We start from the raw sequence: 57671 nt of genomic DNA, 5'->3' as shown, positions 1-57671 counted from the left end.
ATCGCGGATACGCTCAGCCGACGCAGATAATGGCAGCAGCGAGATGACCGCAATCAGCGGGATAAAAAACAGGGTGATAACTGAGGGTTTACGCATCACAGGGCCTCTTAGTACGGCGAAACATTAAGGAAGAACCGCTGCAACCAGCCCATGGTTTGCGCTTCATTGATATAACCATTACCCACATACTCGATACGTGCATCTGCCACCTGTGTTGAGATAACAGAATTGCTGCCGCTGATGGTGCGTGGGTTAACTACCCCAGAGAAGCGAATAAATTCAGTTCCCTGATTAATGGCTATTTGCTTTTCACCAACCACATGTAAATTACCGTTCGCCAGCACCTGATCTACCGTGACCGTGATAGTGCCGCTGAAGGTGTTATTCGCATTAGCACCACCTTTGCCACCAAAGGTGCTGTCGCCGGAAATATCCATATCCGCGCGTGCATTACCCAACAACCCATCTAAGTAACGCGGCGAGGTTGCGACGCCAAATTTGCTAGCCCCATTACGGCTGGCATTGGCTGAGGAACTTTTGCTGGCACTGACATTTTCCTGCAAGGTAATTGTCAGGGTGTCACCCACATTACGTGGACGGCGATCTTCAAACAGCGGCTGATAACCATAATTCATCGGCTGGGCAGCCTGAAAAATAGAGCCATTAGGCAGTGGCGCACTGGCCGGGGCTGGCTGGGCTGATGTTTTGCCATCCACCAGTGATTTATGCGGAATGTACGCGCAGCCATTGAGCAGTAGCATCGCCACCAACGGCGCACCCACCCATCTCAACTCACCTATTTTTCGCAGCGGCGATGTATCCATCTCTGATTATCTGTCCTGTAACCGGTTAGAGGCTGGCAAGGTCAGCCCCGAATACTTATTATTCTGTGGCTATCAGGGAGCGCTAGCGCCCCCCGAAAGCGAATTTACAGCTGTGTCAGTTTTTGCAACATCTGATCTGACGTTGAAACCGCTTTACTGTTGATTTCATAGGCCCGTTGCGTCTGGATCATATTGACCAATTCTTCCGCCACATTGACGTTAGACGTCTCCACATAACCCTGATACAACAATCCCCCGCCATTCAGACCTGGGGTGGTTTCATTCGGTGCACCGGAGCTGGCAGTTTCCTGATACAGGTTTTCACCCATACTTTCTAAGCCACTGTTATTGATGAACGTGGTCAGTGTCAGTTGCCCGACTTGCTGCGTGGCTGTTTGCCCTTGCAAGGTGACACTGACTATCCCGTCACGCCCGACAGTCATACTTAAGGCATTAGCCGGAATGGTAATTGCTGGTTGCACCTGAAAACCGCCGGAGGTGACCAGTTGACCATTTTGGTCAACTTGGAAAGAACCATCGCGGGTATAAGCATTAGTGCCATCCGGCATTTGCACCTGAAAGAACCCTTCACCTTTAATCGCGATATCTTTGCTGTTATCGGTTTTGGATAAATTGCCCTGGCTGTGCAAACGCTCAGTGGCTACCGGGCGAACACCGGTACCAATCTGCAAACCGGATGGCAAGGTGGTTTGTTCGGAAGATTGCGCTCCTGGCTGGCGCATAGTTTGGTACAACAAATCTTCAAAAACCGCCCGCTGGCGTTTAAAGCCATTGGTGCTGACGTTCGCCAGGTTGTTGGCGATAACATCCATATTGGTCTGTTGTGCATCTAAACCTGTTTTGGCAATCCATAGTGATCGGATCATCAGTTTATTCCTCTGCGCCTGGGCGCTTAGCTCATGGCTAACAGCTGATTAGCGCGCTGTTCATTTTCATCCACACTGTGGATAACTTTCATCTGCATTTCGAAGCTGCGAGCATTGGCAATCATGTCGCTCATCGCCTCTACCGCTTTCACGTTACTGCCTTCCAACACGCCCGGCATTATCTTAACCAGTGGGTCGTTGGCCAACTGAGCGCCACGCGCCTGCTGGGTTGCCGCAGTCAGGTGGAACAACCCATCATCGCCGTGCATCACTTCACCAGCCGTTGCTTTGACCCGTTTTATTTGGCCGAGCTGAGCAATAGTATTGGGTGAGTCACCGGCATTCAGTGCCGAGATAGTGCCATCCGCGGCAATAGTGACGGCCGCTTGCGGCGGCACTTCAATTGGGCCGTTATCACCCATGAGCGGATAACCTTGCACGGTCATTATCCCGTTAGCTGCAACTTGGATATTACCGTTACGGGTATAGGCTTCAGTGCCATCAGGCAGTTGCACCGCCAGATACCCATCTTGCTGCAAAGCAACATCCAACGGGCGGCCACTGTAATTCATCGTCCCTTGGCTGATATCTACGCCAGGCGTTGATGCCGTTACCATGGTGCGCGTCGGCATACTTGGCCCATCAATAGGCACAGCGCGCATCGCCGCCAATTGAGCTCGAAAGCCCGGCGTAGAGGCGTTAGCCAAGTTATTCGCGGTCACCGCTTGCAGTTCTAATGACTGCCGGGCAGCTCCCATTGCGGTATATATTGCGTGATCCATGAGCGTATTCCGTCAGTTCAATTAACGCAGGTTAACCAGGGTTTGTAAGATCTGATCCTGAGTTTTAATGGTCTGCGCATTGGACTGATAGTTACGCTGCGCCACAATCATGTTCACCAATTCTGCACTCAAGTCGACGTTGGAAGATTCCAATGCGCCACTGGTCAAAGTACCGAAACCACCACTGCCGGCGATACCGAGAATTGGGCTACCCGAGGTCTGAGTTTCTTTCCACACGTTGTCGCCCGCAGAGGAAAGTCCTTCAGGGTTAGCAAAGTTAACCATCACGATTTGACCGAGCAATTGGGTCTGTTGGTTCGAATAAGTGCCGACTAAAGCACCATCAGTGCCTATCTGGAAGCCGGTGAATTCACCTGCGGCGTAACCCGTCTGACTCTGCGCTACTACACTGTCAGTGCCGGTGTTTTGTTGCTTGCTACCGGTAACATCCAGTTTGAAAGATTGCGCCGGTGAGCCGTTAACCACGCCCATCGGAATCGCCATAGTTAAGTCTGTAGTGCTGGCTGGATTGGTGCCATTTGCCACACTTTTCAATGCGCCATTGGTATCAAAAACCATAGTGCCGCGCAGCGAGGCAGCAGCGGGGTCGGTAGGATCAAAGGGTTTGGTTTTATCAGCCAGAGTGGCGCTGCTGTCTTTGGTATAGACCTGCCAGCTGTTACCGTTAACGGCATCTTCAGCAGTTTTCACATAGAACACATTGATAACGTGGCTGTTGCCCAAGCTATCGTAGGTGGTCAAGTTATTTACAAAGCTGTAAGTGTCTGGTTTTTCAGGATCAAAAGCAGGTGTTGCCGGAATGACCTTATGAGTTGACGTCAGGTTCACCACCATTTTACCTGAGTCGGTAGCTTTAGCTGAGATAATATCCTGCGGAATAGACAGTGCAATTGGATTAGCACCTTGCTTTACTGTCGGTGGTGTCCCGGTGGCCGGATAGCCGGTCAAGCTCAGGCCTTGCATATTGATGATATTGCGGTTTTCATCCAGCTTGAACTGACCGTTACGCGCATAATAGATACCGCCGGTGCTGTCTTGCATGCGGAAAAAACCGCTTTGGCTGATAGCAATGTCCAGGCGACGGTTAGTGGTGGTCGCCGTGCCATCGTTAAAGTCCTGAGTAATCCCGGCAACTTGAACGCCCATACCGGCTTGTGAGCCAGCAAACATATCGGCAAAAGAAACTGAGCTGGATTTAAAACCTGAGGTCGCCGAGTTGGCGATATTGTTACCGATCACATCCAGGTTACTGGATGCTGCGTTCAAACCACTGACTGCTTGAGAAAAGCCCATTTTCTTCTCCGTTAAATTCGAGGTCTGTAACAGACCTTGAGCATTGATGAGATATCAATCGCCCCATATAAAATGATGGTGAGTCGGTTAGAATTATTGGCTCACCCTGATATTGGTTTACTGCTGCTGGAGCTAAATCACCGGCTTATAAAATCTGACGCACATCATCCATCGTCTTGGTGCCTGCCAGGCCAAGATCCAATTTGGAACCATCGCTGCCACGGGTCACACCATTAACAATGGCGTAGCTCAGTGGTGTGGCAACCACAGATGCACCACCACTGCTGGCGGCAATGGTCACGGTATAAGCGCCATCTGGTGCATTACCACCGGCATCCAATGAACCGTCCCAAGTAAAGGAATGCACCCCTGCCGTCAGGTTGCCTACCTCGATAGTACGCACGGCCAGACCATTGCTATCACTGATAGTCGCGGTCACTTTATCTGCTGAGCGTTCCAGCTCGATACCAAATGGTGTCGTGGTAACCACGCCATCTTTGGTACCGGACAAGATGCTGGTGCCGGGGATCATCACGCCGTGACCAATCAAGGTGCTGGCTTGCAAGGACTGACTGCTGTCCAGTTGCCCAGAAATAGAACCCAGCGTTGTATTCAACTTTTCAATGCCACTAACGGTGTTGATTTGTGCCAACTGCGTCGTCAACTCATTGTTTTGCATTGGATTAGTGGGGTCTTGATTTTTTAACTGCGCCACTAACAAGGTCAGGAAACTATTTTGCAGATCCTGGCTACTACTGCCGCTGGTAGAGGTGGTATTGGTACTCGTGGTACTGTTGACACCGTAATCGCTAGCTGTCAGGGAATTGGTAATGGCCATGTTTGCGAGTTCCTGTTATTGACCCAATGTCAGTGTCTTGAGCATCAGAGATTTGGTGGTATTCAACACTTCAACGTTGGCCTGATAGCTACGTGAAGCTGAAATGGTATTCACCATCTCGCCGGTAACATCCACGTTAGGCATGCGAACATACCCCTTGGCATCCGCCAGTGGGTTACCCGGTTGAAACACCAAACGATCCGGTGCGGGATCATCAACTATCTGTGCCACTCGCACACCACCGGTTTCTTGCCCCGGCTGTGCTGCAACCTGAAACACCACTTGCTTCGCGCGGTAAGGTTGACCATCCGGCCCGGTAACACTGTCGGCGTTCGCCATGTTACTGGCGCTAACGTTCATCCGCTGTGACTGCGCTGATAATGCAGAGCCGGCAATATCAAAAATATTCAGTAAAGACATACGTCTTATCCTTGTTGTAACACTGACATCATTCCTTTGATCTGCCCGCCAAGCACGGTCAAATCGGTCTGATATTTCAGGCTATTGTCGGCAAAATTAGTACGTTCACGGTCCATATCCACAGTGTTGCCATCCATTGATGGCTGGTCTGGAACGCGGAATAACAAATCAAGATCAGGTGGCTGAACTGTACTTGCCGGGATGTGACGGGCTGACGTTAAACTGAGCGACACCCCTGTACCATTGACACGTCCTTGCTCCATCACCTTTTGCAGTTGGCTGGAGAAATCAATATCACGTGCCTGAAAGCCGGGTGTATCCGCATTGGCAATATTGGACGACAGGATCTCCTGTCGCTGAGCGCGCAAGTTAAGCGCCTCTTGTTGAAAACGCAGAGCACCGTCCAGTTTGTCGAGCATAGTCCCCCCGCAAGGTTAGAATTTGGAGCCGACAGCATAAACGCCGTACAGGGAAGCCTATCGTTAGAATAAGAGCAAAATGCGTCGCTATTTGTCCCCTTAACCTCATTGCGCTACAGGTACACTAATGCGCAAAAGGGGGGTTACCTTGGCTTTACTGGAATGTATGCAGAGGAGATTGATGTAGATGAAAAGAAATGACGCCATAATGCTGACTTTGGGGCTATTGCTGGTCAACCCAGCATTCGTGCCTTTGGCAGCTGCGGCAGATTTATCGGCCTCGGTCACTCAATTCTTCCAACAGCAATATCCCGATAAAGACAGCCGGGTTGAAGTCGTCATCAAAACCCCGCAGGGCCAATGGCCACAATGCGAAAGACCTGAAATCACCCTGCCGGCCAATGCTCGCCCCTGGGGAAACATCAGCCTGTCAGTGCGTTGCGATGGTTTGCGGCGTTTTATTCAAACCCAAGTGCAGGTTAGCGGGTACTATGCTGTTGCTGCGCGCCAATTGGCGAGCGGTGCTAAAATTACGCCACAAGATATTGTGATGAAACAAGGCCGGCTAGATACCCTACCGCCCGGCGCATTATTGGAGCCGAATTTTGCTCAAGGTGCGGTCAGTCTGCGACAAATTAATGCCGGTCAACCTTTGACACGCAATATGTTACGCCGTCAGTGGGTGATAAAAGCAGGGCAAGATGTGCAGGTATTAGCACAGGGTGAAGGATTTAATGTTAACAGTAATGGTAAAGCTATGAATAATGCGGCCATACAAGATAATGTTCGGGTGCGAATGGCATCAGGTCAAATCGTCAGCGGAACCCTGGCTGAAGATGGCATAATTCGTATTATATTATAGTGATTAAAGTTTTTTTAACCTTTGCCGATAACTCTAATATGCAGTTATTTGCGGGTTAAACAGTAACAATCCCGCCATAAACGGAGCAACATAATATGAGTATTGATCGCACTCAGCCGCTATTACCGGTAACACAAGTTCAGCCACGGGAAACCAGCGATATCGCACAACAGGCGCGTAAACCTGCGACCCAAACCAAAACGCAAGTGAGTGGCACTGAGGTTAAATTGAGTGATGCGCAGGCAAAACTGATGCAACCTGGCAGTGAAGATATCAATGTAGAACGTGTCGAAACGTTAAAACAAGCTATCCGTTCAGGCCAACTGACTATGGACACCGGTAAAATTGCCGATGCTCTGCTAAAAAATGTTGCGGATGAGCTGAAGAATATCTAAGCAGAGTAATAATCGTTAACTGTAAAAGGATATGTGGTGGTGGAAAGATTACAGACCAATCTGGAGCAACAACTGGAACTGCTCGAATCACTGAAAGCGGTTGTAGCTCAGGAGCAGCAATTGCTGTGCGCCGGTCGGATCCAAGGTGTTGTATTGCAAGGTGTAACCGAACAAAAAAGTTCAATACTGGCTACCTTGGCTTATCTGGATCAAACACGGCTCACCACCGAAAAAACCGTTAATATTCAAGCGCCTTATAGCAAGGTGCCGGAGCTTGCTGTGCGCTGGCAATACATCCTGGAATTAGCTGAAAATCTGCGCAATGGTAACCTGCACAACGGCTTATTGCTGCAGCAACATATTGAACATAATGCTCAGGCGCTCGCCATTCTAAATACGCACCACAGCCAGTCAATGTATGGCCCTGATGGTCACTCTAAAGGTGCCAGCATACTGGGCCGCAAGATAGGTATTTAGTTCTTTCCCGCTGTGAGCATTAAGTAAATTGAATTACCCGCAAATATAAACTGCCGTAACCGGGGTTTATATTTGTGCGAGACTTCAGATCTAAACACGGTCTAACGGCCTATCTTGGCTGCCATTATTATTTTGCTTCCCGCCCCCACAAAAAACGTTTTTTCCTCTGTATTAACAATTCGTTAATCTGGCAGAGCCAGGCACCTATTGGCTTGGTTTTAAGGAGGATAAATGAAGCGACAATGCGTGTTATTCAGCTTGTTTTTTTGCAGTGCAATGGCGATATCAATACATTCTGTGGCGCAAGGAAAAAACAGCAACAGCAGCTCTCCAACAATATCAATCTGCTATTCCTGTTCTTATCCATGGTGGTTTTGGCGGGTTACTGGTAATTGACCAGCACTTGGTTGCTGATGACTTGGAACTGTGGGTTTACCCGGCCTTTACCGGCAATAAAGTAAACAAAAGTCAGTTGGGTTGCAGCCAGTTCACCGGCCAGCTCACGACTTTGCCCACTGCCACCCTCAAGTGCCATACAGCGGTTTGGGGTGCATAATTTTACCTGTAATCCGTCGGGTGCTGCCGACATCAATTTATAGCGCCAGCCGACTGAGACAATCCGCGCATTATCCTGCGCCAGTGCCACAGGCGGGCGCAGCGGTCTGGCCGGGGTTGCCACCCCGCGAAAACCTTGGGTGACGCCAATATCATCTGCAACCCAAGAGCCCCCAGCGGTGGCACTCAAGGGCAATAACCCCACGGACAGCAAACTGACAATAAGGGCTTGGCGAAATCGTTTTTGCATCAGCTTGCACCTATTGTGGCAGTCATGCGAATTTGGCGATTATCACCAATTTCCAAATTAGACAACACCACTATTTGCGGCAAACTGCGGCGCAAGAAGCGGGCTAATAATGCCCGGAGTGCATGATTTACCAGTAACACTGGCGGCGCACCCAGCATTTCCTGACGTTGCAGAGCCTGTCGGGCTTGCTCCAAGAGACGGTCGGCCAGACCCGGCTCCAGACCACTTCCCCCTTGTAGAGCTTGAAGTAATAAGCGCTCCAAAGCGGCATCCAACCCAATAACCTGAATCTCACCGACCCCTGGGAACCACTGCTGCGCAATGGAGCGGCCCAATGCCACTCGCACCACGGCGGTTAATTCATTCGGATCGGTTTGATTCGGCGCGTGCTCAGCCAGCGTCTCTATAATGGTGCGCATATCGCGGATGGATACCCGCTCCATCAGGAGATTTTGCAACACTTTATGCAGTGTGGTTAAGGTCACCACCCCCGGAATAAAGTCTTCTGTCAGCTTCGGCATTTCTTGTGAAACCCTATCCAACAGCTGTTGGGTTTCCTGACGACCAAACAATTCACTCGCAAATTGGCTAATCAAATGATTCAGATGGGTGGCCACAACTGTACTCGCCTCTACCACTGTAAAGCCCTGAATCTGCGCCTGTTCACGTAAAGCACTTTCAATCCATACTGCCGCCAGACCAAAAGCCGGGTCATGGGTTGCCTCGCCGGGTAACGTCCCGACTGCATTGCCAGGGTTGATTGCTAACCAGCGGCCGGGATGCGCTTGACCACTGCCAATCTCAACCCCTTTCATCAGTATCCGATAGTTGGCGGGTGGCAGTTCCAGATTATCCCGAATATGTACCACTGGGGGCAAATACCCCATTTCCTGAGCAAACTTTTTCCGGATACTGCGGATACGGCCCAATAACTCACCATTTTGCTGGAAATCCACCATCGGAATCAGGCGGTAGCCGACTTCCATACCTAGCGGGTCTTCCAACTGTACATCTGACCAAGTGGCTTCCGCGGCTTGTTGTTGATCTTGTTTTACTACGGACTCCTCCGCCGCCGGTTGCTGTGTTTGCTTGCTGCGCATGCGCCAGGCCAATGCCAGCAGTGCTGCGGTAAAGAGCAGGAAAACAAAGTTTGGCATCCCGGGCACCATGCCCAGTAATCCCAGAACACTGGCAGTTAACACCATCACCCGTGGGTTGTTGAACAACTGGGTGACCATCTGCTGACCCACATCTTGGTCAGTACTGACGCGAGTCACAATCACACCTGCGGCGGTGGAGATAACCAATGCGGGAATCTGCGCCACCAAACCATCACCGATGGTCAGCAAAGTATAGGTTTCTGCCGCTTGGCCCACGGGCATGTTGTGCTGAAGAACCCCAACTAACAAGCCGCCGACCACGTTGATAACCATGATAAGTAAGCCAGCTACCGCATCGCCGCGTACAAATTTACTGGCCCCGTCCATTGAGCCGTAGAAGTCCGCCTCTTGAGTCACATCTGAACGGCGTTTTTTGGCTTCATCTTCGCCAATCAATCCGGCATTTAAGTCAGCATCAATCGCCATCTGTTTACCGGGCATACCATCAAGAACAAAGCGCGCGCCAACTTCTGCAATACGCCCGGCCCCTTTAGTAATAACCATAAAGTTGATTATCACTAAAATGACGAAGACCACGATACCAATGGCAAAGTTGCCGCCCACCAAAAAGTGGCCGAAGGCTTCAACCACGCGCCCCGCAGCCGCAGCGCCGGTATGACCGTCCATCAAAATAATACGTGTCGACGCGACGTTAAGGGACAAACGGAGCAAGGTAGAGAACAGCAAAATAGTGGGGAATGCCGCGAAATCTAGTGTCCGCTGGGTAAACATGGCAACCAGCAACACCATGATGGACAAGGCAATATTAAAGGTAAACAGCAAATCAAGGATGAAGGGCGGCAATGGCAACACCATCATCGACAAGATCATCAAGATAAGAATTGGCCCGGCGAGAATTTGCCACTGCGTATCTTTAAAGTTGCCCGGCAAACGAAGCAGGGCGGCCAAATTAGCCATTATTCAGTCTCACTCTCTGTTGCAAAATCCAGCCCTTCCGGTACCGGCAGATGTTCAGGTTTTTTCGGGATTAGCCCACCTTCCCGCTTCCAACGTTTCAGTTGATAGACCCAGGCAAGGACTTCTGCCACCGCTGCATATAAGGTGGCTGGAATATGTTGACCCACTTCGCTGTGCCGGAACAAAGCCCTGGCCAGCGGCGGTGCTTCTAGTAAAGGCACACGATGTTCAGCGCCCAGCTCGCGGATCCGCAGGGCAACCGCCCCTGCCCCTTTCGCTAATACTTTGGGTGCGCTCATTTTCTCTTCGTTGTATTGCAAGGCGACAGCATAGTGAGTTGGGTTAGTCACGATGACATCGGCTTTATGTACATCGGCCATCATCCGCCGACGAGCCATCGCCCGCTGCTGCTGACGAATGCGCCCTTTCACATGCGGGTCACCTTCTTGATCTTTAAATTCATCACGTATTTCTTGTTTTGTCATACGTAATTTCTTGATATGGCTGGTTATTTGGAAGAATACGTCAAACCCGACCATCGGCGTCAAACCTAATACCACCACCAATCCGCAGAAAATAATCAAGTGGAGCGAGTCACCTAATGCGGCTACCGGAGGTGCCGCCATCAGCCGCATCATATCTGGCCAGTTATGCCAGAGAAATATACCGGTAACCCAGCCGACCAGGGTCGCTTTTAAAATGGCTTTCAGCAGTTCAGCCAACGCCTGAGAAGAAAACATGCGTTTTAAGCCCGCCAGGGGGCTCATCCGCTTAAAATCAAATTTGATAGATTCGCCACTAAACAGCACGCCGCCCAACAGCATCGGCACCGCCATCGCCACTATCACTAATCCGGCAAATATTGGCAGCAGTGCCATTAGTGTTTGGTTCAATAACATGCCAATTTGCCGCAGCATTTGCTTGTCATCATTCACGATGCCGTGATCAAAATGCAGCCCTTGGGCAATCATGGCGGCAAGCTGTCGTGCCATAGATTCACCCGAGCCATACAGGATCGCCAAACCGGCCCCGAGCATGAGCATCGAGGTCAGTTCGCGCGATCGCGGGATCTGGCCTTTCTCGCGAGCCTTCTCCAGCTTATGGGCTGTGGGTTCCTCGCTTTTTTCCAGGTCGCTATCTTCAGCCACAGCGATTATTTCTGTTAGTAGCGCAAATGATGCTGTCCAGCGTGCAGGTTCCCGTATCAGAAAAATGGATGACTAATAAAATTGCTGCTTAGCATGACAAGTATTCAGTTAACCGATGGATAGAACAAAGCTGCAATTAGGGGGTTATTTCTCGGATCAGCACCCATCGCCCTTTGGCGGTCATATCCCTTCGTCGGCCCCCCAAAGCCCCCTAACACGACACAAGAATTAACAAGGTCTGATAATGAAATTTTTTATAACATAGAATTTTTGATGTGATATAAAAACTTAGCGCCTCAAATAACAACTGAAATTAAGTTAAAATAATTAATTCACTAAATTAACTGTCAACTAAAACAGATCAAAAGGAATTTGAGATGAAAAAATTCAATGTGACTTATGATATTAAAAACCATAAAAGAAAAATGTTAGCTATTATAAAATCAAATGACACACTTGTTATTAGAATGCATCAAGGTAAAGACTTTACTTTAATGATGCATAACATCATCAAAGACCACACGCAGTACCAAATGATTTTCACCCTGGCGTCAGCAGATGTCTACGTGATAAGCATGCAACATGACACAAGTAAAATAAATGCATTAAAGAATGAAATTGCTGCTGAAAATGATGTGAGATTTGTCGGGTACAGTTTTAAAATAGAGAAAAATAATGAGCCCGTCATTTATACCGAAAATATATTCATTCAATTCGACGATAACTTAACCGAAAATGAATGTGAAATAATCATCAATAACTTTAGTCTTATTAAGAAATCAAAACTGACATTTATCACCAACGGGTATTTTGTCGCGACTCAAACCCACACCGGCGATCACCTGTTTAATATTTGCGAGGAAATATTAAAACGAAAAGATATTCAGCATTGTCATCCTGAGTTAATTCACCATAAAGAACCCAAAATCATTCATCCTAATCAATGGCATTTAAAGCAAACTGTCGTGCGGGTAGAGATTGATGTCGATGCCAGCGCGAATGTAGAAAATGCCCATAAAATCACCCGGGGACAAGGCACCACGATTGCCGTCATTGACGACGGATTTGATTTAACTCACCCTGAGTTTATGCGTGACGGGAAAATCATCCATCCGGCCAATTTTTCTGGTGCGAACTCTAACAGTGACCCAAGCCCTGGCCCCACAGACACCCACGGAACCCCTTGCGCAGGAGTCGCCTGCGCCGATGGCCGCTATGGGGCATCCGGTGTTGCACCAGAGGCAAAACTCATGCCGATACGCTTGGCGGAAGGCCTGGGTTCTCTGGGAGAGGCGTTGGCCTTTGTCTGGGCCGCAGACAATGGCGCGGATATTATTTCTTGCAGCTGGGGGCCGGTCGAGGGCATATGGTTCGACCCGGATGACCCTGAACACGAAGTTACAGCCGAGCTGCCCGCGTTGACTCGCACCGCTATTGACTATGCCATCCGCAAAGGGCGCCAGGGAAAAGGCTGCGTTATCTTTTTTGCCGCCGGTAATGGCAATGAGTCAGTAGATAATGACGGCTATGCCAGCTATGAGCATGTTATTGCCGTGGCGGCGTGTAATGACCGCAGCATGCGTTCTACTTACAGCGACTTTGGCAAAGCCCTGTGGTGCACCTTCCCAAGCGGCGATTTTGCTAACCCTCAAGAGCACCACCCTTCGCCCTTAACGCCCGGTATCTGGACAACCGATGGGCGGCGTGAATATAGCGACAATAAAAAGCTGTCCAACACCGGTGATATTTTCGGTAACTATATCAATAGTTTTAACGGCACTTCCAGCGCCTGCCCAGGCGCTGCGGGGGTGGCGGCATTAATTCTCTCCGTCAATCCCTTACTAACAGTTCAAGAGGTCAAAGACATTATTCGTTATACCTGCGACCAGATAGATAAAAAATATGGTTTCTATAATAAACATGGGCACAGCCAATGGTATGGCTACGGGCGAATCAATGCCGGCAATGCGGTGCAATTGGCCAGAAAATGGCATGAAAATACCAATGGGGCGCGCAGTAGCACCAAGGAAAGGCAGTTATTATCTGAATAGTATTCGGCAAGCCATTTATCAGGATGATAAAAGTGGCGCAGATCTCCACAGAAGAGTTGCAGATGAGGCCTAATCCACGACAGGGAAGTCGCCTCATCTGCACAATATGCTGTGCTCGCGGCTAAATGTGTTTAGAAGCCCAGGCTGTCAAGCAGGTCATCTACCTGATCCTGATTGGCGATAACGCCAGCGCCAGTTTTATCCATTTGCGGCCCATTGAGTAAGCTGTCAGTCGGTTTTTGCGGTTTAGATGGCATATCAGGGATATTTTCCATCAAGACCATCAATAGCTGCTTCTCAATCTCTTGCACCACATCCATCATGCGCTTGATAACCTGACCCGTCAGGTCTTGGAAATCCTGCGCCATCATAATTTCCAACAATTGCGCGTTGGTAAATGAGGTATGTTGCGGAACCACATCCAGGTAATCACGGGTATCCGTCACCAGTGAGCGGGCATCTGAAAGCTCAATTGGATTAGCAAACCATTCATCCCAGCGAATCTTAAGTGCTTTAGCCGATGACTCCAGTTCATTTTGGCGCGGCTGAGCGGCTTCAACGCAGTTCAATGCTCTTTCGGCGGCCTGCGCGGTCATATGAACCACATAGTCCAAACGGTCACGGGCATCCGGAATTGCTTCCGCGGCCTGAGCAATGGCCTGATCAAGACCTAACTCACGCAAGCTGTCGCGTAACATCCGCGTTAGTTGTCCAATACGACAGATTATATCACTGGCTGACGCCGCATCTGTTGCGGGCATTTGATGGTTACTCATCTCGGCTCCTTACATACCCAACTTTTCAAAAATCTTATTGAGTTTCTCTTCCAAAGTTGCGGCAGTGAAAGGCTTCACTACGTAACCACTGGCACCGGCTTGCGCTGCTGCGATGATATTCTCTTTCTTAGCTTCCGCAGTAACCATCAGCACCGGCAATGAGCTCAAAGCACCCTCAGCACGAATAGTTTTTAACAGATCCAAGCCATCCATATTTGGCATGTTCCAGTCAGAAACAACAAAATCAAAACCACCTGCGCGTAATTTATTCAATGCGTCTACACCATCTTCGGCTTCTTCCACATTGTTAAAACCCAGCTCTTTTAGCAGGTTTCTGACAATACGACGCATGGTCGAAAAATCGTCTACCACCAAAAATCTGAGATTCTTATCCGCCATACCAACTCCTAAGGTTTGTTGCTCACAGCTGAGCGATTAAATGCCAATATCCTGTTTACAATGGAAAAATTCCATTCAGCAAAATCATCCAAAGCCATTGGCGTTGCAGCGATTCCCCTGCAACGTCAAGGACGAGGGTGATTAGATGCGCAAGGCTTGCCCGCTACTGATCTGCGCCAACATCCGCTGACTTATTTGGTTCAGCTCCAAAACTTCATTCACCCCACCCATCCCGATAGCTTCGCGTGGCATACCGAATACCACACAGCTGGCCTCGTTTTGGGCAATGGTGTAAGCGCCCGCACGGTGCATTTCCAGCAAACCGGCAGCACCGTCATTGCCCATGCCGGTTAGAATGACACCCACGGCATTGCGCCCGGCATATTGCGCCACGGAGCGAAACAGTACATCGACCGAAGGGCGATGGCGATTTACCGCAGGCCCGTCATGAATACGCACCTGATAGTTTGCCCCGCTGCGCGCCAGTTCCATGTGCCGATCACCGGGTGCAATGTAGGCGTGTCCGGGCAATACCCGCTCACCGTCTTCTGCTTCTTTCACGGTAATTTGGCACAATTTATTGAGGCGCTCGGCAAATGAACGCGTAAATCCCGGTGGCATATGCTGAGTAATCAACAGTGCCGGACTGGTCGGAGGCAAAGGTTGCAATACACTACGGATGGCTTCTGTGCCGCCCGTTGACGCACCGATCGCGATTAACTTTTCACTACTGAGCAACGGCGTATGACTGAGAATGGCCGGGGCTTTTTCTGAGCCACGCTGAGGTAAACGCGCTTTAGCCGCAGTCCGGATTTTCTCTGCAATTAGCTCGCTGTAAGCCAGCATTCCCTCTCTGATACCCAGCTGAGGTTTGGTGACAAAATCGATAGCCCCAAACTCCAACGCGCGCATGGTTATCTCGGAGTTCTTACCGGTTAATGATGAAACCATCACTACCGGCATGGGCCGCAGCCGCATTAATTTTTCAAGAAAATCCAAGCCATCCATTCGGGGCATTTCAACATCGAGTGTCAAAACTTGTGGATTGAATTTTTTGATTAAATCACGGGCAACCAACGGATCAGGTGCCGCAGCAACCATTTCCATATCCGGGTGACTGTTAATAATTTCCGTCATTAACTGGCGCATCAATGCGGAATCATCTACGCACAATACTCTGATTTTACTCATCACCTCTCCTTGGTCAGTCCATAAACGGTCTGCCCGCGCAAATAGAATTCCCGACTAATTTGACTGAAATTCTCCGAGTGGCCTGCAAACATTAAGCCGCCGGGTTTTAGCAAAGGGACAAAGCGACGCAAGATGCGCTCCTGCGTTTCTTTATCAAAATAAATCATTACATTACGACAAAAAATAGCGTCAAACTGCCCCGGCAACGCCCACTCAGGTGCTAACAAATTGAGTTGCTGAAACTGAATCATGTTGGCAAGTTCCGGCCGCACTCGCACCATACCCTGCTGAGGGCCAGTGCCACGCAAGAAATAACGTTGCATTTGTTGTGCTGACAACGAACGCAATTCGTCTTGCCGATAGACGCCACTGGTCGCTTTCTCCAGCACTTGTGTATCAATATCACTGGCCAGCACCTGATAAGATCCCGAGCGATTTCCCAACCCATCACTCTTGCCCAAGACATCAGACAAGGTCATGGCGATAGAATAAGGCTCTTCACCCGTCGATGCCGCCGTACTCCAGACCGAATAATTCCCCGGTCGCTGGCGAGCATGTTCACTGAGAATGGGGAAATGGTGTGCCTCACGGAAAAATGCCGTCAAGTTAGTGGTCAATGCATTAACAAATGCCTGCCACTCTGCACTGTTTTGGTCAGTCTCCAGCAAGGCAAGATATTGACCAAAATCGTTAATTCCCAACAATCTTAGCCGCCTAACCAAGCGGTTATAGACCATTTCTCGTTTGTGATCGGCCAGGACTATCCCGGCCCGTTGATAAATAAGTTGGCAAATGCGGCGGAAGTGAACATCCGACAGCGGAAGCCGTTGAATCATCTGGTTTAAAATCGAGCCAGACTCTTGGGATGGTGGCTGAATAGCTTGTTTAAGCGATGATGGTTTCATCCGGCCTCACCCCATAGCACAGTCTTAGTTACACCCTTTGACAATCTGGGAATTCCTTTACAGCCGGTTGCTGACCTCTGCCCTCTGCTGCCTGCCAATCCCCGTTGTCGCTACCTTGCTCCAAACGAAAAACAGACACTGCATTGGAGAGCATACTTGCCTGCTCTTCCAATGCATTAGCCGCAGCCGCAGCCTCTTCCACTAATGCGGCGTTTTGCTGAGTGACCTGATCCATTTGTGTTACCGCCAGTGAAACCTGCTCAATACCTCGGCTTTGTTCATCCGAGGCGGAAGCGATTTCACCCATAATGTCGGTAACCCGAGTCACTGAGCGAACAATCTCTTCCATCGTCGTACCCGCACTTTCAACCAGTGTGGAACCCTGGCGAACACGGCTGACTGATTCATCAATCAACCCTTTAATTTCTTTGGCTGCTTGTGCACTGCGCTGGGCTAAATTACGCACTTCGCCAGCCACCACGGCAAAACCACGCCCCTGCTCACCGGCACGGGCCGCTTCTACCGCAGCATTCAATGCCAAGATATTAGTTTGGAATGCAATGCCATCAATAACACTGGTAATAGCGCCGATTTTCTGCGAACTGGTGGCGATATCATGCATGGTGGTGACAACACTGCTGGTTAACTCACCCCCTTTCGCCGCAGTCCCAGAAGCCTCTTTTGCCAGCAATGTCGCCTGGCGGGCATTATCCGCATTCTGTTTCACGGTTGCCGTCAGTTGCTCCATACTGGCCGCAGTTTGTTCCAATGATGCGGCTTGCTGCTCAGTTCTTGCGGATAAATCATTATTACCGGCAGAAATCTCCTGAATACCTGTCAACATGGATTCAGTACCATCTCGAACATGGCTCACTGTGGTTATCAGCGACTGTTGCATGGTATGTAAACTGCCAAACATTTCGCTGATTTCATTGCGGCCAGAGACAGAGATTTGACCGGATAAATCACCTTCGGCAATGCGGTCAAAATGGGATCGCATAATCTTCAGCGGCTTAACAAACATTGTCCGCAGCCAGATAAGTGAAGAAATCGCCATCACGATGACCATCAAAATAGCGCCACCGAATATCCACATGGAGAGATGGTAAGCCTGCTGATTATGTGTGCCGGCCTCGGCAATCACGTCATTGGCATACTGCAAATATTGAACAAAATCAGCTTCAAACAAATCCTGAGTTTTCTGCGTCGGTTGGTCCATAAAGGCTTGTAAATTGCCCGCCTCCAGGAAACCGATAAGCTCACGTAATGAGGTACGTAAGTTCTGATAACTTTTTTGGGTAGCATCCGACAGCTCAGAACCCGTAGTGCTGTCCTCAAGAGGTGGCACCGCCAGGAACTGATTAAAATAGAGATCCGCTTTCTGTAATGAACTGCGGGCGTTCCCCATTAATGCATTAACTTGCTCTTGAGGTACTTTGAGAGCCGCGCGAGTCCCTGCTCGGTTTAAGGTATTACGCGCCTGAAGTAAGGATACCCAACTGAGGCTTAATGCATCCCGTTGCTGACTACTAAGATCGACACGGTTTAAATTCTGATAGTCTGAACGGAAAGCTGTAAATGACAGACCACTGGAAATTAACTGTATTGTGCAAATCAATATAAGTAACAGGAAAAAGCTGGTAGAAATCCGGATTCGGCCAAACATCGTAACCTCTTCTCAGCCGGCTCATTGGCCGGCTTTATTTATTTTATTTACCCTAAATCATTGGCGTTGCAGCTAACCCCCTGCAAGGTCAAATATGAAGGGTTGTAGGGTCTAGAAAGTTTCCCAATTTTCTTGCAGGTCACTTCCCAGTGTTTTTTTAGCCGTGACACCCAGATCTTGTGCCGGCTGTTTGGTTTTTTTGATATTTCTTGAAGTACTGCTGTTATCCATACGCAGGACAAATACAGACATGGATTGGGTTAACATACTGGCTTGCTCTTCCAGTGCCGCCGCCGCAGAAGCGGACTCTTCCACCAAAGACGCATTCTGCTGTGTGACGCGGTCCATTTCAGTCACGGCCTGGCCCACTTGGTCGATACCACGGCTTTGTTCATCAGAGGCAGAAGCAATTTCTCCCATGATGTCAGTGACTCGGGTCACCGCATTAACGATATCTCCCATCGTTTCACCGGCGCTTTCAACCAGCACTGACCCCATGTCGACACGGTTGACGGAGTCTTCAATCAGCCCTTTAATTTCTTTTGCGGCTTGTGCGCTGCGTTGTGCCAAATTACGCACTTCTCCGGCAACAACCGCAAAACCACGACCTTGCTCACCTGCTCGCGCGGCTTCAACGGCAGCATTCAAGGCCAGAATGTTTGTTTGGAATGCAATACCATCAATAACGCTGGTAATATCGGCGATTTTCTGCGAACTACCGGCAATGTCGTGCATGGTTTGCACCACATTTGCCACCACTTTTCCGCCTTTTTGTGCAGTTTCTGAAGCACTCAAAGCCAATTGGCTGGCCTGACGGGCGTTTTCAGCATTCTGTTTCACTGTGGCAGTCAGTTGCTCCATGCTGGCGGCGGTTTCTTCCAGTGAAGCGGCTTGTTGTTCAGTACGTGCGGACAAATCATTGTTACCGGCAGCAATTTCTGACGCGCCGCTATAGATGGCATCCGCCCCTAAGCGCACATCACTCACCGTGGTAATTAATTCAGATTGCATGTTTTTTAGGCTGGCCGCCAAAACGCCCATTTCGTTGCGGCTATTCACTTCGATTGTCTGGGTTAAGTCACCATTAGCAATATGTTTAATATGCTCAATCAAGTGTTTCAGCGGGTTAATCAAGATGTGTTGCATGCCCAACCAAACAAAGATAATTACCGCTAAGACCACAATCAACACGGTAACAATCACGCCCAAGGCAAAATTGAAGGACTGGTTACTGTTCTCAACTGCAGAGGAGTACAGGCGGTCATTTTGTGTCAGGTAAGTGTTGTAATCCTGCTCAAAGGCATTTTGGAAGCTAGAGGTTGGTTGATCGAAGAATTCATTGATTTTGCCTGCCTCCATCAACTGGATAAGTTCGGCTAATGCACCAAAATATTGGTCATAAGTCTGTTTTAACTTTTTAGCAGATTCGGGGTCTTGTTGGCCATCTAATGCGATTTGTTCATAGGCCTTAAAACGCTCTGCGGCCACTCCCAATGTGCCTTTGGCTGAAGCCAACAGATCATTTACTGTCGGGCCACTGCCGGTGTGACTCACATCCATCATGTAACGAATGCCAGCACGGTTCAGCGTATTACGTGTTTGTAGCAAATTCACCCAGCTTTCATTTAAAACCGACTGCTGCTGACGGATAACTTGTAAAACAGCAAAGTTTTCTTTGTCACTTTTCAGCGAGTTAAAGAAAAGCCCACCGGAAACCAGTTGTAAGGCACCAAATAGCACTAACACCAACAGCAGGCTGGTGACCACTTTCATACGTTTGAACATGTTATCCCTTCATTAATACGTCAAAACACCGGTACGCCAAAACAGAGGACGCCTAATTAACTGTGTTATCGGCACGGCGGAGGGGAACTTTACCGGATAGAGGGATTATTTTAATGGGCTGTAGCTGAATGTTATTGCCAGGTAATGCAGATTTACTTACTTGTTAAATGAACAGAGTAGCCACATGAGCTACTCTGGCTGTTATATATTGAGAGTAATAAAGGAAACTGCTAGCGGCGCAATCACCAAAATGCCGTAACTTAGCCCTTAGCCACTGAGTCAATCAGCGACATTTCTTCACTGCTCAGCAGCTTTTCAATATCAACCAAGATCAGCATACGTTCACCCAGTGAACCTAAACCAGTGAGGTATTCGGTTGCCAGAGTCACGGCAAATTCAGGGGCTGGTCGGATTTGCTCTGTGGTTAATGACAGCACATCAGACACACCATCAACTACAATACCGACAACGCGCTGGTCAAAATTCAGCACGATAACCACGGTGTTTTCGTTATAGCTAACACCTTGTTGAGCAAATTTAACACGCAAGTCAATAATAGGAACAATGACACCGCGTAAGTTAGTGACACCTTTAATGAATGCTGGGGTGTTAGCGATACGGGTCACCTGATCATAGCCACGGATCTCTTGTACTTTCAGAATATCAATGCCGTACTCTTCAGCGCCCAGCGTAAAAATCAGGAACTCTTGTCCTACCGTTTCGCCAGCCAGCTTCGTGACGGTTGCTAGTCCTGCCATGTTTTTACCCTTCAATCAATAGGTTAAATTTATGTTTATTTTCAGGGCCGGAATCAATCTCACGGCCCCTACCTGTTTTATTACGGGCTCTATGCAGTAGACCTGCTAGGCGGCGGCTGTATCATCAGCCGTTACACGTTTTTCCCGGTTTAAGGCCTGCAATGCCGACACATCAACAATTAACGCCACACTACCATCACCCAAAATAGTGGCGGCTGAAATACCGGGCACTTTACGATAGTTACTTTCCAAGTTTTTCACTACCACCTGATGTTGGCCAATCAATTGGTCTACCAGCAGGGCATAACGACGACCGGCACTTTGCAAAATCACGACGATGCCTTGAGTCGCTTCAGTTTTAGCATCCTCAACATCAAATACTCTGAACAACTCTACCAGCGGCAAATATTCACCGCGCACTTGCAATACACGTTCACCACCGGCTAATGGATGCAAATCTTCCGCCAATGGTTGCAGCGATTCCATGACTGCATTCAGAGGTAAAATAAAGACTTCATTACTGACTTTGACGGACATGCCGTCGAGTATAGCCAGCGTCAATGGTAATAAGATGCGGATTGAGGTGCCAAGACCGGCCTGGAAACTGACTTGCACATGGCCGCCCATTTCCTGAATATTCCGCTTAACGACATCCATCCCCACACCACGACCTGAAACATCCGTAACTTGCTCGGCAGTTGAGAAGCCGGGGGCAAAAATTAACATCCCGACATCTTCATCGCTCATATGCTCATTAACCGCCATACCTTGCGACTGTGCTTTTGCCAGAATTTTCTGCCGATTCAGGCCAGCGCCGTCATCAAGCACTTCGATACAAATATTACCGCCCTGATGTTCAGCCGACAGGGTTAAATTCCCCACCGGCTGTTTACCGGCGGCAATACGAGTTTCGGCATCTTCAATACCGTGATCCAGACTGTTACGCACCAGATGGGTTAACGGGTCAATAATGCGCTCTATCAGGCTTTTATCCAGTTCAGTCGAGCTGCCAAGCAAGGTCAGTTCAACCTGCTTATTGAGCTTACTGGCTAAATCGCGGACCAAACGAGGGAAACGGCTAAAGACATACTCCATCGGCATCATGCGGATAGACATGACCGACTCTTGCAAGTCGCGCGCATTACGTTCCAACTGCCCCATACTATTGAGCAAATCGCCATTAATCACCGGGTCCAGGCTGCTAGAGCGCTGCGCCAGCATCGATTGGGTAATTACTAACTCACCCACCAGGTTAATCAGTTGGTCAACTTTTTCGACCGCAACCCGGATACTGGTAGATTCACTCGCTTTCGCTTTAGGTTTGACATGCTCTGGACTGGTAGCCACCGCCACCGCAGTGACTTTAGGTGCCATGTCTACTGCTGCAACAGGGGCCTGTGGCACAGCGACAGCAACAGGAACTTCAGTTTCAGACTCTGCCGCCAGCTCAGCCTGCACAAAACTAATTTGCTCTGGTTCAAGCACAAAACACAGTACCGCACTGATATCATCTTCGCTGACAGAGGTAATCAGCGTTGCTTCCAGGGTATTTTGTGTTTGATGGGGATCTTTCACTTCACCCAAATTGCCCAACTCTTCCAACATCAGCGGAATTTCTTGTTCTTTCAGGCCAGACAGCAAAATGCGCATCCCACCTTGAACCAAGGCGGGAGACTTACTACCGGCTTTGGTTCCCGCAGCCGCCGTGCCCTGCTCGGCTACCGAGGCAGTGCTGGAGTTACCTTGCGGTTCCAATGCTTCGAGCGCCAGTTGGCGCAATGCATGACAAATATACTCAAAGCTTTCCGCATTAGGCTCTTGAGAGGTTTTGTAGGCGTCCAACTGTTCCTGCATAATATCTTTCGTTTCCAAAAACAGATTGATGATATCGGTGCTCAAGCGCATCTCGTCGCGGCGGGCACCATCCAACAGGTTTTCCAACAGATGGGTTGTCTCTTGTAATACCGTAAAGCCAAATGTCGCGGCACCGCCTTTTATCGAATGAGCTGCACGGAAAATGGCGTTAAGTTGTTCATTGTCTGGTGCCAGAGGGTCCAGCAATAACAAGTGCTGTTCCATATCTGCCAGCAATTCATCTGCTTCATCAAAAAATGTCTGATAAAACGCGGTAATATCCATGCTCACGGTGTCACCTCTACTGTGCGTCGCGGCTTGTCGGAGAGACCGGTGCATCACTTACAGGTGCCGCGGGCAACGATGTCGTTGGCCTGTTGGCAGCCGGAGTGATGTTCTCCGTGCTCGATGGTTGTGTTTGTAATACTGTCGCAGCCGCTGAACCCGCAGTAACAGAGGGTTCCGCGGATATCACTGCGTCTTTTGTCATAGCTGTACCTGAGGTAACAGTTGAGGTAACAACTGGCGTAACGCCTGTGACATCAATCTGTTTCAAGCTTTCAGCTTTTTCCATATCAAGCGCTTTGTTATCTAAATTCTCGTGCTCAATATCATGTTGGGTTTGTTTGTTCAGCACTAAGATACTGATGCGGCGGTTAACCGGATCATCTGCTGCCTGCTCTTTTAGCCGCATCGTCGATGCCATGCCAATCACACGTAATACCTTGCCTTCATCCAAACCGCCAATCAGTAATTCGCGCCGTGAAGCATTGGCACGATCAGCCGATAACTCCCAGTTACTGTAACCGCGTTCACCATTGGCATAGGGCAGGTCATCAGTGTGGCCGGACAAACTTATTTTGTTCGGAATGTCATTCAAGATTGGCGCTATTGCGCGCAAAATATCGCGCATATAAGGCTCAACCTGCGCGCTGCCCATCTTGAACATTGGCCGATTTTGACTATCGATAATCTGAATTCTTAGCCCTTCATCCATCATGTTAATCAACAGATGGGGCCGCAGCGCTTTCAACCTTGGGTCTGATTCAATTAATTGATCCAGTTTTTCCCGTAACTTATTAAGCCGATATTCTTCTTTCCGACTCTCTGCCGAATCAATGTGCTTGCGCACTTCGCCATCTTGCTGAGTTGGGTCATCACCGCCCCCCGGAATTGGGCTGCTACTGGAGCTGCTTCTATCACCGCTGGTCAGGGCAACTTTTAACGGGGTGCGGAAATATTCTGCAATTTGCGCCAGCTCTTGTGGGCTGGACACCGAAAGCAACCACATCACCAGAAAAAAGGCCATCATTGCGGTCATAAAGTCAGCGTAAGCAATTTTCCATGATGAGCCATGCTGGGCAGCACCATGTTTGGCTTTGCGTTTTTTGACCAGAATAACGGGGTGGTTCTGATGCTTCATGCGTCCTCTTCTGTCGCTTGCTGTGCCGGTGCTTTCACTCTGCGCACATGCTCTTCCAACTCAATGAATGACGGACGCTCAGTGGTATAAAGTGTTTTACGACCAAACTCTACGGCAATTTGCGGCGCATATCCGTTAAGGCTGGAGAGCAAAGTGACTTTGACGCACTGCATCATTTTGGTGGTTTCGGCACTCTGTTGGCGCAATAAAGTCGCTAAAGGTGAGACAAACCCATATGCCAGCAAAATACCTAAAAACGTCCCCACCATTGCATGAGCAATTAACGCCCCGAGTTCTGCGGCGGGTCGGTCTGCGGCGGCCAAGGTATTCACGACACCCATAACGGCAGCGACAATCCCAAATGCAGGTAAGGAATCCCCGACAACGGCTAAACTACCGGCGGGAACTTCGCATTCTTGCTCATGAGTTTCGATTTCTTCATCCATCAAAGCTTCGATTTCAAAAGCATTCATATTTCCACTGACAATTAACCGCAAATAGTCAGTAATAAACTCAACTAATAGCTTATCGGCCAAAACTCTCGGATAATTAGAAAAAATCTCACTTTCTAATGGACTTTCTATATCGCGCTCCAGTGAGAGCATTCCTTGTTGGCGGGATTTTGCTAATAAACGGTAAAGCAGCGCCATTAAATCCATATACAGAATTTTGTTATATTTTGAGCGGCGCATTAGCTTTGGCATGGCCTTTATTGTCGCTTTTATCGCTTTACCATTATTACCAGCAATAAACGCGCCGATACCGGCCCCGCCGATAATTAAAAATTCTGCCGGTTGATATAATGCGCCAAGGTGACCACCAACAATGGAGTAGCCACCAAGAACCGCACCTAAGACCACGATATAACCCAAAATAACTAACACGCGATATCCTTAGCAAAGTGTGTGGGTGGAAGGTGAGGCGTTAGCACATTTTGAGTCCAATGGTTGCCATTAACGGGCTACAGAAACGGTATCCATACCGCGGCTGTAACCGAAAATTTTGACAACTCAAAAAGCTCAAACTGCGCGTCTAACCTGCTCATCCAGCAGTTGTGAAGTTATATCGGCAGTTTGCGGAGAAAGTTTACGTTTTTTTACTGCGCGGGAAGGTGGCTGGCAAAGACTGCAAACAAAACTGTTTCGTGGCTGGTGTGCATGGGTAATAAAAGTCCCACCACAGCAATTACAACCAGAGAGTTGCAACATACCACTGTCAACAAATCGAACCAAAGTCCAGGCCCGAGTTAATGCCAGTAATGGCGGTATTCCAGACTGTTCTGGACACTGCTCAAGATAAAGACGATAAGCCTTAATAACGGCCTCAACACCGGTGCAATGCCCGCTTTTCAGCAAGAAGCTATAAGCGTTATAAAACATCGATGAGTGAATATTCTGTTCCCAAGTCATAAACCAATCTGTTGAAAACGGTAGCATTCCTTTGGGCGGAGGACTGCCTCTCAGCTCTTTATAGAGCTTGATTAAACGCCCCCGGCTGAGTTGCGTTTCGCTTTCAAGCATCTGTAAACGTGCACCTAAAGTTATCAATTCCATTGCCAAATGTATGTCTTTGGCTTCCTGGACAATACTTTTCTCAGCCATCAGTCATGCTCTTTTCTTAGACGCACTACCGTCTTTTAACGATAACTCGTGGAGTAAGTGACTCGACAATAAAATTCCTGTGTGAATTTGTTGCAAATCATCTATCCGAGATTCTTTTGTCAGATGCTGGATAGTATTGTGATCACTAAAACGGAAATGACAAACCAGTTGGTTAGTCTCAGCTAATTTAACCATTTGCGGTAAAGTTAGCTGTGATAACGCATCAGCCATGGAATCGGTAATCCCCAGGCGAAACATCGCTGAAGCTTTCTCATCGTTAATTAATCGTTGTGCTAATAACAAATATGACAAGTTAATATCATAAATATGTTTGAGTAATTCAGACGTACTCATTTTATACATCCCGACTGACTATGTTTTAAAACATAAGTTGGCTGATATAATTCATCAGCCAAGACCTGGGTTCCTTCCCGTTATGCAGTTAATTAGGCTCATAGAACTCAGCGTAATAAAAGCCTACTGGTGTAACACGACAAAAAATACCATTTAGGTATGAAACATACATGTCATAGGCATGGCAGTTTGGTTTCTCTCTGCTCTGATTTCGCGCCTACCTTATAAAACTTTCCTTACAAAATATTAGGAATATTCCTAAAGAGGGCCAATTCTACTCCCGAATCGCTAGCACATACAATGTGACTAGTGATTCATTTTAAATGTAATGTGATACAGATCACAAAAATAAAATATAAACTAGTCATTAAATACCTAAATTGCCTATTTTTTGAACAACTCGCTGTTCAATAAATAACCACAAGTCAGAAAACAGCTAAAAAAGCAGATATATAGGCCTAATTATTCATGTTTTTAGATCAATTCGAACAAAAGCATCACCAAAGTAAAATAGCAGAGCATAAATCTGTCATAAGTGTAAATTATCAGTATTAAGCACTGGTATAACCCCAAATAGATCGGTAATACTATAAGTCACTTCGCGAAACTATTTTGTTTAAACGAATAATTATGCGTTTGTCTGCAAGGCCATCTGATGAGCATTTATTAACCTTCAGCACCTTAAGCGTTAACAAAAGCGGTAACTCATGTTAAAAAAGTCAGCAGAGGTAACGACATGTTTCACTTTCGCTTTAGCAAACATATTTGCTCAGCGCATATTCAATCGGTAACCCACCCTACAGGTGCAAAAGGTGGCTAATGAGAATTCTAGAACCGTTAATTATTAGTATTAACAATATGAATAATATTATTCATTTTCATGATCCATATATTAAATATCTGTATAAATAATTTATTCCAGACCGACATTCAAATGTGACTCATATCCCATTTTGTAAGGGCTTGATCCCCTAACCTTATTCAATAAACATGCTTACTGGAGCTGAATTATGGGATACAGGAATGTATTGGTCGCAGTTGCCCTTTCACCCGATAGCCAGCAATTAGTTGATAAAGCCGTTTCCATCGTTCGGCCCTACAATGGCAGAATTTCGCTAATTACTCTGACCACAGAACCCGAAATGTACAGCAGCTATGCTGCACCGATGCTGGGTGACTTGCGATCGGTGTTACAAGAAGAAGCACAGCTGTTTATGGAAGAACTTGCCATCAATGCTAATTATCTGATTGAAAACAAAAGTGTTATTCATGGTGAATTTGCTGACAGCATGGCCTATTTTTGTCAGCGACAACATGTTGACTTGGTAATATGTGGCAACCACAGCGCAAGTCTGATGAATAAATTCTCCTGCTCAGCTGCCCGCCTCATTAATACCAGTGCCGTCGATGTACTAATAGTCCCCTTGTGATGGACCGCCCTCTGTTATCTCACCGCGTCTGCCAGACCTAAATGGCGACGCCTTTTGCTGCCCTTCGCACTATTAGCTGAAACTATTCTTAAGAATTCTACTATCATTTTTAGCAATGATTCTTATCAATGCGCAAATTAACTTCATCTAGGTAAGGAAATCTAATGCCACAAGATAAAATAAATAACCGCCGTATTCTGCTCGCGTCACGTCCTCACGGCATGCCAACCCCTGAAAATTTCAGCTTAGATATTCAACCCATCCCGCAGCCCGCCGCAGGCCAGGTATTGCTTCGCACCCGCTATCTGTCTCTTGATCCCTACATGCGCGGCCGGATGAGTGATGCCCCGTCCTATGCTGCCCCAGTTGAAATTGGCGAGGTCATGGTGGGTGGCGTAGTTTCACGGGTCGAAGAGTCAAAACATCCAGATTTTCAACCAGGAGATTGGGTGCTGGCGGGTAGCGGCTGGCAAGATTATTCACTCTCTGATGGTTCAGATATCCGCAATCTTGGGCCACAATTCTCCCATCCTTCACGTGCGTTAGGTGTTCTGGGTATGCCCGGCTTCACCGCCTATATGGGATTATTGGACATTGGCCAGCCCAAAGCAGGTGAAACATTAGTGGTTGCCGCCGCCAGTGGTGCTGTTGGCTCCGTCGTTGGGCAGATAGGTAAACTGAAAGGATGCAAGGTGGTTGGTATCGCCGGAGGCGCAGAAAAATGCCGCTATGTTGTAGAGGAACTAGGATTCGATGCCTGTCTTGACCATCGGGCAACAGACTTTGCACAACAACTGGAAAAAGTCTGTGCGAAAGGCATTGATATTTATTATGAAAATGTCGGTGGTGCCGTCTTTGATGCCGTTTTACCGCTATTGAACCCTCGGGCGCGTATCCCCGTTTGTGGCTTAATTGCACATTATAATGACACTAATCTCCCCAATGGCCCGGATCGCTTACCCCTGTTACAAAGCATCATTTTACGCAAACGGATCCGGATGCAAGGCTTTATCATTTTTGATGACTATGCCCCGCATTTTGATGACTTCCTTCAGCAAATGACACAATGGGTAGACCAGGGCAAAATCAAGTTTAGGGAAGATTTGGTCGACGGATTGGAGAATGCTCCACAAGCCTTTATTGGCCTGCTTGAGGGGAAAAACTTTGGTAAGTTGGTTATTAGGGTCAGTAACGAATAAAAATCATTAAAATTGGCATGACATTCCGGGGCGGCATAGCCCCGGATATTGTTTTATCTCAATCCTGTTAACGTCGCAAAACTATAACCACTCACCGAATCGGCGAATATAGAACTGCTTCATTAATTGCGCTACGACACAATAACTGATTAAAGTGCCCGCCAACCAAGGGAAATACGCCCACGGCAAAGGTTGCAATCCAACTAATGCACCCAGTGGAGAGAACGGTATATAAATACCGATGGCCATAATTAACCCAGTTGTCAAAAGCACGGGCAATGCAGCGGTACTTTGAATAAACGGAATTTTTTGTGTGCGCAACATATGGACAACTAATGTTTGTGACAATAACCCCTCAATAAACCAACCAGACTGGAACAATGCTTGATGTTCGACACTGTTCGCGGCAAAAACAAACCACATCAGTGCAAAAGTTGTAATATCAAAGATTGAGGATGTGGGCCCAATCCACAGCATAAAGCGGCCTATATTTTTAGCATCCCACTTACGTGGTTTACGTAAAAACTCTTTGTCCATTTTATCCCACGGCAGAGAAAGCTGTGAGATGTCATACATCAAATTTTGCAGCAGCAAATGAATAGCGAGCATTGGCAAGAATGGAATAAAAGCACTGGCCACTAACACGGAGAAGACATTGCCAAAATTAGAACTGGCGGTCATGTTCAAATACTTGATGATATTCCCAAAGGTTTCGCGGCCTTTAATTATCCCCTCTTCCAGCACCATCAAATTCTTTTCTAGCAAAATAATATCGGCTGATTCTTTGGCAATATCCGTACCGGTATCAACCGAGATCCCCACATCAGCATCACGCAATGCAGGCGCATCATTGATGCCATCCCCCAGGAAGCCGACAGTATGACCATTACTTTGTAGCATTTTTAACACCCGCGATTTTTGCAGCGGCGTCAATTTAGTAAATACGGTGCGCAATTCAACTTCTCGCGCCAGTGTTTCATCATCCATATTTTCTATCGCGCGGCCACTCAGTGGTTCACCGGGTTCCAACCCCACATCACGACAGATTTTGGCGGTAATAATAGGGTTGTCGCCTGTTAACACTTTCACGGCAACACCATTTTCGCGTAATGCCGCAATCGCCGCTTCAGCACTCTCTTTTGGTGGGTCAAGGAAGGTTAATAGCCCCTGAACAACTAAATCTCTTTCATCATCAATATTTAGCGGCAACTCACTGGCCTGAGTCCCTAACTCACGTGTTGCCAGCAGTAACACCCGAAAACCATCTTCATTATATTGCGTAGCCAATGCCAGCAATGCAGTGCGGCGTTCTTCATCCATCAGATGAATATCATCACCTTCACGGACATGGGTACAGATGCTCAGCATCTCCTCCACTGCACCTTTGCAGATCAATTTATGTTGCTGCTGCTCATCTTTTACCACAATGGAAAGCCGGCGACGGATAAAATCAAAGGGCAACTCATCCACTTTATTAAAGCTGCGCACAGCATCAATCTCTGGCTTGCCCCGGCTGAATTTGATGACGGCCTGATCCATCAAATTCCGCATACCACTTTGATGAAAACTGTTAAGCCATGCCAACTGCAATATTTTACTGTCATTACTGCCGCGAGCATCTAAATGGTGCTCAAGAATGATGCGATCTTGAGTCAACGTCCCGGTTTTATCAGTGCACAATACATCCATAGCACCAAAATTCTGTATTGCATTCAGTCGCTTAACCACAACTTTTCGCCGCGACATGGCTATCGCGCCTTTTGCCAGGTTAGAACTGACAATCATTGGCAACATTTCTGGTGTCAGCCCTACTGCAACGGCCAACGCAAACAATGCCGCCTCACTCCAGTCCCCTTTTGTGAAACCATTAATCAGTAAGACAATGGGAACCATCACCAACATAAATCGAATCAATAACCAACTAACACTATTCACGCCGCGGTCAAAAGCCGTCTGGGCACGATTACCGACAATCGACTTGGCAAGTGATCCAAAATATGTGTTCCCGCCGGTGGCAACGACCACTGCCATTGCGGTTCCGCTAGCAACGTTAGTTCCCATCAGACAAATATTAGACAGCTCAAGTAATTCACTCTCACTACTGGCATCTGCATCAACAGATTTAGAAGCAATTGACCCCATAGCATCATATTTCTCAATGGGTATAGCTTCTCCAGTCAGGATTGCCTGACTGATAAATAAATCTCTGGATTTAATCAGTCGTAAATCTGCCGGGATCATATCTCCGGCCGATAATAAAATAATATCGCCCGGTACCAACTGCTTAATGGCAATTTCTTGTTTGGCCGGTTGCGCACTATGGCTGCTCCGGCGCAACACTGTTGCCGTGGTGCGCACCATTGATTTCAGTGCTTCTGCCGCTTTATTAGTGCGATACTCCTGCCAAAAACGTAATAACCCACTGATTAGAACCATCGTCACAATAATACCGACGCCAATGAGGTCGGTTTCCTCACCACGTTGACGTGGTAACCAATAATCAGTAAAGAAACTGATTGCAGCCAAAATCATTAAAACAAAAATAAAAGGGTTATTAAATGCAGCCAATAATTGAATTAGTGCGGGGGGAGCTTTCTCATGCGCGACTTGATTTATGCCATATAACTCCAAGCGCTCTCTGGCATCTTCTTCGGTCAACCCATTCAAGTTTGCATTTAGCTTGGAGAGTGTTTGGTCGAGGCTATTTTTAGCCTCGAGTGCAATAGTAAAAGGTTTTTTATTATTATTCCGGCCTGTCACTGTCTTTTTAAATTTGGTCATAACGCTTCTCTTTTAATTCTAAACGCACAGGACTTATCCGCTCAATTATTGAGAGATAAATGTGCTGAACTATTATTGCGCTGCCAATATTATCTTTATATTTAATCAGCAGCGGCTAATTGCGTTAACTCTGGGGTGTTCGTCCATGACAACTCCTTACTACCACATGGGTTAGTTCTATTTATTTTTATTTAAAACAGGTCATAACCATTAATTAATGGCATCCAATACCTGTAATATTTATTTTATTAAACCGGTAACTCAGATGCGATGCGCCAATGAATAGAGCTGACACTACGCTCCAAACTTACACGGCAAACAATACTTTCAATTTCTTTTTGCTCTGCTGGGGTCGCCATAATTTCTGCGCAGACCTCTAATTGACCCGGTCTGGCAATATCCGCACTGCAAAGAGACTGTAGCCGTAAAGCTACACCATTAAGTGCTTGTAAAATTAAAGTCCGAACCAATACTTCATCTTCCGCACCGCAAGTGACTTGGATCCGATACCGGACAACCAAATCGACGGCTTGTTGCTGGGGCTGCATATTAATACGTTGTGCAGCCTCACGTAGTAAAATATTAGCGCAGAGAATAACCCCGGTAGCGACAACCGCATTCCAATACAAACCAAGGCCACAAAGCACGCCAATCCCCGCTGAACACCACAAAGTAGCCGCCGTGTTTAGCCCTCGGATATTCATGCCTTCGCGCATAATAACGCCAGCTCCGAGGAAACCAATTCCAGAAACCACTTGAGCCGCGATTCGGCCCGGGCTATCAGGGGATGTTGCATAGGAACTTAGAATAAATACCGCAGCACCGGTCGCGACAAGTGCATTAGTCCGTAAACCGGCCATACGCTGACGCCATTGTCTTTCCGCGCCAATTAATGCACCCAGACACATAGCCAGTAATAAATTTACGACAAAAGGAGTTAATGCCATGATTCTCTCCATGAATTAATCATTGGTAGAATAATCATGTGCTATTTAGCACACAGGTAATTGTGCTGATATATACCCGAAGGAAAATCAGCAATAACTGCTGTTAGTGCCTGGAGGAAATAGTGCGTGGTTGTTAAATACCATAATAAAAAACCCGAATTAATTCCCTCGACAATTTTTCGTCGAGTTAAAATATCATACCAAATTAATTTTAAGCATAATCAGCAGCTAGCAACGAGATCCCGACAAATAAATAAATGTCAGTAACGCAGATAAAGTCGCACCGCTGTAACTTAAAACAACAGGGTATATTAGGGTATGCACAGCTCAGAAAATACAGAGAGGGTGCTGCCCGCCATTTTTCGGCAAGCAACAAATCGGTTGGGAGATAAGTTAGCTTGCCTTGCTTATTTGACTACTACTTTGCGTATCCATTAGTTTCTCCACCGAAATTTTCCAAGAGTATAGTTGTGAGGGATAATTATGTAAAGGTTATATTTATAAACAAAACTTAAACCAAAAAGCATTAATTAATATTATTGGAATGATAACGTAAATAGCGGTTGCTTTTAATTAGCCAGCATCACCATAAACCCTATTTCCAAAAATAAGCCCTTCGATAAACACTCCTTTGTTGAGACAACCCTAATCTCTGGCTGGGTACAAAACCAAGAACAAATCAGCAAGTCTCTGACACGACTACAGAAACATGAGGAATATTTAAGTCAAATTGCGATCCTGATCTCACTTATGGCTCTAACTATTTTAAGTCCTTTGCCGATAGGTTCTTAAAGGACTGTGATGATTATTTAAATATAGGGGTGAATCAACATAAGTAGCGATGCCAACACCTGAAGTATTGACATTGCCATAAAGCAGCGAGCAACACGGTAATGTCAAGTAGGGTTATCAGGCAAGGACCTTTCCTCGAGCGACTATAGAAACGGAACTAACAATGAAACGTGGAAGTACGCATAAGCCATTGGATATCAAAATAACGCCAGAACATAATAAAGATGCGAAAGTATTATTTGTTAATAACGTGCGTCTGGTCACTCTGTTTATCGCCATTTTGGCGGGAATACTGCTGTTGTTTGCAGCGGCAATTGGTACGTCTGGCTACTTTTTAAAACAAAGTAACCAATCGCTGGAAGAAGCGACTCAAGAACTGGATATTCGTCTGGGCCTGTCCAACAGCTCGGATCACCTACGTACTGCACGCCTTATTTTGATTCAAGCAGCATCATCAGCGCGTATCGGCGACACCCAAGGTTATCAACAGGGTCTGAAAAATGCAGAAAGTCGCATTGCTCAATCACAGCAAATGTTTGACCTCTATTATAACCGCCCTATTAAATCCGAAACTGACACCGCTTTAGATGCACCACTGAAAAAAGCCTACGCAGAGTATCGCAACGATGGGATGAAACCCATGTTGGATGCGACTAAAGAAGGTCATTTTGAAGAAGTTATCTCGTTAGAGGCAGAAAAACTTAATCAGTTGGATGGCGCATACAATGAGCCATTACTAAAAGCACTCAAATATCGTACAGAACTTGCCAATCAAATTAATCTTTCAGCAAAAGAAGAAGCACGCCTGGGCTATCTTCTAATGGGAGGGGCATTTATTCTGGCTATTTTGCTGACATTAATCGCTTTTTTAGTGATAAGCAAAGTCATCATCAAGCCGATTAACTGGTTGGTCGAACGTATTAAGCGCATTGCTCAGGGAGATTTGACACAGAGCGCAGTCCTATTTGGACGCAACGAAATTGGGGTATTAGGGAGTAATATTCAGCAGATGCAGGATTCATTATCCTCTACTGTCGAAGCCGTTCGTAGCAGCGCCGAATCTATATATCAGGGCTCCAGTGAGATAGCTCTGGGCAATACCGACCTCTCCGCACGAACCGAGCAACAAGCAGCGTCACTTGAACAAACGGCTGCCAGCATGGAGCAACTGACGGCAACCGTTAAACAGAATGCAGAGAATGCGCACCATGCCAGCCAATTGGCAGCAAATGCCTCAGGTAAGGCAGCCCAAGGTGGTGATATCGTTAATGATGTCGTCAGCACAATGGATAAAATATCCCTCAGTTCAATGAAAATTGCTGAAATTACTAATGTTATTAACAGTATTGCTTTCCAAACCAACATTCTGGCGTTGAATGCCGCCGTTGAAGCAGCGCGAGCAGGTGAGCAAGGTCGTGGCTTTGCCGTCGTCGCCAGCGAAGTTCGAAATCTGGCCCAACGCAGTGCTGATGCTGCCAAAGAAATAGAACTATTAATTGAAGCTTCGGTTGAGCTCATTGGCGATGGTTCAATTCTGGTTTCTGATGCCGGTAAGACGATGAAGGAGATAGTAACGGCGGTTACCCATGTAACGGATATTATGGGTGAGATAGCATCTGCTTCTGATGAACAAAGCCGAGGTATTAGCCAGGTTGCACAAGCCGTTTCCGAAATGGACAACGTGACGCAGCAAAACGCCTCTTTAGTACAGGAAGCCTCAGCTGCTGCGGCCTCTTTGGAACAACAAGCTGAAATGCTAACCCAAGCGGTTGCGGTATTCCATTTGAAGGGCCGCAACTCTACTGCAGCGCTTAAAACTCCAACATTGACTGCCGCAGGCCAGAATAAAGCCAATATAAATAAAAAACCAAGTGATGACTCGCTAAATTGGGAAACCTTCTAAGTTATCGCTAGCAGCAATTCAACCAAGTTATGATTGAGAAAAGTAAATAAAAAACCGGAGCCGAGATATTTCTCTTGCTCCGGTTTTTTTATTGCCGCTCACTAAAGACTCAGCAGATGAAGGGAGTAAAAATGCTACTGATGAAGTGGCTCAACAAAAGTGCCATCATGGCTGTCAATTTCATTAAAGAACCAGACGCCAGCGGGATAATCCTCCAGCGCAACCAGATACATAACCCCCTCGCTAAACTGTTCTACTTCTAAAACAACCCCTTCGCGTCGTGGGCCGCCATCGGTTTTTACCGTCACCCGATCATTCACTTTCATGATATTACCTTCGATTAAGTCAATGCTGCTAGTGTAGTACAGAATCAGGTGAGAATGATAAGGTTTACGCACCCTAAACGATATGTCTTTGGTGAATATATTGAAGAGAAAGCGATCAAAAAGAGGATGAATTTGATAATTTAATCAGTGCGGTTATGAGGAGGGTTAGCAATTTTAGTTTTGCTTTACATCAGAAAGTAAAAAACCCGCCTTAGCGGGTTTTTTTATAATCAGCCAAAGGCCAATTAGATTGCAGTTACGTTTGCTGCAGACGGACCTTTAGCACCGTTCTCGATAGAGAACTGTACATTCTGGCCTTCAGCCAGGGTCTTGAAGCCTTGATCTTGGATTGCAGAGAAGTGAACGAACACGTCTTTGCTGCCATCAGCTGGAGTGATGAAACCGAAGCCTTTAGACTCGTTGAACCACTTTACTTGACCTTTCATCATGTTAGACATGTTTATTTCCTTTATTAAAAAATTTTGCCACCATGGGCGTGTTATAGCCGGTTATCAGTCGTTACTTATGGAGGCACTATGAAGGAAATTCGTCAGTGAAGAGCTATCAACGATAACGCTTTAAATATGAACCACTTTACTCAAGATGTCGTGCATAAATAGGTCTGTACCACAGGCCGAGACGCATTAACTCATGACCGGCATCTAATAGCAACTCTTTTTAGCAAGCAAACTGAAGATTCTTGTTTGTGTGACTAAAATAAAGTCAAAAAAGCTATTTATTATACTCTTGATGCCTAGTTTTAGGCAGAATAATCACAAAGATTATTATTAATCCGCGATGATAATGACCCGCTTTTAGTACCAAGAGTGAAAAATAGATTCAGCCGCCTGTTTTCATCAGCTTTGTGGAGGGCTAGTGAAAGTTTATCTATTGAATTTGCTATAGTAAGAAGCCGTCCATACCTGAGAGGAATACATGAAGCACAAGTCTGCTACTTTAGATGATGTTGCACTGCAGGCGGGTGTTTCATATCAAACTGTATCGCGTGTTTTAAACCATGCGCCTCATGTTTCGCCTAAAACCCGCAATAAGGTCGAATTGGCGATGGCCGAGTTGAACTATGTTCCCAACCGGGTTGCGCAGCAATTAGCCGGTAAGCATAGCCTGACACTGGGGTTGGCCACCACTGACCTGTCTTTGCATGCCCCCTCGCAAATAGCGGCTGCGATTAAAAGAAAAGCCCGTGAATTAGGCTACAACGTTGTCATTGCCATGGTTGATAACCATAGTGAGCACGCCTGCCAGCAAGCTATAAATGAATTATTGGCCCAACGCGTTGATGGTATTTTAGTCAATGTCCCTTTAAAGTCGAAGCGCAGCCAAAAAATTGCTCAACAATGCGTTGATACGCCAGTGCTGTTCCTTGATGTAGACCCACAATCTACCGCTTTTAGTGTCTTATTCGACCCTAAAGAAGGCGCAATTCAGGGCGCAGAACACCTTATTGCATTAGGCCATCAGCAGATTGTGTTTATCTGTGGGCCCAAAGAGGCTATCTCTGCCCAATTACGCTATCAAGGTTGGTTACAGACACTCAATAAAGCCTCATTAGCACCTCAGGCGGTCTATCACGGTGAATGGAACGCACGGAGTGGTTATCAGGCAACGACAAAGCTCATTACCAGTGCAACCCCCTTTAGTGCCATTTTAGTTGCTAACGACCAAATGGCTCTTGGTGTACTAAGGGCACTCCATGAACACAATATCGAAGTACCCGCTCAAGTCTCTGTCATTGGTTATGATGACACCGCAGACAGTGCCTATTTTCAACCACCACTCACCACTATTAGACAAAACTTCAGATTACTAGGTGAAGAAAGTGTTTCTCGCTTGATTGTCAGGCTGCACCATACAATGACAATTGAACCACCTTCTGAGTCTTTGTTACTCGCTACCAAACTGACCATACGCCAGACAACAGCCACATTTAACCCTAAAGTGCATAAAAGTGAATAAATGCGATCACTCTCGACTATTTAACTAACTGCTATTTACTTTGCTTTCCACTGAATTCATCTTGGTCATATCGTAATTGTGAGCGCATAACATTTATTCTTATCGCTGCCCAAAACAAAAGAATATTCGCAAAATATGAGGCTGATACCATGATGTCACCGCAAAAAACTCAACAACAGGCTAAACCGACCCTAACGCAGATTCTGTCTCGTCGGGATTGGGAAAATCCGCAGGTGACACAATATCACCGCCTCGAAGCGCATCCTCCATTTCATAGTTGGCGTGACCTTGATGCCGCAAAAAGCGACTCCTACTCACCTCAGCGGCTATCACTCAATGGGCAGTGGTCTTTCAGCTATTTTACCCAACCCGAATTAGTGCCTGATGATTGGGCTGAGCATGACCTGCCTGGAGCAAGCCCACTGCCAGTGCCCGCTAACTGGCAACTTCATGGTTATGACAAACCGATTTACACCAACGTGCAATACCCTATTCCCGTCAATCCTCCACGAGTGCCGCAGGAAAACCCAACTGGCTGCTATTCGCAAGATTTTATTTTGGCACCAGACTGGTTAGCGTCAGGGCAAACTCGTATCATTTTTGATGGTGTCAGTTCTGCATTTTATCTGTGGTGTAATGGCCAATGGGTCGGATATTCGCAAGATAGTCGCCTACCCGCCGAATTCGATCTCACTCCTTATTTACAAGCAGGTAATAACCGCATTGCGGTGTTAGTGTTACGTTGGAGTGATGGCAGCTATCTTGAAGATCAGGATATGTGGCGCATGAGCGGGATCTTCCGTGATGTCAGTTTACTGCATAAACCGAATATTCATTTGCGGGATATTCATATTGCAACCCACCTATCTCCTGAATTCAGCTCTGCCAATTTAGAAGTGATGGCGGCAATTAATATCCCACCACTCAGTCTCAATAACCCGCAAGTCACCGGAGCCTATCAAGTCCGCGTACAACTTTGGTTGGCTGATACCTTGGTCACAAGTTTACTGCAACCTCTTGGCTCGCAGGTTATCGACGAGCGAGGCCATTATACTGACCGTACTCAATTGAGCCTTCGCGTAGAAAGCCCGTCATTATGGAGCGCAGAACAGCCTACTTTGTATCGCGCTGTTATTTCCCTACTCGATATTGAGCAAAAACTAATAGAAGCAGAAGCTTATGATGTCGGTTTTCGGCAAGTTGAAATTCATCAAGGCCAGCTGAAAGTTAATGGTAAAGCCGTGTTGATTCGTGGGGTCAACCGTCATGAACATCACCCCCAAACCGGCCAAGCCATAGATAAAAAAAGTATGCTGCAAGACATCATTCTGATGAAACAACATAACTTTAATGCCGTACGCTGTTCCCACTACCCCAATCACCCATTGTGGTATCGCTTGTGTGACCACTACGGGCTGTATGTTGTTGACGAAGCCAATATTGAAACTCATGGAATGCAGCCAATGGTGCGGCTAGCAGATGACCCTCAGTGGTTCTCTGATTTCAGCGAGCGGGTTACCCGAATGGTACAGCGTGATCGTAATCATCCTTGTATTATTATCTGGTCATTAGGTAACGAATCAGGCCACGGAGCCACCCATGATGCTCTCTATCGCTGGATAAAAACCAACGACCCCACTCGACCAGTACAATATGAAGGAGGTGGGGCAAATACTCCTGCTACTGATATTGTTTGCCCAATGTATGCCCGTGTGGATGAAGACCAACTATTTCCGGCGGTACCTAAATGGTCAATTAAGAAATGGATTGGTTTACCAAATGAGTCTCGCCCGTTGATATTGTGCGAGTATGCCCATGCAATGGGAAATAGCTTTGGCGGATTTGCCCGCTATTGGCAAGCATTTCGGCAATATCCTCGGCTACAAGGCGGGTTTGTGTGGGATTGGGTAGACCAGAGCCTCACCCGTAATGATGAAAATGGTCAGCCTTATTGGGCTTATGGTGGCGATTTTGGTGATAGTCCGAATGATCGCCAATTCTGTATGAATGGGCTAGTTTTCCCAGATCGTACCCCACACCCAAGTTTGTATGAGGCACAATGCGCCCAACAGTTTTTCCAATTTTCATTGCTCAGCACCACACCGCTAGTGATAAGCGTAACAAGTGAATTTTTATTCCGCAGCAGTGATAATGAACATCTTTATTGGCGAATAGAATCAGAAGGTGAATTAGTACAGGAAGGAAGTCTCGAGCTAAATTTGCTCCCAGAAAGTACACAACATTACACTCTGTCTTCGCAATTGCCCGCCATCAATAAAGCAGCGAATGTCTGGTTGAATGTTGAAGTCAGACAAGTGGAGAAAACACCTTGGTCGCCAAATAATCATCGTTGCGCTTGGCATCAGTGGCCTTTACCGCAGGCACTGTCTTTCCCCCCAAGACCCGTGGTAGACGTTATTGCGCCAAATAGCCTCCAGTTATACCAAGATGCACATTATATTATCGTGACTAATCAGCAACAACGTTGGCAATTTAGCCGTCAAACTGGGCTGTTAGAACAATGGTGGGTCGGTGATAATGCTATGTTACTGGCCCCATTACGTGATCAATTTGTTCGTGCCCCCTTAGATAACGATATTGGCATCAGCGAAGCAACACGCATTGATCCTAATGCTTGGGTTGAGCGCTGGAAAAAAGCAGGAATGTATAACCTGGAACAGCATTGTTTATCACTACAGGCTGATAATTTATCCAACTCAGTGCAAATTAGTGTTGAATATGGCTATACATTCGCCAACGAACAGCTGTTGCATACACATTGGTTATATCGCTTTGATAAGGATGGTCGAATGACCATTGACGTTAGGGTTCAGGTTGCCGCGTCACTCCCCTCCCCAGCCAGAATTGGGTTGTGTTGCCAATTATCTGATGTCTCAGAAAATGTTGACTGGTTTGGGTTAGGCCCACATGAAAACTACCCTGACCGCCAACTCTCAGCACAATACGGTCATTGGAAGCTACCTCTTAACCAAATGCATACCCCTTATATATTCCCAAGTGAAAATGGGTTGCGCTGCAATACCCAGCGTTTGAATTATGGTCATTGGCAGTTAACAGGTCAGTTCCATTTTGGTATCAGCCGCTACAGTACACAGCAGCTAATGGCTACCAGTCATCAGCATTTACTCCAAGAAGAACCAGGGACATGGTTGAATATTGATGGTTTCCATATGGGAGTTGGTGGAGATGATTCATGGAGCCCCAGTGTCCATAGCGATAATTTGCTGCAAGATAAAATATATCAGTATCAGGTCTGCTGGCAGTACAAAGCCTAAACTTTATTACTGAGAAAAATTTGGAGCTGTGGTCACGTTTACGTTAGTTTCGGATTTATACCTATATTTGTTCATGATAGAGGGTTTTAGAATCAAAACGTTCCAAACATCTCTTGGCCAGTATTGTGACCATGCAATAAAGTAAACATGTAAACTCCTTTGCTAATTTATGCGCCGCATCTTATACGGCGCTTTTTTTTGCTTTCTACTCCAGCAAAATCTTCAAATCCAGCAATACCTTCAAATTTTTACAAAATCCTTATCACTTAAGTGCGGTGTTGCTATGACCTATTTTTAATTATAAGGCTAAGATAGTGACTTAATCATTCGCATGATTTCTGACTTAGTACCTAATGTGATAAGAGGAATATTATGACATCGTCAACACAGCTTCCGGCAGATATGGTCGCGATTGAAATAATGCATTCTGGGGGGCCAGAAGTATTAGTCCCCGTAAAACGACCAATACCTATTCCAGCAGATGGCGAAATACTGGTTAAAGTCACCGCCGCTGGGGTAAACCGTCCAGATGTAATGCAACGCCGTGGGCAATATGCTCCACCGCCCGGAGCTTCGGATATCCCAGGCTTAGAGATTGCAGGTGTTGTGGTTGCAAGCGCCTCAAATGTCAGCCGTTTTAAGGTTGGAGATAAAGTGTGTGGACTTATCGCAGGTGGTGGTTATGCCCAGTACTGTGTCATACATGAAACCAATGCTTTACTTATCCCTGCCAGCCTCACTGATATCGAAGCGGCGGCATTACCCGAGACATTCTTCACTGTATGGGCCAATTTGTTCCAGCGCGGCCATCTAACTGCCGGAGAAACAGTACTTATCCACGGAGGATCTTCTGGTATAGGGACGACGGCAGTTTTATTGAGTAAGGCATTTGGTGCCAAAACAGTCATAGTCACCGTGGGTTCAGAGGAAAAACGCCAGGCATGTTTGGCATTAGGTGCGGATATTGCCATTAATTACCACACAGAAGACTTTGTCGATGAAACCAAACGAGCCACAGCAGATAAAGGAGCCGATGTTATTGTTGATTTAATTGCTGGTGATTATGTCGCACGTAACTATGAAGCGGCAGCTATGAATGGTCGCATTGTTCAAATTGGTACTCAGCATGGCAGTGCTAAAGATCTTAATCTTATGTTAATGCTGCTAAAACGCCTGACACATACAGGTTCCACATTACGTTCGCGTAGTGTTGCAGAAAAAGCGTTAATCGCCAAAGAGTTGGAGCAACAGGTTTGGCCTCTGCTAGGGGAGCACAAAATAAAGCCACAGATATTTCAGACTTTCCCATTAGAAAAAGCAGCCAAAGCCCATGAATTGATGGAAAGCAGTGCGCATATTGGTAAAATTGTCCTGACCGTTTAGCACTGTTTTGCCCTATAGTTAACAGGATTATCAGGTGAAATCTTTGCCCGAGTGATTGCTTTCACCTGATTAATAAATCATATGCTTGTTTTATCCTACCCTTAACTATAACAGTTTTGTAAACTAATTAGTCGAATTGATATACTTTCAATTTACCTTTCCATGCTATTATATAACAAACCATTATGGTTTTATTTTTATGAATTATTAATCACAAGGTTATAATTATGGACATAATTAAAAAAATATTAATCGATGACATCGCAAGAATAAACCAAAAAGAAAATAGAGATGGTCGGTTAAAATTTAACAGCGATTTTGTCTACAAACACCCCTACCTCTGTCTCGCAATGCTAATTTCATACTTTTTTGTCTTAATTTTAATGTACTTAACACCTTATTTTGGTACCGGCTATATGATTGCCTTTACCCTTTTCTTTGTACTGATGTCAGCAATTTTAATGATGGAAATCAAACCCGTCTTTAAGTTTGAAGATATTGGTGTTCTTGATTTACGTGTTTGTTATAACGGTGAGTGGTTCTTTAGCCGTGCATTATCAACACAGGCAATTGAAGAAATATTAAATAGCAAAGATATCAGTGATGATTTTAAGCTTCGCTTTAAAAACATTCTCAGTAATAAAGGTGAAATAGACTTTTATGATGTCTACGATCTTGCCTATCTGCAAAATAAGTCTATTAAAACCAATAATTTGAATGAAAAACCATCATTAACTAATACATCTGCAATCGGACATTAAACATCTGCATCAAAACTTTTTATCCCCTATCGGCAGCCCGGTGGGGATGATTTTATCCTGCAACAAACCCAGCTCTTCAGATAATTAGACCATTATGGTCGCCATCAAAGTTATACCGGGTCTTTATTGCTACAGTCGACGTTCTTAAATTAGCCTTTTACTCAAAAAATCATTATATTTGTTAGGTAAATAACGTTAATAACTCAAAATGATATCTATAATAATGCTATTGCACCTAATAATAAGAGGCCGGTAGATATGGATAAGATTGACGAACAATTGATCGCCATTTTAGCAGAGAATGCACGAATATCCCTGAAAGACCTGGCTCAGCAAGTTGAACTTTCGTCTCCCAGTACATCTGAACGCCTGCGGCGTCTTGAAGAACGTAATATCATCCGCAGCTATACTTTAGACTTAGACCACCGGGCTTTCGGTTATAGTTTGCAGGCCATTGTGCGCGTCAAACCCTTGGCTGGAATGCGGCACATAATGCAAGAAATGATTCAGGGAACCTTAGAATGTGTTGAATGTGACAAAGTGGCTGGTGACGATTGCTTTGTTAGCCGTTTATATATTCATTCTATGGAACAATTAGATACTATTATTGACCGCTGGTCAGAACATGCCGAAATCCAGACTTCAATTGTAAAATCATCCCCCATAATGCGGCGCTTTCCCCCATTAGCGCAGTTAAGTAAAGCAAGCAAAATCTAAAATTTATGATTCAACCCTCACATTATCTATAATAAAAAGTTATTATTTACATAATTTATGTTTAGAAATGGATCGTTGATGAACAGTAATAATCAAAGCCATGCGTTAGATTCATCGATTCTTACGCTGCCTTATAGCACTTGGGATCAAAATGAAACCGAAAGTGCCAGCGCCATAGAAGCCTTAGAGCAAGGTAAAGTACTGTTTTTGCCTCATCTGGCCTTTGAGTTGAGTGAACAGGAAAAACTGTTGCTTGACCCAACATTGGTTGATGTAAAACGTAAAAACATCAGCTTCAAACCGCAGGAAGGCACACTAATCGGCGTCACAGATGCAAGTAAAGTTGCATTAACCCGTCAGCTACTTGAGCGCTATTATCAATGCTGCCTCAGTCTGGTAAATCAATTGCTGCCGGAATATACCACTGCGCTGCGCAGCCCAACCAATAGTCTGCGTTTGCATCCAGTGACTGCCTGGCGCGATAAAACATCATGGCGTAAAGATGATAGCCGCTTACATGTTGATGCTTTCCCATCGCGCCCTAATTATGGTGAACGTATCATCCGTATATTCACCAATATCAATCCGCATGGTGAACCCCGATCATGGCGGGTCGGGGAAGATTTTACTCAACTGGCCAGCCGTTATTTACCACAACTTGATAGCTATTCTCCTATTAGCAGTTGGCTGCAACATAAAGTTGGCATCACAAAACGCCGCCGCAGCCACTACGACCATTTAATGCTCCAACTGCATGATAAAATGAAATCAGACTTGGATTATCAAAAAAACGGCAGACAACAAGCTATTGATTTCCCTTCTGGCAGTAGCTGGATTTGTTTTTCAGACCAAACCCCCCATGCAGCAATGGGCGGCCAATATATGCTGGAGCAAACTTTCTTACTGCCGGTTGAAGGAATGAAACACCCTCAGCAGTCCCCGCTAAAGATATTGGAATCATTGACCCATAAAACGCTGATATAGCGCAAAATCTTCGACAGCCGATTGACTAAATAAAAAATTCGCTGATAAGGCGAGTTTTTTATCTACCCTATAGTGATGCCACAGCACTATCTATGCCCGAGATCATGCAAAAAAAATGCTTTTCTGACTTGATCCTCGCGAAAAAAATAAATATCATTTTTCACACCAAGCAAGCCAATCCTATAATAGTTTTAGGACAGTGAACTATTGGAGGTTAATATGGTTAAAGTCTATGACAGAAACAGAAACCAAATTATTCCAGGCAAACGTGTTATGGTCGCACAAACCGGTGAAATTGATGTAGCAAAGGCTATTCATGCTGAAGGCCTTGCTCCCGTGCAAGCAGAGCGCGAGCGGGTTGTCGAGTTGCTACACACCGGTGAACGCTATGTGCCTTTTGATTTGGTCAGATTAGGTTAGTCTATTTTCCCAGACAAATATTGGGTAGATTAAAACTCAACATTATTCGTATCAATGTGCGTCTATTAGGGTGTCTTATATTAATAACATTGTCATTAAATCTGTTTTCACATAACAACAGTAATAATGAAACTTAATTAAGAAAACAAATCACAAAACAACTGATCTTATTACAGTAAAACAGGAATCCCACCCAAAGGTAATAATTTCCTCTGGGTGGGGTCATTTTAAATATGGCAGGCAGGTTCAACCACTTGGGCTATTTTCTTTTCGAAAGTCTCAAGCTGACAAAGCTTGTCATCACCCATGTTTTCACAACCTTCAACCGCAATGGGAATAATCCCGGCAGGATTAGTTGTCAGGTTTAATTTCTCAACATTCCGTAGCTGATCCATTGTTTGATAAAACATTTTCACTGCCACATACCGCTGATGGTTATCCGGGTGCTGCCAAAGCTCAAATACCAATCCCCCACCTGGCGGGGTATTATCCGGTTGTTGTGGTAATTGCCAATTCGCCCCCAACATCCCTGCAATATTGGCAATATTGGTATCATGGCCACCAAGGAAAAGCACTTTGGTTTGCGGTGATAAAGGCAATGTTTGCCCCTGAGCATCGCGCTGCAATACCAATGCGGTATTAATCTGTTGCAGCAAAGGAGTGCCTTTATGGCGGGCGATATAAGGCGTTTTGGCCATTAAATCAAATTGGGCATTATGCAGCGATAATAATGAAACCCAATTTTCCGCACCACTCAGGCGGTGCCAGGCAACATCCGGCATGGCCTGCGAGTTTTGTAACAAGAAAATCTCAGCCAAGGTTGATGACAGCGCCAGCGGCCCCGTTAGCGAGATTTTTGTCCCGTCTTTATTCACGTCAATTTCATTGGCCGCAAAGGTGGCAAAATCACAGGTTTTCCCCTTCTGTTGTAGTGACTTACAAAAAGGAGATTCAGCAAAATTCAGCACTTCTCCCATCTGAGCAAAAGGTTTGGCATAACGCTGGCTCAATGTGGTTAAAGGCCCTCCTAACCGTTGCTCAACGGCCTGACGAGTTTGGGCTAAATCTACCTTACAAACACCCGCTTCCACCGGGTGGAATAGCGGGTCAGTTTTTTTCAAATCAGCTTGATAATGTACCTCCAGGCCGCAACCTGGTGCTACCCCATCAAGAAAGGCCTGCCCTGTTAGGCGGGTTCGCTGATCTATGTCTGCTTGTGCATAAACCGTACCTTCTGGCGGGCAACCGGCGGGCAATAACCCCTGACTGCGGAAGTATTCACCATAGAATGCCCCCAACAGGGTAACTAATTGCGCGCCTCTGGGCGTTAAATACCCGGCTTTTACCGGCCATTGTGGCCATTTATCAGGTGTTACCTCATTCATTAACTGTGTTTGTTTCGTCGGGGAACGAACACCATGACGACTCAAAATAACCACGCGCTCCAAAGTATAACCGGCCGGTGCGGTTATCACCGGGGCCGCACCAAGAGCAAAACTACTTAACATTAAGGCTAGCGCGGGTAATCGCAGACGATAACTTGCTACTGTCATATTTTTATATCCTTATTAAAACTACGAATATTTTGACCTTATCGAGTATGGTCGACAAAAACTCACCCCACAATGAACAGAAAAAATAAACCTACCTGCTGTTACCCAAGGTGTCTGCCACAAAAATATTTATGTTGGCACGCGCTAAACATGATTCGCTTCTCATTGTTTGAATGATAATTAGCCGATTATGTCATTAACGATATTTATACTTGAGGAGGTATCAGCCCCTTCTGGGCTATTATCCAAGCAGCATTTAGCGCATGAGGTTGACAGAAATAGCCAGTAGTCCAACGGCTATACATATAATCAATCATAAGGAATCTGACATGCGAAAAGCAGGCGATCTCGACAGAGTGATGTCGGCCAGACAACTTCCCAATAAAGCTGTAGCCCTTATCCTTGCAGGTGGCCGCGGCTCACGCCTTAAAGACCTTACGTCTGTCCGTGCCAAACCGGCAGTTCATTTCGGAGGTAAATACCGCATTATCGATTTCGCATTATCTAATTGCCTTAATTCGGGCATTCGCCGTATTGGGGTGATTACCCAATATCAATCACATACCTTGGTGCAACATATCCAGCATGGTTGGTCATTTCTCAGCGAAGAAATGAATGAATTTGTTGACTTATTACCGGCGCAACAACGTCAGGGACACGAGCATTGGTATACCGGTACTGCCGATGCGGTTTTCCAGAACTTGGATATTATCCGTCGCTATCGTGCTGAATATATTGTGATTCTGGCAGGAGACCATATTTATAAAATGGATTACTCGCGCATGCTGCTAGATCACACCGAAAGTGGCGCAGCCTGCACTGTCGCTTGTATTGAAGTCCCCAAGGATGAGGCCAGCGCTTTTGGGGTAATGGAAGTATCCGAAGACCTGCAAGTGAAAATGTTCTGGGAAAAGCCCGAAAATCCGCCAACATTGCCCGGTAAACCTGACCGTAGCCTGGCCAGCATGGGGATTTATGTGTTTAATGCTGAGTTCTTATTTAGTCTGCTTGAAAGTGACCATGCGGATGAAAGCAGCAGCCATGATTTTGGTAAAGATATACTGCCTAAAATCACCGAACAAGGTCATGTTTGGGCACATCCGTTCTCTTTATCTTGCGTTTCTACTTCGCCAGATGCCCCTGATTATTGGCGCGATGTTGGGACGCTGGATGCCTATTGGCAGGCTAATCTTGATCAGGCGGCAATCATTCCTGAGCTGGATATGTATGACCCCCATTGGCCAATACGTACTTATGCCGAACCATTGCCCCCGGCAAAATTTGTCCAAGACCGGTCTGGTAGTCACGGCATGACCATGAATACCTTGGTTTCTGGCGGCTGTTTTATCTCGGGTTCCGTGGTGGTTAACTCCGTTTTATTCTCCCGGGTGCGCGTCAATTCTTTCTGCCATATTGATTCTTGTGTATTGCTACCCGATGTCAATGTAGGCCGCTCCAGCCGATTGAAACGTTGCGTAATTGATCGCGCCAGTATTATTCCTGAGGGAATGATAATTGGTGAAAATGCCGATGAGGATGCCCGCCGTTTCTATCGTTCGGATAGCGGTATTGTTCTGGTCACCAGAGAGATGCTGGCGAAGCTATAAAGGTTGGGCAGACCCAACGTGCACAACTGGGGAATAATTTATATAATCAGGCCAAACAAATGCAAAGGTTTGATTATGTCGTTTACTGAATGGGTAATTCTGGGCGTAGTGATGGGTTGTGCCATCGGTGCTTTACTGAAGATTTTCGGTAAAAAGAAAGATAACTAACTTATTATTTTTACTGCATAAAATAGCGTAAGACGGCTTTGTAACCTGCCGTCTTACGCTGCTCACCAAATCCCCTAACGCGAACAGTTAGCAGGCCTTCATTCGGCCTTTTTAAGAATTCTTTTAACTAACTTCATCATTGACTCTGTAACTGGTACCTTAGTCAAAAGCTGGCTCGAGGTGTTATTTATCAAACCAATTAACAGACTTAATGTGATAAGGATCGCTGAAATTTTTTTCTATAAGTGCTTGAATATTGGAAGAGCGAGAGAGATCCCCCCCTCCCTGAAAGGCTTTTCTCTCAACGATTTTCGAGACTCTCCTTTCAGCTGTTTGACTATCTCTCCATGAAACGGTTGTGTTTATGTCCTCTTTTACGGCATGTTTACCACAGCCTCTCCTGCTTTAGACGTTGAATTATCACTTTGTGAGCAACCTGATGATTAAGTGGCTGTGGAAAGCAAATCAACCGCAAGCGGAGATGCTTGCACAATGGCGTGAAGCGCTGAGTATCCCCTTACTGGCACCTTTAAATGAGCAGGAGCAACAGCAGCTCGTCGCGGTAGCAAGTCAGTTACTGCAACAAAAACGGCTAGTACCGCTGCAAGGCTTGGAATTAACGCCGTTGATGCAGGCCCGCCTGGCGCTATTATTCGCCCTGCCAGTGATGGAATTGGGTGCTAAATGGTTAGATGGCTTTCATGAAGTGCTGATTTATCCTTCCCCTTTTGTGGTTGATGACGTCTGGCAAGATGATGTCGGCCTGGTACATTCGGGTCAGACGGTGCAAGCAGGCCAGAGTTGGGAACAAGGCCCTATTGTGCTTAATTGGCAAGATATTCAGGATTCATTTGATTTATCAGGTTTTAATCTGGTTATCCATGAAGCGGCTCATAAACTGGATATGCGCAATGGCGGTAATGCGAATGGCGTGCCACCCATTGCCATGCGTGATGTCGCTGCATGGGAATATGACCTACATCAGGCGATGGACAATATTCAAGATGAGATAGATATGGTCGGTATTGAAGCTGCCAGCATGGATGCTTATGCCGCCAGTGATCCAGCAGAATGTTTTGCTGTGTTGTCAGAATATTTTTTCAGTGCGCCTGAATTGTTAGAAAATCGCTTCCCGGCGGTTTATCAGCATTTTTGTACTTTTTATCGCCAAAACCCCCTCGCCAGACTAAAACGTTGGGAAACATAAAGGCGATAAATTATACCGAATAGAATTCCATGTATGGCAAATCAAGATATTCCGATAAGCTGATTCAACTCAATGGATTAAGTGGAAAATCGGCTAAAAGTAATTTTACCGGCGGCTTTAATTTGAAAGACAGCATATTTTGTTCAGATGCTGAGCAGTCGGCTCAAATGTACTAATTTAGCGTTGACAGTATCAGGCATGCTAGATATCATGCGCCCCGTTCACACGATTCCTCTGTAGTTCAGTCGGTAGAACGGCGGACTGTTAATCCGTATGTCACTGGTTCGAGTCCAGTCAGAGGAGCCATTTTCAAGAAAGCAGACGTTCACTAACGTCTGCTTTCTGCATTTCTATCAATTGGTTATCCCCTCTCAGTCGTTCACCCTCGTTCACTAAAAACCACTCGAAGCCATATCATTTTGATGGTAAAAATGCTGGTAATGCTGGTTCGATTTCCCTTTTACCAACAAATGAGGGGGTGTTTTCATGTCACTGACTGATATTAAAGTAAAAAATGCAAAACCCCTTGAGAAGGAATACAAGCTTACTGATGGCTTTGGTATGTTCCTTCGTGTTACCCCTAAAGGTTCGAAATACTGGCAAATGGCTTACCGCTTCGAAGGGAAACAAAAACTCTTCTCTATTGGTGTTTACCCTGCTGTTTCTCTTTCTGACGCAAGACAACGCCGTGACGAAGCCAGAAGGCTTCTGGCTCAGGGTATTGACCCTAATGCAAAGAAACAGGCAGAGGTTAAAGAGCTTAAAGCCAAACGTGATAATACACGCTCCTTCAGAACGGTAGCCAAAGCGTGGTTCTCCACGAAAACAAAATGGTCTGATGATTATGGTGATGCCGTATGGAAGCGCCTTGAAACTTATGTCTTCCCGGTAATCGGTGACAAAGATGTTGCCGAACTGGATACGGGTGATCTGCTGGTTCCGGTGAAAAAAGTTGAGGCTCTTGGTTATCTTGAAGTTGCCATGCGCATTCAACAATACATTACGGCAATCCTGCGTCATGCCGTCCAGCAAAAGCTGATACGCCATAACCCAGCCTATGATATGGAAGGTGCAGTTCAGAAACCACAAACTGAACACCGCCCTGCACTTGAGCTGGAAGAAATACCCCAGCTACTGAACAAAATTGCCGAATACAAAGGCCGCAGGTTAACCATACTGGCAATACAGCTCAATCTGATGATTTTCATTCGTTCCAGTGAGTTGCGTTTCGCTCGCTGGTCAGAAATTGATTTCAAAAGTAAGTTATGGGTGATACCCGAACAGCGTGAAGCGATTGAAAACGTCAAACATTCAACTCGTGGGGCTAAAATGAAGCGTAAGCACTTCGTTCCCCTTTGTAAGCAGGCCATGAAGATACTCAAAGAGATCCGACAACTGACTTATGAAGAAGGCCATGATGATGGATTAATCTTTACAGGCTGTTATGACTCGTTTAAGCCAATGAGCGAAAACACAATCAACAAAGCCCTCCGTAATATGGGCTATGACACGAAGCAGGACATCTGTGGACACGGTTTCCGCACACTGGCCTGTAGTGCCTTAATTGAATCCGGTTTATGGTCAGAAGACGCTGTAGAGCTTCAGATGAGTCACAAGGAAAGCAATAGCGTCCGTGCGGCTTACACCCACAAAGCCAAACACCTTGACCAGCGCCGCCTGATGCTTCAGTGGTGGGCTGACTACCTTGATGCAAGCAGAAACGGTATGGTCAGACCGTTTGAATTTTCCACAGATGCTCGTTTGGGTTTAGAAAACCAAGCCTAACCGCTTGATAACAAATCACATAGTAGCATGTAACCCATTGTTTTAGATATATTTGAATAGCCATCACTGGTTGATGGCTATGACTTCATGCCGTAAAATGCTTACCAATTTCGGACACTGCTTTCCCGTGACCTCATGATGGATACTTTTTATGAAAAAAATAACTTCTGATATGCCAGAACTACAATCAATGAATATCACTGAAGATAACATTATCAAACTTAAATCATTGTTTCCTGAAGCTTTTAATGAAGGCAGTATTGATTTTGAGGTTTTAAAGCAGCTTTTGGGTGAAAATGTAGGCGACAGAGAAGAGCGCTATGGCCTGAACTGGCATGGTAAGCGTCAGGCACGTCAGCTTGCTCTTACCCCATCCCGTGGCACATTACGCCCATGTAAATATGAAAGCGTTGATTGGGATAACACCAAGAATCTCATGATCGAGGGTGATAATCTTGAGGTGTTAAAGCTCCTTCAAAAAAGCTACGCCGGAAAAGTAAAGCTTATTTACATCGATCCGCCTTATAACACCGGGAAAGATTTTGTTTATCCTGATAACTTCCAAGATAACATTAAAAATTATCTTGAGATCACAGGGCAAACAGAAGAGGGTTCTCGACGCAGCACGAATACCGAAACCAGTGGTCGCTATCACACCGATTGGTTAAATATGATGTATCCACGTTTGAAACTTGCTAAGAATCTTTTAAGAAAAGATGGCGTTATCGCAGTTAATGTCGATGATATCGAATCAGACAATGTTAAGAAGATGTGTAGTGAAATCTTTGGCGAGGAAAATTTCATTGCCAACATTGTATGGCAGTCGAAAGATACCCCGGGGAATGACTCTATATCTATAGCTCAAACCCACAATCACCTTTTTTTGTATCATAATGGTCAGTTGTCTCTTAATCTTTTAGATAGAAATGAAAAGCAATTATCTAATTACAAAAATCCAGACAATGACCCACGAGGTGTATGGTTAGCAACACCGTTAACAAGAAGCGAATTTCGTGAGAGAGATTATTATCCTTTGATTAACCCAATGGGTAAATCTATTTATCCACCAGATGGAACATGCTGGCGTCGCCCAAAAGATATATTAAGTGAGTTACAGGAAGAAGATAGAATATGGTGGGGGAAAAGTGGGGATTCCAACTTCCCTATGGAAAAAAAATTCCTTTCTGAAACTAAATCAGGTGTGGTAAACCAAACTTGGTGGCCTTATGACTTTGCAGGTAGCACTAGAAACGCCAATGCGGAAATCAAATCGCTATTTGATGGAGTCAAAGTATTTGATACACCTAAACCAACCAAGCTTATAGTAAGACTAATAAGCATGATCACAAATAAGGACTCGCTTGTGATGGACTTCTTCGCTGGTTCGGGAACTACAGGACATGCAGTTTACCTTAAGAATAAAGAAGACGGAGGGAATAGAAACTATATTCTAATTCAGCTCCCTGAAATGATTTCGCCAGATAATAAAGAACAAAAAACACTGGCTGAATTCTGTACTAATAACGGACTTAATTTAAAAATTTCAGAGCTAACAAAAGAACGCCTGCGTCGTGCAGGTAAAAAAGTTCGTGAAGACAATCCAGAATGGAATGGTGATGTCGGTTTTCGTGTGTTTAAACTCGATACATCTAACATTCGTCCGTGGGAAGCCTCTGCCGAAACACTTTCACAACAGCTTGATGCTTATGTAAGCCCAATCCTTGAAGGCCGTAGTGAAGATGACTTGCTGACTGAACTGATGCTTAAGCGTGGTATTGATCTGAGTGTAAACGTTGAAACCCGTCAGTTTGATGGATTAACCCTTTCTTGCGTTGACGGTGGCAAATTGTTTACCTGCTTTACCCGTCAAATCCCTGCCTCTTCTGTTGAGGAACTAGCCAAGGGGATCATTGACTGGCATAAGAGTTTAAAAGCTGGCAAAGATACGGTCTGCTATTTCCTTGATGATGCATTTGAAAATAACGTCGCTAAAACAAATCTTTGTGCCATTCTGGAACAACACGGCCTGACTAACCTGCACAGCCTGTAAGGGAATGAGATGAAACTACATTTTGAATCAGACCTTACATACCAGAAAAATGCGATAACATCGGTCTGCGATCTGTTTGAAGGTCAGGAAAAATGGGAAAGCGAAATGACTGTGCTCGCACCAGCTCAGGGTGCTCTCTCATTTGAAGGTTCTACGGGTTCAATGCCTGTTAACCCACAAATACCCGAAGATGATGTACTGCTTAAAAATCTGAACAATGTTCAGTTAAAAAACCAGCTTCCACCTTCACCTGTGCTCGACAGCCATGATTTTACTGTTGAGATGGAAACAGGGACAGGTAAAACGTATGTTTACCTTCGCACCATGCTTGAGTTGAACAAACGCTACGGCATGAGTAAATTTATTATTGTTGTTCCTTCCGTTGCCATCAAGGAAGGCGTTTATAAAACACTACAAATCACTGAAGAGCATTTTAAAAGCCTGTTTGCGGGTATTCCATACGAATACTATCTGTATGATTCGGCAAAACCTGCGGATGTTCGAAATTTTGCAACCAGTTCTGTTATGCAGATCATGGTAATGACGGTGGGTGCGATTAACAAAAAAGATGTTAACAAGCTCTATCAGTCCAGTGAAAAAACAACCGTGGACGATCTGGATAAGCCCATTGATTTAATCCGTGCTACACGTCCAATTATTATTGTAGACGAACCGCAAAGTGTTGATGGTGGTTTAAACGGTGCGGGTAAAACCGCACTTGATGCAATGCATCCCATGTTCACCTTACGCTATTCAGCAACACATATTCATAAACATCATATGGTCTATCGTCTCGATGCCATTGATGCTTACAACCAAAAACTGGTCAAACAGATCGAGGTTGCCGGGCTTGAAGTCCAAAATGCAAGTAATAGCCCCTATGTAAAACTGGTCAGTATTAACAATAAGAAGAATAGCATTAGCGCGACTCTTATTGTTGATATAGCCGATAAAAAAGGGGGCGTAAATCGTTCTGAAATTACCGTGCATGACGGTATGACACTTGATGACGAAACGGGGCGTGATATTTATCAGGGATACAGGATAAGTGAGATCCGCACGGGCAAAGAAGGCTATCTGACACTGGATACGCCTTCTAATACCTACTATATGAAAGAAGGTGATATCGTAGGTGATATTGACCCAATGCTTATCCAGCGGCATATGATTAGACGTACAATCCGTGAACATCTGGATAAAGAGCTTCGCCTTAATCCTCAGCAAATCAAGGTTCTTACCCTATTTTTCATTGATAAGGTTGATTTCTATCGCCAGACTAATGAAGAAGGACTGCTTGAACCGGGTGAATATGCCCGCATCTTTGAAGAAGAATATCTAAAGGCCATTAAAAGCCCCGCATATAAAACTTTGGTTCCTTCTCATCCAGAACATGCTAAAGACGTTCATGATGGTTATTTCTCCATTGATAAAAAAGGTGCATGGGCTGAAACAACCGAAAGCAATAATGCAGGCCGCGAAAATGCGGAACGCGGTTATAACCTCATCATGAAAAATAAAGAGAAGCTTTTGAGTTTCTCTAATCCGGTGAGATTTATTTTTTCACACTCTGCTTTGAAAGAAGGCTGGGATAACCCCAATGTATTCCAGATCTGTAGCCTTCGAGAGATGGGAAGTGAACGAGAACGTCGTCAAACATTAGGGCGTGGTCTTCGCCTGTGTGTTAACCAAGAGGGTGAACGTGTTCGTGATGACAGCATTAACATTCTGACTGTAATTGCCAGTGAAAATTATGAAGCCTATGCTGAACGACTACAGAGTGAAATTGAGAACGAAACAGGCATCCGTTTTGGTATCATCGAAAAAGATGCGTTTGCACATCTGATCGCCTCTGATTCCCCGCAAGGTGTAGGTATCGCAGGTTCACATGAGATTTGGTCTGAACTACAAACTGAAGGTTATCTTGAAAAATCGGGAAAAATCACCAAAGCCCTGAAAGAAGTATTATTCGAAAACACTTTTGTTGTTAGTGAGAAGTATGCCTCACTACAGGAACAAATTGAAACTATCCTGCGTAAATCAGCAGGGCGACTCAATATAAACAATGCTGATGAGCGTAAAACTATCAAATACCGGAAAGAAGTCTTAAACAGCCCGGAATTCGAAGCGTTATGGCAGCGCATTTGTCAAAAAACGCTGTACCGACTGGCATTTGATGAACAAGCTTTGATTAAATCCTGTACGAAATCACTTTCTGAAATGCAGCCTGTAGCAAAAGCAATGGTCAGTTTCAGCAAAGCAACGATCAAACAAAGTCAATCTGGCCTTGATGTTAAAGCTCTGTCTAATGGGACAACAAGCACTGTAATTGATGTTGCAGAGCAGCCATTGCCAGATATTCTTGGTGTTCTACAGGAAAAAACCGGACTGACAAGACGCAGTTTAAGCACCATCCTGAAAGAGAGTGGAAGACTCGCTGATTTTGCTAAAAATCCACAGCAGTTTATCAGTGAAGCTATAGGCCGAATCAACTACTGCAAACGCCTGTCAATTGTTGATGGTATTAAATATTATCCACTAAAAGGCGAGGTGTATGCGCAAAGTCTCTTTATGGATAAAGAGCTAACAGGATATGCCCGTAATCTTTTTGAAACCTCGTCTAAGTCAGTTTACGAATACGTTCCTAAAGATTCTGAAGTCGAAGGCCGTTTCGCTCAGGAACTCGAAGAACAGGATGAAGTTAAGCTTTATGTGAAGCTTCCCGGTTGGTTTAAAATACCGACTCCACTGGGAACCTACAATCCTGACTGGGCCTTAGTTATTGAAGACAATGGTGAAGAACATATTTACTTTGTTGTAGAAACAAAAAGTAAACACATTGGTCTTGGTAATGAAGAAGATGCGAAAATTACTTGTGGTAATGCTCACTTTATCTCACTCAAAGATCAGATGAGTAATCCTGCGAGATATATGCGTGCTACAAATATAAATGAAGTTTTAAGTGGCAAATAAAAGAGAAAAGGGCCAAAAGGCCCTTTCTTTTACCGTTAAGGGAACTACACATTGGGTAGGGTACATATCCCATATATGAAGCATATCAGACAATTCATGAAGTAAATATTCGAAAGTATATTTTACTGGATGTAATATTAAACATTGATATGTAATAAAAAACAGTAAATTACCCATTTACTATGGAAATCAAATTTCAGCATAGTAAGTTAAAAGTATCAAATAATAAAAATCAATAAACGCATGAAGATACATATGATTTTAATGATTTAGATTCAAATTATTTTTATAAAGTATAAAATTGAATGGTTACATTTTCTGTCTTGTTACATGCTTCGGCAATTACAGAACGATCAAATCCAATTTGCCTATTGCCAAACTTTATATGTGCTTGGTACACGGTAGTACCGCTAACATCAACAGCTTGAAATGAAGTATACACATTAGATATAATTTTCTGACAGTCAGCAGATGGAACATATGTTACGTCGATACTAAAACCACTGTAAACTCCTGAAGATATCGAAAATTGACCTTGTATGCTATATGTTCCTCCATAATCATTCCGTGGCAATCCATTATTTTTACTAGTATAAGTATTGGCGGGAAAAGCAATGTTTCTAAGATTACTGATTCCTTTATCATAATATGCATTACCTTGATAAAGTTCTTGGATCGACGATTTTGCTCCTAAAATAGTTTTGCTTATCTTATCGACACGATACATTGTTTGAACTTTCGGATATATAATAAATGCTGAAATTATCAATGCACTTACAATACCTAAAACCAGCAATAACTCTAACAGAGAGAATCCTTCTTTATTATGCTTATTCATTTCACACCTTTATTATATTTCTTATATAATAGCCATCATATTATTTAAACATGATAGCTATTTTCATATATACATTATATGGACGTGAATATCAATGTATTACTATTCCCACCGGTTTGACACTGCGTCGCGGTTTTAGCGACATCTAATACTTCACCTGCGGCTTTGACATTACCTGCAGTTCCTACACCTGCTGTATAGAAATTCCCTGCGGCTGCAGTGATAATCTTGGTACATTCTGCTGCTGGCACATTTGAATAGGTTATTGTAAATGAGGAGCCTGTTGCTGCGGAAGGCCCTGTATCGGCTGATTCTACGACAACATTTCCTTTGAATGCATTGATAGGTGTTGCAGAAGAACCTGAACCATTTAACATATTATCAGGAAATATTTTAGCCTGAACAGCAACAGTATTAGTTAATCCTGTAAAACTTGACGCTGATGTATAAAGCGCCTTAACACCCGCTTGGATTGTTGCTATGTTATTACTTTCAGCCTGTGCACGTTGAGAAGCTTGTACTTTTGGATAAACGATAAAAGCAGCTACTACTAATGCTGCGATGA

49 protein-coding genes, 1 tRNA gene and 1 pseudogene (1 of these 51 running past the window's edge) are annotated in these 57671 nt (G+C 45.5%); 21 read left to right on the top strand and 30 right to left on the bottom strand.

The features are described 5' to 3' along the window. From YROHD0001_RS06055 to flgB, 8 genes are all read right to left on the bottom strand, one after another. Positions 1 to 96, bottom strand: the start of a protein-coding gene (locus YROHD0001_RS06055) for a flagellar basal body P-ring protein FlgI (RefSeq protein ID WP_004715421.1). It extends 1026 nt beyond the left edge of the window; 96 of the gene's 1122 nt are visible here — the first part of the coding sequence; the start codon lies at positions 94 to 96; the stop codon falls past the left edge of the window. An 11-nt stretch (positions 97 to 107) separates the two neighbouring features. Next, positions 108 to 824, bottom strand: coding sequence for a flagellar basal body L-ring protein FlgH (flgH, locus tag YROHD0001_RS06060; RefSeq protein WP_004715420.1), 717 nt, complete (start codon positions 822 to 824; stop codon positions 108 to 110). 104 nt (positions 825 to 928) lie between these two features. Next, entirely contained in the window at positions 929 to 1711 is a 783-nt protein-coding gene (gene flgG / locus YROHD0001_RS06065) for a flagellar basal-body rod protein FlgG (protein ID WP_004715419.1), read from the bottom strand. Positions 1712 to 1737: 26 nt separating this feature from the next. After that, positions 1738 to 2493 carry a flagellar basal body rod protein FlgF gene (locus tag YROHD0001_RS06070; RefSeq protein ID WP_004715418.1) on the bottom strand — a complete coding sequence of 252 codons (756 nt, stop codon included), beginning with the start codon at positions 2491 to 2493 and terminating at the stop codon, positions 1738 to 1740. Between the two features lie 21 nt (positions 2494 to 2514). Then, entirely contained in the window at positions 2515 to 3807 is a 1293-nt protein-coding gene (flgE, locus tag YROHD0001_RS06075; protein WP_004715417.1) for a flagellar hook protein FlgE, read from the bottom strand. Positions 3808 to 3952: 145 nt separating this feature from the next. Next, positions 3953 to 4645 carry a flagellar hook assembly protein FlgD gene (flgD, locus tag YROHD0001_RS06080; RefSeq protein WP_004715416.1) on the bottom strand — a complete coding sequence of 231 codons (693 nt, stop codon included), beginning with the start codon at positions 4643 to 4645 and terminating at the stop codon, positions 3953 to 3955. 15 nt (positions 4646 to 4660) lie between these two features. Next, positions 4661 to 5065, bottom strand: a complete 405-nt coding sequence (gene flgC, locus YROHD0001_RS06085) for a flagellar basal body rod protein FlgC (protein ID WP_004715415.1) — start codon at positions 5063 to 5065, stop codon at positions 4661 to 4663. Between the two features lie 5 nt (positions 5066 to 5070). Further along, positions 5071 to 5484, bottom strand: a complete 414-nt coding sequence (gene flgB, locus YROHD0001_RS06090) for a flagellar basal body rod protein FlgB (RefSeq protein WP_004715413.1) — start codon at positions 5482 to 5484, stop codon at positions 5071 to 5073. A gap of 187 nt (positions 5485 to 5671) precedes the next feature. Here flgB and flgA point away from each other — a divergent pair, with 187 nt between their 5' ends. The 4 genes from flgA (at position 5672) to YROHD0001_RS20470 (ending at position 7610) form a co-directional block, all read left to right on the top strand. Then, positions 5672 to 6346 (top strand): flagellar basal body P-ring formation chaperone FlgA, encoded by a 675-nt coding sequence (flgA, locus tag YROHD0001_RS06095; protein WP_004715412.1) that lies wholly within the window; start codon positions 5672 to 5674, stop codon positions 6344 to 6346. A gap of 95 nt (positions 6347 to 6441) precedes the next feature. After that, entirely contained in the window at positions 6442 to 6741 is a 300-nt protein-coding gene (gene flgM, locus YROHD0001_RS06100) for a flagellar biosynthesis anti-sigma factor FlgM (RefSeq protein ID WP_004715408.1), read from the top strand. A 36-nt stretch (positions 6742 to 6777) separates the two neighbouring features. Further along, positions 6778 to 7218, top strand: a complete 441-nt coding sequence (locus YROHD0001_RS06105; RefSeq protein WP_032817242.1) for a flagella synthesis protein FlgN — start codon at positions 6778 to 6780, stop codon at positions 7216 to 7218. Positions 7219 to 7460: 242 nt separating this feature from the next. Further along, on the top strand, positions 7461 to 7610 hold the full coding sequence (locus YROHD0001_RS20470) for a hypothetical protein (RefSeq protein ID WP_156198742.1): 150 nt from the start codon (positions 7461 to 7463) through the stop codon (positions 7608 to 7610). On the opposite strand, the gene YROHD0001_RS0118155 is transcribed toward YROHD0001_RS20470, so the two are convergent. Genes YROHD0001_RS0118155 through flhB form a run of 3 tightly spaced genes read right to left on the bottom strand, consistent with a single transcriptional unit; the run spans position 7601 to position 11249 of the window. Then, entirely contained in the window at positions 7601 to 8023 is a 423-nt protein-coding gene (locus tag YROHD0001_RS0118155; protein WP_032817240.1) for a flagellar protein FlhE, read from the bottom strand. The genes YROHD0001_RS20470 and YROHD0001_RS0118155 overlap by 10 nt on opposite strands. Continuing rightward, complete coding sequence (gene flhA, locus YROHD0001_RS06110) at positions 8023 to 10101, bottom strand: flagellar biosynthesis protein FlhA (protein ID WP_004715404.1); 2079 nt, start codon at positions 10099 to 10101, stop codon at positions 8023 to 8025. Before flhA ends, YROHD0001_RS0118155 begins: the two co-directional genes overlap by 1 nt. Next, complete coding sequence (gene flhB / locus YROHD0001_RS0118150; RefSeq protein WP_032817238.1) at positions 10101 to 11249, bottom strand: flagellar biosynthesis protein FlhB; 1149 nt, start codon at positions 11247 to 11249, stop codon at positions 10101 to 10103. The genes flhA and flhB overlap by 1 nt, the downstream gene beginning before the upstream one ends. Positions 11250 to 11626: 377 nt before the next feature. Between flhB and YROHD0001_RS06115 the strand changes: the two genes are divergently transcribed. After that, on the top strand, positions 11627 to 13300 hold the full coding sequence (locus tag YROHD0001_RS06115; RefSeq protein WP_004715402.1) for a S8 family peptidase: 1674 nt from the start codon (positions 11627 to 11629) through the stop codon (positions 13298 to 13300). Between the two features lie 131 nt (positions 13301 to 13431). Here YROHD0001_RS06115 and cheZ read toward each other — a convergent pair whose 3' ends face one another. The 12 genes and pseudogenes from cheZ to flhD all read right to left on the bottom strand — a co-directional run bounded on the left by cheZ (position 13432) and on the right by flhD (position 26012). After that, positions 13432 to 14076, bottom strand: a complete 645-nt coding sequence (cheZ, locus tag YROHD0001_RS06120) for a protein phosphatase CheZ (protein ID WP_032817236.1) — start codon at positions 14074 to 14076, stop codon at positions 13432 to 13434. Between the two features lie 9 nt (positions 14077 to 14085). Continuing rightward, entirely contained in the window at positions 14086 to 14475 is a 390-nt protein-coding gene (cheY, locus tag YROHD0001_RS06125; RefSeq protein ID WP_032817234.1) for a chemotaxis response regulator CheY, read from the bottom strand. 141 nt (positions 14476 to 14616) lie between these two features. Continuing rightward, positions 14617 to 15666, bottom strand: a complete 1050-nt coding sequence (locus tag YROHD0001_RS06130) for a protein-glutamate methylesterase/protein-glutamine glutaminase (RefSeq protein ID WP_004715398.1) — start codon at positions 15664 to 15666, stop codon at positions 14617 to 14619. After that, positions 15666 to 16571, bottom strand: a complete 906-nt coding sequence (gene cheR, locus YROHD0001_RS0118145) for a protein-glutamate O-methyltransferase CheR (protein ID WP_071817894.1) — start codon at positions 16569 to 16571, stop codon at positions 15666 to 15668. Before cheR ends, YROHD0001_RS06130 begins: the two co-directional genes overlap by 1 nt. A 28-nt stretch (positions 16572 to 16599) precedes the next feature. Next, complete coding sequence (locus tag YROHD0001_RS06135) at positions 16600 to 18237, bottom strand: methyl-accepting chemotaxis protein (RefSeq protein ID WP_004715397.1); 1638 nt, start codon at positions 18235 to 18237, stop codon at positions 16600 to 16602. 233 nt (positions 18238 to 18470) lie between these two features. Then, a pseudogene (locus tag YROHD0001_RS06140) lies at positions 18471 to 20022 on the bottom strand (methyl-accepting chemotaxis protein); the annotation flags it as partial. Positions 20023 to 20282: 260 nt separating this feature from the next. Further along, a complete protein-coding gene (gene cheW, locus YROHD0001_RS06145) occupies positions 20283 to 20780 on the bottom strand; it encodes a chemotaxis protein CheW (RefSeq protein WP_004715395.1) in 498 nt (165 codons plus the stop codon). Between the two features lie 105 nt (positions 20781 to 20885). After that, positions 20886 to 22919, bottom strand: a complete 2034-nt coding sequence (gene cheA, locus YROHD0001_RS06150) for a chemotaxis protein CheA (protein WP_004715394.1) — start codon at positions 22917 to 22919, stop codon at positions 20886 to 20888. Positions 22920 to 22935: 16 nt separating this feature from the next. Continuing rightward, entirely contained in the window at positions 22936 to 24057 is a 1122-nt protein-coding gene (gene motB / locus YROHD0001_RS06155) for a flagellar motor protein MotB (protein ID WP_032817232.1), read from the bottom strand. After that, positions 24054 to 24941: a flagellar motor stator protein MotA gene (motA, locus tag YROHD0001_RS06160; protein ID WP_004715390.1), complete on the bottom strand. Its 888-nt coding sequence runs from the start codon at positions 24939 to 24941 to the stop codon at positions 24054 to 24056. The genes motB and motA overlap by 4 nt, the downstream gene beginning before the upstream one ends. 135 nt (positions 24942 to 25076) lie before the next feature. Next, complete coding sequence (gene flhC / locus YROHD0001_RS06165; protein ID WP_004715388.1) at positions 25077 to 25658, bottom strand: flagellar transcriptional regulator FlhC; 582 nt, start codon at positions 25656 to 25658, stop codon at positions 25077 to 25079. Positions 25659 to 25661: 3 nt separating this feature from the next. Further along, positions 25662 to 26012, bottom strand: coding sequence for a flagellar transcriptional regulator FlhD (flhD, locus tag YROHD0001_RS06170; RefSeq protein WP_032817230.1), 351 nt, complete (start codon positions 26010 to 26012; stop codon positions 25662 to 25664). Between the two features lie 1010 nt (positions 26013 to 27022). Between flhD and uspC the strand changes: the two genes are divergently transcribed. Together uspC and YROHD0001_RS06180 are read left to right on the top strand one after the other, a co-directional pair. Then, positions 27023 to 27442, top strand: coding sequence for a universal stress protein UspC (gene uspC, locus YROHD0001_RS06175; RefSeq protein ID WP_032817228.1), 420 nt, complete (start codon positions 27023 to 27025; stop codon positions 27440 to 27442). 164 nt (positions 27443 to 27606) lie between these two features. Continuing rightward, positions 27607 to 28641, top strand: a complete 1035-nt coding sequence (locus YROHD0001_RS06180; protein ID WP_004715384.1) for an NADP-dependent oxidoreductase — start codon at positions 27607 to 27609, stop codon at positions 28639 to 28641. Positions 28642 to 28722: 81 nt separating this feature from the next. Here the strand turns inward: YROHD0001_RS06180 and mgtA are convergent, their stop codons facing one another. Together mgtA and YROHD0001_RS06190 are read right to left on the bottom strand one after the other, a co-directional pair. After that, positions 28723 to 31422 (bottom strand): magnesium-translocating P-type ATPase, encoded by a 2700-nt coding sequence (gene mgtA, locus YROHD0001_RS06185; RefSeq protein ID WP_004715383.1) that lies wholly within the window; start codon positions 31420 to 31422, stop codon positions 28723 to 28725. 248 nt (positions 31423 to 31670) lie between these two features. Beyond that, complete coding sequence (locus YROHD0001_RS06190) at positions 31671 to 32369, bottom strand: MgtC family protein (RefSeq protein ID WP_004715382.1); 699 nt, start codon at positions 32367 to 32369, stop codon at positions 31671 to 31673. A gap of 955 nt (positions 32370 to 33324) precedes the next feature. Between YROHD0001_RS06190 and YROHD0001_RS06195 the strand changes: the two genes are divergently transcribed. Then, positions 33325 to 35064: a methyl-accepting chemotaxis protein gene (locus tag YROHD0001_RS06195; protein ID WP_032817226.1), complete on the top strand. Its 1740-nt coding sequence runs from the start codon at positions 33325 to 33327 to the stop codon at positions 35062 to 35064. Between the two features lie 134 nt (positions 35065 to 35198). Here YROHD0001_RS06195 and dsrB read toward each other — a convergent pair whose 3' ends face one another. Continuing rightward, positions 35199 to 35390 (bottom strand): protein DsrB, encoded by a 192-nt coding sequence (dsrB, locus tag YROHD0001_RS0118140; RefSeq protein WP_032817224.1) that lies wholly within the window; start codon positions 35388 to 35390, stop codon positions 35199 to 35201. A 245-nt stretch (positions 35391 to 35635) separates the two neighbouring features. Further along, positions 35636 to 35848 carry a transcription antiterminator/RNA stability regulator CspE gene (gene cspE, locus YROHD0001_RS0118135; protein ID WP_002210893.1) on the bottom strand — a complete coding sequence of 71 codons (213 nt, stop codon included), beginning with the start codon at positions 35846 to 35848 and terminating at the stop codon, positions 35636 to 35638. Positions 35849 to 36326: 478 nt separating this feature from the next. On the opposite strand from cspE, the gene YROHD0001_RS06200 reads away from it, so the two are divergent. The 7 genes from YROHD0001_RS06200 to ydfZ all read left to right on the top strand — a co-directional run bounded on the left by YROHD0001_RS06200 (position 36327) and on the right by ydfZ (position 44928). Further along, a complete protein-coding gene (locus tag YROHD0001_RS06200) occupies positions 36327 to 37367 on the top strand; it encodes a LacI family DNA-binding transcriptional regulator (protein ID WP_004715378.1) in 1041 nt (346 codons plus the stop codon). A 149-nt stretch (positions 37368 to 37516) separates the two neighbouring features. Beyond that, a complete protein-coding gene (locus YROHD0001_RS06205; protein ID WP_004715377.1) occupies positions 37517 to 40663 on the top strand; it encodes a beta-galactosidase in 3147 nt (1048 codons plus the stop codon). A 372-nt stretch (positions 40664 to 41035) separates the two neighbouring features. Then, positions 41036 to 42046, top strand: a complete 1011-nt coding sequence (locus tag YROHD0001_RS06210) for an NAD(P)H-quinone oxidoreductase (protein WP_004715376.1) — start codon at positions 41036 to 41038, stop codon at positions 42044 to 42046. Between the two features lie 227 nt (positions 42047 to 42273). Continuing rightward, positions 42274 to 42807 carry a YlaC family protein gene (locus tag YROHD0001_RS06215; RefSeq protein WP_004715375.1) on the top strand — a complete coding sequence of 178 codons (534 nt, stop codon included), beginning with the start codon at positions 42274 to 42276 and terminating at the stop codon, positions 42805 to 42807. A 258-nt stretch (positions 42808 to 43065) separates the two neighbouring features. Next, on the top strand, positions 43066 to 43524 hold the full coding sequence (locus YROHD0001_RS06220; protein ID WP_004715374.1) for an Lrp/AsnC family transcriptional regulator: 459 nt from the start codon (positions 43066 to 43068) through the stop codon (positions 43522 to 43524). Positions 43525 to 43602: 78 nt separating this feature from the next. Further along, positions 43603 to 44508 carry a Kdo hydroxylase KdoO gene (gene kdoO / locus YROHD0001_RS06225; RefSeq protein WP_004715373.1) on the top strand — a complete coding sequence of 302 codons (906 nt, stop codon included), beginning with the start codon at positions 43603 to 43605 and terminating at the stop codon, positions 44506 to 44508. 219 nt (positions 44509 to 44727) lie between these two features. Beyond that, positions 44728 to 44928 carry a putative selenium delivery protein YdfZ gene (gene ydfZ / locus YROHD0001_RS06230; RefSeq protein WP_004715372.1) on the top strand — a complete coding sequence of 67 codons (201 nt, stop codon included), beginning with the start codon at positions 44728 to 44730 and terminating at the stop codon, positions 44926 to 44928. A 227-nt stretch (positions 44929 to 45155) separates the two neighbouring features. On the opposite strand, the gene YROHD0001_RS06235 is transcribed toward ydfZ, so the two are convergent. After that, entirely contained in the window at positions 45156 to 46481 is a 1326-nt protein-coding gene (locus YROHD0001_RS06235; protein WP_004715371.1) for an AppA family phytase/histidine-type acid phosphatase, read from the bottom strand. A 329-nt stretch (positions 46482 to 46810) separates the two neighbouring features. Here YROHD0001_RS06235 and glgC point away from each other — a divergent pair, with 329 nt between their 5' ends. From glgC to YROHD0001_RS06260, 6 genes are all read left to right on the top strand, one after another. Continuing rightward, positions 46811 to 48088, top strand: a complete 1278-nt coding sequence (gene glgC, locus YROHD0001_RS06240; RefSeq protein WP_004715370.1) for a glucose-1-phosphate adenylyltransferase — start codon at positions 46811 to 46813, stop codon at positions 48086 to 48088. Positions 48089 to 48695: 607 nt separating this feature from the next. Continuing rightward, complete coding sequence (mtfA, locus tag YROHD0001_RS06245) at positions 48696 to 49463, top strand: DgsA anti-repressor MtfA (RefSeq protein WP_032817221.1); 768 nt, start codon at positions 48696 to 48698, stop codon at positions 49461 to 49463. A 230-nt stretch (positions 49464 to 49693) separates the two neighbouring features. Then, positions 49694 to 49769 (top strand) — tRNA-Asn (locus YROHD0001_RS0118130). Positions 49770 to 49949: 180 nt separating this feature from the next. After that, positions 49950 to 51248, top strand: coding sequence for a tyrosine-type recombinase/integrase (locus YROHD0001_RS06250; RefSeq protein ID WP_004715366.1), 1299 nt, complete (start codon positions 49950 to 49952; stop codon positions 51246 to 51248). 151 nt (positions 51249 to 51399) lie between these two features. Then, positions 51400 to 53298: a site-specific DNA-methyltransferase gene (locus YROHD0001_RS06255; protein WP_004715365.1), complete on the top strand. Its 1899-nt coding sequence runs from the start codon at positions 51400 to 51402 to the stop codon at positions 53296 to 53298. Positions 53299 to 53307: 9 nt separating this feature from the next. After that, positions 53308 to 56268: a type III restriction-modification system endonuclease gene (locus YROHD0001_RS06260; RefSeq protein WP_032817219.1), complete on the top strand. Its 2961-nt coding sequence runs from the start codon at positions 53308 to 53310 to the stop codon at positions 56266 to 56268. A gap of 286 nt (positions 56269 to 56554) precedes the next feature. On the opposite strand, the gene YROHD0001_RS20580 is transcribed toward YROHD0001_RS06260, so the two are convergent. Together YROHD0001_RS20580 and YROHD0001_RS0118120 are read right to left on the bottom strand one after the other, a co-directional pair. Next, positions 56555 to 57106 (bottom strand): type 4 pilus major pilin, encoded by a 552-nt coding sequence (locus YROHD0001_RS20580; protein WP_032817217.1) that lies wholly within the window; start codon positions 57104 to 57106, stop codon positions 56555 to 56557. 74 nt (positions 57107 to 57180) lie between these two features. After that, positions 57181 to 57671 (bottom strand): type 4 pilus major pilin (locus YROHD0001_RS0118120; RefSeq protein ID WP_032817214.1); only part of this gene is annotated, 491 nt, incomplete at its 5' end.

Source organism: Yersinia rohdei ATCC 43380 (genome assembly GCF_000173775.1).
Taxonomy (GTDB): Bacteria; Pseudomonadota; Gammaproteobacteria; order Enterobacterales; family Enterobacteriaceae; genus Yersinia; species Yersinia rohdei.
This window is presented reverse-complemented; position numbering and strand designations above follow the sequence as displayed.

What these genes read in the sequence shown, in the direction of transcription:
- motB (WP_032817232.1), bottom strand. Translation starts at nt 24,057, where the DNA reads ATGAAGCATCAGAACCACCCCGTTATTCTGGTCAAAAAACGCAAAGCC.
- cheR (WP_071817894.1), bottom strand. Translation starts at nt 16,571, where the DNA reads ATGAAACCATCATCGCTTAAACAAGCTATTCAGCCACCATCCCAAGAG.
- mtfA (WP_032817221.1), top strand. Translation starts at nt 48,696, where the DNA reads ATGATTAAGTGGCTGTGGAAAGCAAATCAACCGCAAGCGGAGATGCTT.
- dsrB (WP_032817224.1), bottom strand. Translation starts at nt 35,390, where the DNA reads ATGAAAGTGAATGATCGGGTGACGGTAAAAACCGATGGCGGCCCACGA.
- ydfZ (WP_004715372.1), top strand. Translation starts at nt 44,728, where the DNA reads ATGGTTAAAGTCTATGACAGAAACAGAAACCAAATTATTCCAGGCAAA.
- flgD (WP_004715416.1), bottom strand. Translation starts at nt 4,645, where the DNA reads ATGGCCATTACCAATTCCCTGACAGCTAGCGATTACGGTGTCAACAGT.
- glgC (WP_004715370.1), top strand. Translation starts at nt 46,811, where the DNA reads ATGCGAAAAGCAGGCGATCTCGACAGAGTGATGTCGGCCAGACAACTT.
- flhA (WP_004715404.1), bottom strand. Translation starts at nt 10,101, where the DNA reads ATGGCTAATTTGGCCGCCCTGCTTCGTTTGCCGGGCAACTTTAAAGAT.
- mgtA (WP_004715383.1), bottom strand. Translation starts at nt 31,422, where the DNA reads ATGACCAAATTTAAAAAGACAGTGACAGGCCGGAATAATAATAAAAAA.
- YROHD0001_RS20580 (WP_032817217.1), bottom strand. Translation starts at nt 57,106, where the DNA reads ATGAATAAGCATAATAAAGAAGGATTCTCTCTGTTAGAGTTATTGCTG.
- YROHD0001_RS06260 (WP_032817219.1), top strand. Translation starts at nt 53,308, where the DNA reads ATGAAACTACATTTTGAATCAGACCTTACATACCAGAAAAATGCGATA.
- flgA (WP_004715412.1), top strand. Translation starts at nt 5,672, where the DNA reads ATGAAAAGAAATGACGCCATAATGCTGACTTTGGGGCTATTGCTGGTC.
- YROHD0001_RS06135 (WP_004715397.1), bottom strand. Translation starts at nt 18,237, where the DNA reads ATGTTTGGCCGAATCCGGATTTCTACCAGCTTTTTCCTGTTACTTATA.
- YROHD0001_RS06205 (WP_004715377.1), top strand. Translation starts at nt 37,517, where the DNA reads ATGATGTCACCGCAAAAAACTCAACAACAGGCTAAACCGACCCTAACG.
- flhD (WP_032817230.1), bottom strand. Translation starts at nt 26,012, where the DNA reads ATGAGTACGTCTGAATTACTCAAACATATTTATGATATTAACTTGTCA.
- YROHD0001_RS20470 (WP_156198742.1), top strand. Translation starts at nt 7,461, where the DNA reads ATGCGTGTTATTCAGCTTGTTTTTTTGCAGTGCAATGGCGATATCAAT.
- flgC (WP_004715415.1), bottom strand. Translation starts at nt 5,065, where the DNA reads ATGTCTTTACTGAATATTTTTGATATTGCCGGCTCTGCATTATCAGCG.
- flgH (WP_004715420.1), bottom strand. Translation starts at nt 824, where the DNA reads ATGGATACATCGCCGCTGCGAAAAATAGGTGAGTTGAGATGGGTGGGT.
- YROHD0001_RS06195 (WP_032817226.1), top strand. Translation starts at nt 33,325, where the DNA reads ATGAAACGTGGAAGTACGCATAAGCCATTGGATATCAAAATAACGCCA.
- YROHD0001_RS06220 (WP_004715374.1), top strand. Translation starts at nt 43,066, where the DNA reads ATGGATAAGATTGACGAACAATTGATCGCCATTTTAGCAGAGAATGCA.
- cspE (WP_002210893.1), bottom strand. Translation starts at nt 35,848, where the DNA reads ATGTCTAACATGATGAAAGGTCAAGTAAAGTGGTTCAACGAGTCTAAA.
- YROHD0001_RS06190 (WP_004715382.1), bottom strand. Translation starts at nt 32,369, where the DNA reads ATGGCATTAACTCCTTTTGTCGTAAATTTATTACTGGCTATGTGTCTG.
- flhC (WP_004715388.1), bottom strand. Translation starts at nt 25,658, where the DNA reads ATGGCTGAGAAAAGTATTGTCCAGGAAGCCAAAGACATACATTTGGCA.
- YROHD0001_RS06180 (WP_004715384.1), top strand. Translation starts at nt 27,607, where the DNA reads ATGCCACAAGATAAAATAAATAACCGCCGTATTCTGCTCGCGTCACGT.
- YROHD0001_RS06235 (WP_004715371.1), bottom strand. Translation starts at nt 46,481, where the DNA reads ATGACAGTAGCAAGTTATCGTCTGCGATTACCCGCGCTAGCCTTAATG.
- YROHD0001_RS06250 (WP_004715366.1), top strand. Translation starts at nt 49,950, where the DNA reads ATGTCACTGACTGATATTAAAGTAAAAAATGCAAAACCCCTTGAGAAG.
- YROHD0001_RS06070 (WP_004715418.1), bottom strand. Translation starts at nt 2,493, where the DNA reads ATGGATCACGCAATATATACCGCAATGGGAGCTGCCCGGCAGTCATTA.
- YROHD0001_RS06210 (WP_004715376.1), top strand. Translation starts at nt 41,036, where the DNA reads ATGACATCGTCAACACAGCTTCCGGCAGATATGGTCGCGATTGAAATA.
- cheW (WP_004715395.1), bottom strand. Translation starts at nt 20,780, where the DNA reads ATGGCAGGACTAGCAACCGTCACGAAGCTGGCTGGCGAAACGGTAGGA.
- YROHD0001_RS06200 (WP_004715378.1), top strand. Translation starts at nt 36,327, where the DNA reads ATGAAGCACAAGTCTGCTACTTTAGATGATGTTGCACTGCAGGCGGGT.
- flgB (WP_004715413.1), bottom strand. Translation starts at nt 5,484, where the DNA reads ATGCTCGACAAACTGGACGGTGCTCTGCGTTTTCAACAAGAGGCGCTT.
- YROHD0001_RS06115 (WP_004715402.1), top strand. Translation starts at nt 11,627, where the DNA reads ATGAAAAAATTCAATGTGACTTATGATATTAAAAACCATAAAAGAAAA.
- YROHD0001_RS0118155 (WP_032817240.1), bottom strand. Translation starts at nt 8,023, where the DNA reads ATGCAAAAACGATTTCGCCAAGCCCTTATTGTCAGTTTGCTGTCCGTG.
- flgG (WP_004715419.1), bottom strand. Translation starts at nt 1,711, where the DNA reads ATGATCCGATCACTATGGATTGCCAAAACAGGTTTAGATGCACAACAG.
- YROHD0001_RS06215 (WP_004715375.1), top strand. Translation starts at nt 42,274, where the DNA reads ATGGACATAATTAAAAAAATATTAATCGATGACATCGCAAGAATAAAC.
- YROHD0001_RS06130 (WP_004715398.1), bottom strand. Translation starts at nt 15,666, where the DNA reads ATGAGTAAAATCAGAGTATTGTGCGTAGATGATTCCGCATTGATGCGC.
- uspC (WP_032817228.1), top strand. Translation starts at nt 27,023, where the DNA reads ATGGGATACAGGAATGTATTGGTCGCAGTTGCCCTTTCACCCGATAGC.
- cheY (WP_032817234.1), bottom strand. Translation starts at nt 14,475, where the DNA reads ATGGCGGATAAGAATCTCAGATTTTTGGTGGTAGACGATTTTTCGACC.
- YROHD0001_RS06255 (WP_004715365.1), top strand. Translation starts at nt 51,400, where the DNA reads ATGAAAAAAATAACTTCTGATATGCCAGAACTACAATCAATGAATATC.
- kdoO (WP_004715373.1), top strand. Translation starts at nt 43,603, where the DNA reads ATGAACAGTAATAATCAAAGCCATGCGTTAGATTCATCGATTCTTACG.
- flgE (WP_004715417.1), bottom strand. Translation starts at nt 3,807, where the DNA reads ATGGGCTTTTCTCAAGCAGTCAGTGGTTTGAACGCAGCATCCAGTAAC.
- cheA (WP_004715394.1), bottom strand. Translation starts at nt 22,919, where the DNA reads ATGGATATTACCGCGTTTTATCAGACATTTTTTGATGAAGCAGATGAA.
- cheZ (WP_032817236.1), bottom strand. Translation starts at nt 14,076, where the DNA reads ATGAGTAACCATCAAATGCCCGCAACAGATGCGGCGTCAGCCAGTGAT.
- flgM (WP_004715408.1), top strand. Translation starts at nt 6,442, where the DNA reads ATGAGTATTGATCGCACTCAGCCGCTATTACCGGTAACACAAGTTCAG.